This is a genomic window from Glycomyces sp. MUSA5-2, assembly GCF_037034145.1.
GTDB classification, from domain to species: domain Bacteria; phylum Actinomycetota; class Actinomycetes; order Mycobacteriales; family Micromonosporaceae; genus Glycomyces; species Glycomyces artemisiae.
Genome location: NZ_JBAGKG010000001.1, coordinates 969,088 through 1,026,758, shown reverse-complemented (window position 1 = coordinate 1,026,758; position 57,671 = coordinate 969,088). Strand labels below are relative to the sequence as shown.

51 protein-coding genes (2 of these 51 only partly in view) are annotated in these 57,671 nt (G+C 70.1%); 34 read left to right on the top strand and 17 right to left on the bottom strand.

Translation table 11 applies throughout. The features are described 5' to 3' along the window. Both WA640_RS04840 and nuoK read right to left on the bottom strand, forming a co-directional pair. A protein-coding gene (locus WA640_RS04840) for an NADH-quinone oxidoreductase subunit 5 family protein (RefSeq protein ID WP_335986358.1) crosses the window boundary here: on the bottom strand, nt 1-291 show its 5' end (the start). It extends 1,494 nt beyond the left edge of the window; only the first 291 of its 1,785 coding nucleotides appear in the window; its start codon is at nt 289-291; its stop codon lies off the left edge, out of view. Continuing rightward, a complete protein-coding gene (gene nuoK / locus WA640_RS04835) occupies nt 288-632 on the bottom strand; it encodes an NADH-quinone oxidoreductase subunit NuoK (RefSeq protein ID WP_335986356.1) in 345 nt (114 codons plus the stop codon). Before nuoK ends, WA640_RS04840 begins: the two co-directional genes overlap by 4 nt. Before the next feature lie 300 nt (nt 633-932). Between nuoK and WA640_RS04830 the strand changes: the two genes are divergently transcribed. Then, nucleotides 933-2,990, top strand: a complete 2,058-nt coding sequence (locus WA640_RS04830; protein WP_335986355.1) for an acyltransferase family protein — start codon at nt 933-935, stop codon at nt 2,988-2,990. On the opposite strand, the gene WA640_RS04825 is transcribed toward WA640_RS04830, so the two are convergent. Beyond that, nucleotides 2,961-3,662, bottom strand: a complete 702-nt coding sequence (locus tag WA640_RS04825) for a TetR/AcrR family transcriptional regulator (protein ID WP_335986354.1) — start codon at nt 3,660-3,662, stop codon at nt 2,961-2,963. The two genes, WA640_RS04830 and WA640_RS04825, sit on opposite strands and share 30 nt — an antisense overlap. 106 nt (nt 3,663-3,768) lie before the next feature. Between WA640_RS04825 and WA640_RS04820 the strand changes: the two genes are divergently transcribed. After that, nucleotides 3,769-4,485 (top strand): NAD(P)-dependent oxidoreductase, encoded by a 717-nt coding sequence (locus WA640_RS04820; RefSeq protein WP_335986353.1) that lies wholly within the window; start codon nt 3,769-3,771, stop codon nt 4,483-4,485. Here WA640_RS04820 and mqnP read toward each other — a convergent pair. Continuing rightward, on the bottom strand, nt 4,482-5,366 hold the full coding sequence (mqnP, locus tag WA640_RS04815) for a menaquinone biosynthesis prenyltransferase MqnP (RefSeq protein ID WP_335986352.1): 885 nt from the start codon (nt 5,364-5,366) through the stop codon (nt 4,482-4,484). The two genes, WA640_RS04820 and mqnP, sit on opposite strands and share 4 nt — an antisense overlap. Continuing rightward, nucleotides 5,359-6,828, bottom strand: a complete 1,470-nt coding sequence (locus tag WA640_RS04810) for a menaquinone biosynthesis decarboxylase (RefSeq protein ID WP_442904661.1) — start codon at nt 6,826-6,828, stop codon at nt 5,359-5,361. Before WA640_RS04810 ends, mqnP begins: the two co-directional genes overlap by 8 nt. Nucleotides 6,829-7,165: 337 nt before the next feature. On the opposite strand from WA640_RS04810, the gene WA640_RS04805 reads away from it, so the two are divergent. Both WA640_RS04805 and WA640_RS04800 read left to right on the top strand, forming a co-directional pair. Continuing rightward, nucleotides 7,166-8,767 (top strand): MFS transporter, encoded by a 1,602-nt coding sequence (locus WA640_RS04805; protein ID WP_335986350.1) that lies wholly within the window; start codon nt 7,166-7,168, stop codon nt 8,765-8,767. A gap of 14 nt (nt 8,768-8,781) precedes the next feature. After that, the gene (locus tag WA640_RS04800; protein ID WP_106364011.1) at nt 8,782-9,438 is read left to right on the top strand and encodes a TetR/AcrR family transcriptional regulator; all 657 of its coding nucleotides are present in this window, start codon (nt 8,782-8,784) and stop codon (nt 9,436-9,438) included. Between the two features lie 262 nt (nt 9,439-9,700). On the opposite strand, the gene WA640_RS04795 is transcribed toward WA640_RS04800, so the two are convergent. The 3 genes from WA640_RS04795 to WA640_RS04785 form a co-directional block, all read right to left on the bottom strand. After that, nucleotides 9,701-11,464 carry a glycoside hydrolase family 6 protein gene (locus WA640_RS04795; protein ID WP_335986348.1) on the bottom strand — a complete coding sequence of 588 codons (1,764 nt, stop codon included), beginning with the start codon at nt 11,462-11,464 and terminating at the stop codon, nt 9,701-9,703. 338 nt (nt 11,465-11,802) lie between these two features. Next, nucleotides 11,803-13,224: a glycoside hydrolase family 6 protein gene (locus tag WA640_RS04790; RefSeq protein ID WP_335986347.1), complete on the bottom strand. Its 1,422-nt coding sequence runs from the start codon at nt 13,222-13,224 to the stop codon at nt 11,803-11,805. 388 nt (nt 13,225-13,612) lie between these two features. Beyond that, a complete protein-coding gene (locus tag WA640_RS04785; protein ID WP_091048212.1) occupies nt 13,613-13,828 on the bottom strand; it encodes a BldC family transcriptional regulator in 216 nt (71 codons plus the stop codon). A gap of 226 nt (nt 13,829-14,054) precedes the next feature. On the opposite strand from WA640_RS04785, the gene WA640_RS04780 reads away from it, so the two are divergent. The 4 genes from WA640_RS04780 (at nt 14,055) to WA640_RS04765 (ending at nt 21,013) form a co-directional block, all read left to right on the top strand. Then, entirely contained in the window at nt 14,055-14,528 is a 474-nt protein-coding gene (locus WA640_RS04780; protein WP_106364008.1) for an Lrp/AsnC family transcriptional regulator, read from the top strand. Beyond that, nucleotides 14,515-15,582: a PLP-dependent cysteine synthase family protein gene (locus tag WA640_RS04775; protein ID WP_335986346.1), complete on the top strand. Its 1,068-nt coding sequence runs from the start codon at nt 14,515-14,517 to the stop codon at nt 15,580-15,582. Before WA640_RS04780 ends, WA640_RS04775 begins: the two co-directional genes overlap by 14 nt. A gap of 227 nt (nt 15,583-15,809) precedes the next feature. Then, complete coding sequence (locus WA640_RS04770) at nt 15,810-17,057, top strand: RICIN domain-containing protein (RefSeq protein ID WP_335986345.1); 1,248 nt, start codon at nt 15,810-15,812, stop codon at nt 17,055-17,057. Between the two features lie 227 nt (nt 17,058-17,284). Next, complete coding sequence (locus WA640_RS04765; RefSeq protein WP_335986344.1) at nt 17,285-21,013, top strand: rhamnogalacturonan lyase family protein; 3,729 nt, start codon at nt 17,285-17,287, stop codon at nt 21,011-21,013. Between the two features lie 64 nt (nt 21,014-21,077). Here WA640_RS04765 and WA640_RS04760 read toward each other — a convergent pair whose 3' ends face one another. From WA640_RS04760 to WA640_RS04750, 3 genes are all read right to left on the bottom strand, one after another. Continuing rightward, a complete protein-coding gene (locus WA640_RS04760) occupies nt 21,078-22,001 on the bottom strand; it encodes a YihY/virulence factor BrkB family protein (RefSeq protein ID WP_106364004.1) in 924 nt (307 codons plus the stop codon). Between the two features lie 42 nt (nt 22,002-22,043). After that, nucleotides 22,044-22,502 (bottom strand): RrF2 family transcriptional regulator, encoded by a 459-nt coding sequence (locus WA640_RS04755; RefSeq protein WP_335986343.1) that lies wholly within the window; start codon nt 22,500-22,502, stop codon nt 22,044-22,046. A gap of 104 nt (nt 22,503-22,606) precedes the next feature. Next, the gene (locus WA640_RS04750) at nt 22,607-23,275 is read right to left on the bottom strand and encodes a FadR/GntR family transcriptional regulator (RefSeq protein WP_106364002.1); all 669 of its coding nucleotides are present in this window, start codon (nt 23,273-23,275) and stop codon (nt 22,607-22,609) included. A gap of 296 nt (nt 23,276-23,571) precedes the next feature. Between WA640_RS04750 and WA640_RS04745 the strand changes: the two genes are divergently transcribed. The 9 genes from WA640_RS04745 (at nt 23,572) to WA640_RS04705 (ending at nt 32,412) form a co-directional block, all read left to right on the top strand. Then, nucleotides 23,572-24,897, top strand: a complete 1,326-nt coding sequence (locus WA640_RS04745; RefSeq protein ID WP_245888950.1) for an MFS transporter — start codon at nt 23,572-23,574, stop codon at nt 24,895-24,897. Between the two features lie 98 nt (nt 24,898-24,995). After that, nucleotides 24,996-26,924 (top strand): acetoacetate--CoA ligase, encoded by a 1,929-nt coding sequence (locus WA640_RS04740; RefSeq protein ID WP_245888949.1) that lies wholly within the window; start codon nt 24,996-24,998, stop codon nt 26,922-26,924. A gap of 228 nt (nt 26,925-27,152) precedes the next feature. Then, the gene (locus WA640_RS04735) at nt 27,153-27,788 is read left to right on the top strand and encodes a TrmH family RNA methyltransferase (protein WP_442904660.1); all 636 of its coding nucleotides are present in this window, start codon (nt 27,153-27,155) and stop codon (nt 27,786-27,788) included. A gap of 335 nt (nt 27,789-28,123) precedes the next feature. After that, nucleotides 28,124-28,282: a hypothetical protein gene (locus tag WA640_RS04730; protein WP_176953298.1), complete on the top strand. Its 159-nt coding sequence runs from the start codon at nt 28,124-28,126 to the stop codon at nt 28,280-28,282. Between the two features lie 13 nt (nt 28,283-28,295). Then, on the top strand, nt 28,296-29,147 hold the full coding sequence (locus WA640_RS04725) for a PH domain-containing protein (protein ID WP_335986340.1): 852 nt from the start codon (nt 28,296-28,298) through the stop codon (nt 29,145-29,147). Between the two features lie 255 nt (nt 29,148-29,402). Continuing rightward, nucleotides 29,403-29,948 (top strand): SigE family RNA polymerase sigma factor, encoded by a 546-nt coding sequence (locus WA640_RS04720; RefSeq protein ID WP_106363998.1) that lies wholly within the window; start codon nt 29,403-29,405, stop codon nt 29,946-29,948. Then, nucleotides 29,945-31,126, top strand: coding sequence for a hypothetical protein (locus tag WA640_RS04715; RefSeq protein ID WP_335986339.1), 1,182 nt, complete (start codon nt 29,945-29,947; stop codon nt 31,124-31,126). Before WA640_RS04720 ends, WA640_RS04715 begins: the two co-directional genes overlap by 4 nt. 75 nt (nt 31,127-31,201) lie before the next feature. Further along, nucleotides 31,202-31,834 (top strand): MarC family protein, encoded by a 633-nt coding sequence (locus tag WA640_RS04710; protein ID WP_245888947.1) that lies wholly within the window; start codon nt 31,202-31,204, stop codon nt 31,832-31,834. A gap of 23 nt (nt 31,835-31,857) precedes the next feature. Further along, the gene (locus WA640_RS04705) at nt 31,858-32,412 is read left to right on the top strand and encodes a hypothetical protein (protein ID WP_335986338.1); all 555 of its coding nucleotides are present in this window, start codon (nt 31,858-31,860) and stop codon (nt 32,410-32,412) included. A gap of 54 nt (nt 32,413-32,466) precedes the next feature. Here the strand turns inward: WA640_RS04705 and WA640_RS04700 are convergent, their stop codons facing one another. Then, a complete protein-coding gene (locus tag WA640_RS04700; protein WP_146148054.1) occupies nt 32,467-32,697 on the bottom strand; it encodes a hypothetical protein in 231 nt (76 codons plus the stop codon). Between the two features lie 240 nt (nt 32,698-32,937). Continuing rightward, nucleotides 32,938-34,590: a DEAD/DEAH box helicase gene (locus WA640_RS04695; RefSeq protein WP_335986337.1), complete on the bottom strand. Its 1,653-nt coding sequence runs from the start codon at nt 34,588-34,590 to the stop codon at nt 32,938-32,940. Between the two features lie 368 nt (nt 34,591-34,958). On the opposite strand from WA640_RS04695, the gene WA640_RS04690 reads away from it, so the two are divergent. From WA640_RS04690 to hpf, 5 genes are all read left to right on the top strand, one after another. Next, nucleotides 34,959-35,642: a ferritin-like fold-containing protein gene (locus WA640_RS04690; protein WP_335986335.1), complete on the top strand. Its 684-nt coding sequence runs from the start codon at nt 34,959-34,961 to the stop codon at nt 35,640-35,642. Between the two features lie 122 nt (nt 35,643-35,764). Then, entirely contained in the window at nt 35,765-37,039 is a 1,275-nt protein-coding gene (locus WA640_RS04685) for a hypothetical protein (protein WP_335986334.1), read from the top strand. Then, nucleotides 37,039-38,397 carry an ABC transporter permease gene (locus WA640_RS04680; RefSeq protein ID WP_335986333.1) on the top strand — a complete coding sequence of 453 codons (1,359 nt, stop codon included), beginning with the start codon at nt 37,039-37,041 and terminating at the stop codon, nt 38,395-38,397. The genes WA640_RS04685 and WA640_RS04680 overlap by 1 nt, the downstream gene beginning before the upstream one ends. Nucleotides 38,398-38,413: 16 nt before the next feature. Then, a complete protein-coding gene (locus tag WA640_RS04675; RefSeq protein ID WP_335986332.1) occupies nt 38,414-39,064 on the top strand; it encodes a ComF family protein in 651 nt (216 codons plus the stop codon). A 395-nt stretch (nt 39,065-39,459) separates the two neighbouring features. Further along, nucleotides 39,460-40,134: a ribosome hibernation-promoting factor, HPF/YfiA family gene (gene hpf / locus WA640_RS04670; RefSeq protein ID WP_106363989.1), complete on the top strand. Its 675-nt coding sequence runs from the start codon at nt 39,460-39,462 to the stop codon at nt 40,132-40,134. Between the two features lie 68 nt (nt 40,135-40,202). Here the strand turns inward: hpf and WA640_RS04665 are convergent, their stop codons facing one another. The 3 genes from WA640_RS04665 to WA640_RS04655 form a co-directional block, all read right to left on the bottom strand. Continuing rightward, the gene (locus tag WA640_RS04665) at nt 40,203-41,360 is read right to left on the bottom strand and encodes an Ig-like domain-containing protein (protein ID WP_106363988.1); all 1,158 of its coding nucleotides are present in this window, start codon (nt 41,358-41,360) and stop codon (nt 40,203-40,205) included. Between the two features lie 75 nt (nt 41,361-41,435). Further along, entirely contained in the window at nt 41,436-42,404 is a 969-nt protein-coding gene (locus WA640_RS04660) for a GNAT family N-acetyltransferase (protein WP_335986331.1), read from the bottom strand. A gap of 72 nt (nt 42,405-42,476) precedes the next feature. Then, nucleotides 42,477-43,598 (bottom strand): GNAT family N-acetyltransferase, encoded by a 1,122-nt coding sequence (locus tag WA640_RS04655; RefSeq protein WP_335986330.1) that lies wholly within the window; start codon nt 43,596-43,598, stop codon nt 42,477-42,479. Nucleotides 43,599-43,710: 112 nt separating this feature from the next. Between WA640_RS04655 and secA the strand changes: the two genes are divergently transcribed. Both secA and WA640_RS04645 read left to right on the top strand, forming a co-directional pair. Beyond that, nucleotides 43,711-46,617, top strand: a complete 2,907-nt coding sequence (gene secA / locus WA640_RS04650) for a preprotein translocase subunit SecA (RefSeq protein WP_335986329.1) — start codon at nt 43,711-43,713, stop codon at nt 46,615-46,617. Between the two features lie 16 nt (nt 46,618-46,633). Beyond that, nucleotides 46,634-47,104, top strand: coding sequence for a DUF6912 family protein (locus tag WA640_RS04645; protein ID WP_335986328.1), 471 nt, complete (start codon nt 46,634-46,636; stop codon nt 47,102-47,104). On the opposite strand, the gene WA640_RS04640 is transcribed toward WA640_RS04645, so the two are convergent. Then, the gene (locus WA640_RS04640) at nt 47,056-47,964 is read right to left on the bottom strand and encodes a hypothetical protein (RefSeq protein ID WP_335986327.1); all 909 of its coding nucleotides are present in this window, start codon (nt 47,962-47,964) and stop codon (nt 47,056-47,058) included. The genes WA640_RS04645 and WA640_RS04640 overlap by 49 nt on opposite strands. Nucleotides 47,965-48,168: 204 nt before the next feature. Between WA640_RS04640 and pruA the strand changes: the two genes are divergently transcribed. The 10 genes from pruA to WA640_RS04590 form a co-directional block, all read left to right on the top strand. Then, a complete protein-coding gene (pruA, locus tag WA640_RS04635) occupies nt 48,169-49,794 on the top strand; it encodes an L-glutamate gamma-semialdehyde dehydrogenase (RefSeq protein ID WP_335986326.1) in 1,626 nt (541 codons plus the stop codon). Between the two features lie 75 nt (nt 49,795-49,869). Continuing rightward, on the top strand, nt 49,870-50,127 hold the full coding sequence (locus tag WA640_RS04630; protein ID WP_335986325.1) for a hypothetical protein: 258 nt from the start codon (nt 49,870-49,872) through the stop codon (nt 50,125-50,127). Then, entirely contained in the window at nt 50,124-50,444 is a 321-nt protein-coding gene (locus WA640_RS04625) for a type II toxin-antitoxin system PemK/MazF family toxin (protein WP_335986324.1), read from the top strand. The genes WA640_RS04630 and WA640_RS04625 overlap by 4 nt, the downstream gene beginning before the upstream one ends. Before the next feature lie 53 nt (nt 50,445-50,497). Then, nucleotides 50,498-50,794: a DUF397 domain-containing protein gene (locus tag WA640_RS04620; protein ID WP_106363980.1), complete on the top strand. Its 297-nt coding sequence runs from the start codon at nt 50,498-50,500 to the stop codon at nt 50,792-50,794. 305 nt (nt 50,795-51,099) lie between these two features. Next, nucleotides 51,100-52,644 (top strand): S8 family peptidase, encoded by a 1,545-nt coding sequence (locus WA640_RS04615; protein ID WP_335986323.1) that lies wholly within the window; start codon nt 51,100-51,102, stop codon nt 52,642-52,644. 9 nt (nt 52,645-52,653) lie between these two features. Next, the gene (locus WA640_RS04610; RefSeq protein WP_335986321.1) at nt 52,654-53,268 is read left to right on the top strand and encodes an RNA polymerase sigma factor; all 615 of its coding nucleotides are present in this window, start codon (nt 52,654-52,656) and stop codon (nt 53,266-53,268) included. After that, entirely contained in the window at nt 53,258-53,788 is a 531-nt protein-coding gene (locus tag WA640_RS04605) for a hypothetical protein (RefSeq protein WP_335986320.1), read from the top strand. The genes WA640_RS04610 and WA640_RS04605 overlap by 11 nt, the downstream gene beginning before the upstream one ends. A 181-nt stretch (nt 53,789-53,969) precedes the next feature. After that, nucleotides 53,970-56,312, top strand: a complete 2,343-nt coding sequence (locus tag WA640_RS04600; protein WP_335986318.1) for a CHAT domain-containing protein — start codon at nt 53,970-53,972, stop codon at nt 56,310-56,312. 39 nt (nt 56,313-56,351) lie between these two features. Next, nucleotides 56,352-57,590: an MFS transporter gene (locus tag WA640_RS04595; RefSeq protein WP_335986317.1), complete on the top strand. Its 1,239-nt coding sequence runs from the start codon at nt 56,352-56,354 to the stop codon at nt 57,588-57,590. A 25-nt stretch (nt 57,591-57,615) separates the two neighbouring features. Then, nucleotides 57,616-57,671, top strand: the start of a protein-coding gene (locus tag WA640_RS04590) for a protein-tyrosine phosphatase family protein (protein ID WP_335986316.1). 370 nt of this gene lie beyond the right edge of the window; the window shows 56 of its 426 coding nt (coding positions 1-56); the start codon lies at nt 57,616-57,618; its stop codon lies beyond the right edge, outside the window.

Here is a 57,671-nt window from a genome sequence, read left to right as displayed (position 1 = left end):
CAGGTACGCGGCCGAGTAGAGCTGCACGAGGAGCGACACGAACCCGGTGGCGAGCGCGACGGCGCACGCGCCGGGGGCGAGGTCGAGGGCCGCGGTGGCGGTCACGGAGCCGAAGTCGGCGAGCGCATAGGACGACTGCGGGTTCGCGAACGAGACGGCCGCGGCGCACGCTAGGGCCGCGCCCGGCCCGGTGTAGGCGAGGGCTACGGCGAGGTCCCTGCGGCGCACCAGGAGTCCGGCGAGGCCTGCGGCGGCGGGGGCGGTGATGAGGAGCCAGGCGAGGGCGGTCACCGGGGCACCCGCCGCTCCGCGGCCCCGTCGGCGGTCCCCTCGGCGGCGTCGTCTTCGGGGAGGCCGTCGGTGTCGATGGAGGCGCGCTCGCGCCACAGGTTGAGGACGAGCGCGAGGCCGACCCCGACTTCGGCGGCGGCGATGACCACGATGAACAGTGCGAAGCTCTGCCCCGTGTGGGAGCGGACCACGAGGTCGGTGGTGACGAGGACGAGGTGGACGCCGCCGAGCATGAGCTCGGCGGCGGCGAGCTGGAGGACGGCGTTGCGGCGCGTGAGGACGCCGTAGAGGCCGATCGCGAAGAGGCCCACGGCGATCAGGTATCCGATCAGCGGATGCACTGGGTCCTCCCCGGCGGGAGGGGATCGGTCGATCGGGGCCACATGGCCCCATCTTGGACCACGGGGCCTGCGAAAGTCCAGACCCGGGGCCGTGTCGATCCGCCTGAAACGGAGCACCGGGACGCGGGGAGCGCCCGGTAGGCCCCACCGGCCACTCGGACCGCGCCCGTTCGTCTGGTCCGCGCTCGTTCACCGCGGATTCACCGGACGGACGCCCGGAAGTCCCCTTCGATTCGGCGCAGGGTCGCGAGGCGTCTCTACGCTGCCGAGGTACCAGAGACCCTCCTCATTGATGCGAGCATGTCCACAATCACCGAGCCGTCCCCCGTCCGCACCGCCACAGCCACGGCCCGCCGCGACACCGGGTTCCGCCCCGAGGTCGAGGGACTGCGCGCGGTCGCGGTGCTGCTCGTCGCCGTCTACCACATCTGGTTCAACCGCGTCTCCGGCGGCGTCGACGTCTTCCTGTTCCTCACGGGCTTCTTCATCACCGCGTCCCTGACGCGCTCGGTCGAGCGTTCCGGCGGCGTCCGCGCCACGCATTTCCTCACGCGCCTGGCCCGCCGGCTCCTGCCGACGGCCGCGGTCGTCGCGGCCGGGACGCTCGCCGCCGCGTACCTGTGGCTCCCGAGCTCGCGCTGGCCCGCGGTCTTCGACGAGACCATCGCCTCACTGCTGTACTACGAGAACTGGGCGCTGGCGGCCAAGGCCGTCGACTACCTCGCCCGCGACGGCGCCCCGAGCCCGCTCCAGCACTTCTGGTCCCTGTCGATCCAGGGCCAGTTCTACCTGATGTGGCTGGTGCTCGTCGCGTTCGCGGCGCTCCTGGTCCGCACGAGAGGGGTGCGCCTGCGCGAGGCGGTGTTCCTGCTGTGCGCCATGGTGTTCGCCGTGTCGCTGACGTACTCGCTCGTCACCACCGACACCCGGCAGGCGTGGGCGTACTTCGACACCGGGGCGAGGTTGTGGGAGCTCGCGTTCGGCGGCATGTTCGCGCTCGCTCTCCCGTACCTGCGCCTGCCGGTCGCACTCCGGGTTCCGCTGGGCTGGTTCGGGCTCGCCGCGCTCCTGTCGTGCGGCGCCCTCCTGGACGTCTCGACCCTGTTCCCCGGCGCGATCGCCCTGTGGCCGGTCGGCGCCGCGGCCTGCATGATCCTCGCCGGGGCCACCGGCCTGCCGTACGCCGTCGACCGGCTGCTCACGTGGAAGCCCGTGATGCGCCTCGGCGCCTGGTCGTACGCCCTGTACCTGTGGCACTGGCCGATCCTCGTGGTCTACCTGCACCGCAGCGGGAAGGAGACCGCGACGCTCGCGGGAGGGGCCGCGGTGCTCGGCCTCGCGCTCGTCCTGGCCGCCCTCACCACCTGGCTGGTCGAAGGCCGCGTCGCCGCCTTCGCGAAACGCTTCCCGGGCCGCCGCTGGTCCTTCGCGACCGCGTCGGCGTTCGCCGTCCCGCTCCTCGCGGTGACGCTCGCCGCCCAGCACGTCTACTTGCAGCGCAACGAGTCCGCGGACGCGGATCTCGCCGCGCTGGCCGCCGACCGGGAGACGTACCCGGGGGCGGCCGTCTTCACCGACCCCGCCCTGGCGGCCTCACTGCCGGAGGCGCCGTTCATCCCGCCGCTCGACAACGTCCTGGACATGCCGCTCATCTACGACGACGGCTGCGACGCGGGGCTCGACGGCTCCGAGGCCACGCCGTGCTCGTACGGGGACCCGGACGCCGAGCATGTGATCGCGCTGGTCGGCGGCTCGCGCATCGGCCACTGGTTCCCGGCCTTCCACGAGGCCGCCGAGAACGCGGGCTGGCGCCTGGTGTCGCTCACGAAATCGGGCTGCCAGTTCTCGACCGAGGCGCCCCGCAACGACGACGCCGACCAGGCCGCCTCCTGCGTCGAATGGAACGGCCAGGTCGTCGACATCCTGGACGAGCTGCGCCCCGACCTGGTCGTCACTTTGGCCACGCGCGCGTTCCCCGAGGGCGAGAACGCCTACCCGGGCTTCGCCGACCGCTGGAGCACTCTCGACGAGCAGGGGGTCCAGGTTCTGGCCCTGCGCGACCTGCCGCGCCTCGACGAGCCGCTCCCCGAATGCCTTGAGCAGCACGAGATCGCGGAGTGCACGTCGTCGGTGGCGACCTCCCGGACCCTCGGGGATCCCGCGGCCGCCTACTCCGACGTACCGTCCAATGTAGTCTTCGGGGATCTCGTCGAGTACGTGTGCCCCGATGGCGTCTGCCCGGCCGTCATCGGGAACATCCTGACCTTCCGCGACCACTCGCACTTGACGGCGACCTTCTCGGCGACACTCGCGCCGTACGTCGAGGACCTAGTCCGCGAGACCACCGGCTGGGAGTAACCAGTCCTCGCGGCGGCGCTCCATGCCGTCGAGGATGAGGTCGAGGCCGATCGCGAACTCCTCGCCGTAGGCGTACCCGGGCTTCAGGGCGTGCTCGACGGCGATCTCGACGAGGTGCGGGAACATGCCCTCCGCCTGCGCCATGATCCCTTCGGTGAGCGCGGCCATGTCGTCGCCGCCCGCGGAGTCGAACGGCAGCGCGGCCTCCTGGATCGCGAAGCCGTACACGTAGCTGTCGAGCAGCGAGATGGCATGGGCCGCACCGGCGACGGAGAAGCCGTCGGCGCGCAGGCACCCGAGCACGGCGTCGTGGTGGCGCAAGGTGGCGAGCCCGGCGTTCACGCGCGAGTCCATGAGGCTGACGGCCCACGGGTGGCGGCCGAGCGCCGCCCGCATCGACCCGGCCCGGCGCCGCATCCCCTCCCGCCACGGCTCGCCCTGCTCGGGCAGCTCCACTTCGGCGAAGACGAGGTCGACCATGCCGTCGAGGAGCTCGTCCTTGTTCTTGAAGTGGTGGTAGAGGGCCATGGCGCGCACGCCGAGGCGCTCGGCGAGCCTGCGGGTGCTGGGGACGTCGCCGCCCGCGGCGTCGGCCATGTCGACGGCGGCGCGCAGGACCTTCTCCCTGCTCAGCGAGCCGCGGGCCGAGCCCGCGGCGGGTTCGTCGGTCACGTTCCGCTCCTGTCCATCCGCCGTACTTTACACCGTACAGTTTTCCTGTACAGTGTAAAGGAGCAAGTACCCTTCAACAGCGCACTCTTCAACCCAGGAGCACGTCATGGAACCCATCCCGCAGACCGGCGTCGGCAAGAAGGTCTGCATCGTCGGCGCCTCAGGCAAACTCGGCCGCTACATGGTGCGGCACGCGCTCGACCGCGGCTACGAGGTCGTCGGCGTCTGCCGCGAGAAGAGCGTCCGCAAGCTCGACGACTTCGCCGGGCGCATCACCGTCCACGGCGCGTTCACGAACGACCGCGACGTCATCGAGCGCGCCGTCGACGGCTGCGACGCCGTCCTCACCGTCCTCGTCCCCTGGGGCGTCCACGACTACGCCTCCGGCACCGCCAAAGCCGTCATCGACTTCGCGAAACCCGGTGCGCGCCTGGTCTTCTCGTGCGGCTGGCACATCACCCGCGACGGCCAGGACAAGTACAAGCGCGGCATCAGGGCCGCCGTGGCCTTCGCGAAGCTCATGAAGCTCACCCGCCTGGTCGACATCGCCGACCAGTACCGGGCCACCGACCTGATCTTCAACTCCGACACCCGCTGGACCGTCGTGCGCGGCAGCGACCTCGAAGAAGGCGAGAGCCAGGGCCTCCCCGTCTGGAGCCGCCACGTCGGCGACCCCGTCCTGGAGAGCAACCTGACCCGCCGCACCGACTTCGCCCTGTTCATGGTCGCCGCCGTCGAAGACGACGCCCTCGTCCACGAGGCCCCCGCCATCAACGGCCGCCTCACGCCCTCAGCGCTCGCCCACGCCTCGGAGGCGGCCTAGCGCAGCAGCAGGTCCGCCAGGGCGAAGGCGAACAGCGCCACGGCGACGAAGCCGTTGGCGGTGAAGAAGGCCCGGTTGACCTTCGAGAGGTCGTCGGGGCGGACGATGGAGTGCTCGTAGACCAGGGCGGCCGAGACGAGGGCGAGGCCGATCCAGTAGAGGAGGCCGAAGCCGTTGAGGAGGCCGAACCACGCGAACAGGGCCACGGTGACCACGTGCGCGACGGAGGAGGCGTGGAGCGCGGCCTTCACGCCCCACCGCGCCGGGGTCGAGTGGACGCCGATCACGCGGTCGATCTCCACGTCCTGGCACGCGTAGATCAGGTCGAACGCGCCGATCCAGAGCCCCACGGCCGCACCGAGGACGATCGCCGGGCCCGAGCCCGCGAACGTCCCGGTGACGGCCAGCCACGCGCCCACGGGGGCGACCATTTGGGCGAGGCCGAGGACCGCGTGCGGGTAGTTCGTGAACCGCTTCGCGTACGGGTAGACGACGAGCGGCGCCACGGCGAGCGGGCTCAGGTAGAAGCACAGCGGGTTCAGGAAGAACGCCGCGGCGAGGAGCGCCGCGAGGCTCACCGCGCAGCCCCAGTACGCCGTCCGCAGCGAGACCTTCCCCGTGACGAGCTCGCGCTGCGCCGTGCGCGGGTTCTGGGCGTCGATCCGGCGGTCGATGATCCGGTTGGCGGCCATGGCGAGCGTGCGGGCCGCGACCATCGCCACGGTGACCAGGACCAGGTCGAGCCAGGAGAACGCGTCCTCCAGGCGCATCACGGTGAGCGTCGAGAGGTACGCGAAGGGCAGCGCGAACACCGAGTGCTCGAAGGCGACGAGCTTCAGGAAGTCCCTGACCGGGTTCGGGCGGGCGGCGGTGTCAGTCAATTCCGTATTCTTTCCAGCGTCGGTCCACAGTGGCCTTCACGGACGCGCTCATGCGCATCGCCTCCGGCCAGCCGCGCGTGTAGCCCTCCTCGGGCCACTTCGCGGTCGCGTCGATCCCCGCCTTGCCGCCCCAGAACTGGTGGTACGACGCGTGGTCGAGGTGGTCCACCGGGCCCTCGGTCAGCAGCAGATCCCGCGAGTAGTCCACGTTCCCCAGCGCGCGCCAGGCCACCTCGCGGTAGTCGTGCACGTCGCAGTCCGCGTCCACGACCACGATGAGCTTCGTCAGGCTCATCATCTGGAGCCCCCAGATCGCGCTCATCACCTTCTGCGCCTGTTTCGGGAACTTCTTGTCGATCGAGACGATCACGCAGTTGTGGAACACCCCCGCGGCCGGCATGTCGTAGTCCACGATCTCCGGGATCATGATCTTGACCAGCGGCAGGAACGTCCGCTCCGTGGCCTTCCCCAGCCCGTGGTCCTCCTGCGGCGGCGCCGAGGTGATGATCGTGTGGTAGATCGGCTTCCGCCGCATCGTCATCGCCTCGACGTGCATCACCGGGAACGGCTCCACCGGCGTGTAGAACCCCGTGTGGTCCCCGAACGGCCCCTCCGGGAGCCGCTCGCCCGGCTCGGCCCAGCCCTCCAGGACGATCTGCGCGTTCGCCGGGACCTGGAGCGGCACGGTCAGGCAGTCGGTCATCTCGACCCGCTCGCCCCGCAGGAACCCCGCGAACAGGTACTCGTCGATGTCCGGCGGCAGCGGCGCGGTCGCTGCGTACGCCATCACCGGGTCCGCGCCGATCGCGATCGCCACCGGCAGCCGCTCCCCGCGCTTCTCGGCCTCCGCGTAGTGCGACGTCGAGTTCTTGTGGATCTGCCAGTGCAGGCCGATCGTCCGCTCGTCGTGCTGCTGGAGCCGGTAGAGTCCCACGTTCCGCTTCCCGGTCTCCGGGTGCTTGGTGTGGGTGAGCCCGAAGTTGTGGAAGACCCCGCCGTCGCCGGGCCACACCTGGAGGCCCGGGAGGATGTTCAGGTCCACGTCGTCCCCCGTGAAGACGACCTCCTGGCACGGCGCCTTCTTGACCCGCTTGGGCGGCACCGACTTCAGCTGCATGAGCTTCCCGAGGCCGTCGCGGATGCCCGCCCAGCCCACGGGCAGCTCGGGCTTGGCGAGCTCGCCGATGCGCTGGCCGATCTCGTCGAGGTCGCCGACGCCGAGGGCCTTCGCGGTGCGGGAGGTGGTCCCGAACAGGTTGATCGCAAGGGGGATGTCGCTGCCCGCGGGCCGCTCGAACAGGAGCGCGGGGCCGCCGTCGCGGACCACCCGCTGCACGATCTCGGAGATCTCCAGGTGCGGGTCGACCTCCGCCGAGATCCGCTTCAGGTCGCCGTCGGCTTCGAGGGCGGCCAGGAACGACTGGAGGTCGTCGTAAGGGAACTTGGGTGCCACGGACCCCATTCAACCACCCGGGGCCGGGAGGGCCCGGCGAGGCCGATGCGGAGTGAACACGGTCCTTCGCGCGGAGTTCACAGGACTGTCGCACCCCGGCGGTAGGATTCCGTGTGATCTACTTAACGATACGGTACCGTATCGTTTCGGAATGACGTAGAGTCGTCACCAACACCAGGCCGCGCCTTGCGAAGCCCCAGGCTCACGAGCACGCGCCACCCGCGCCCGGGACGTCACAAGTCCCGCCCGCGGATCGTCATGAAGAGACGACAAGACACCACCCGCGGTATCGGCGCCGCGGCGACATCTCCGCACCGCCAGGTGCGATCGCAGAAATGGAAACCCTGTGAGCGAAACCCGTTCCGTTCCGGCCCCAGCGGCGGGAACCGACGACGACCACGGCCACCCCCGCAGGTGGGCGATCCTGAGCGTCCTCGTGCTCAGCCTCATCGTGGTCGTCCTCGACAACACCGTCCTGAACGTCGCGATGAAGACCCTCGCCGACCCCGAGCAGGGCGTCGGCGCGACCCAGAGCGACCTCGCCTGGATGATCAACTCGTACACGCTCGTCTTCGCGGGCCTCCTGTTCGCCTCCGGCGTCATCGGCGACCGCCTCGGACGCAAGCGGATGCTCCTGGCCGGCCTCGTCGTCTTCGGCGTCGCCTCCCTGCTTTCCGCCTACGCCTCCACGCCCGACCAGCTCATCTGGTACCGCGCCCTCATGGGCGCCGGCGCGGCCATCATGATGCCCTCGACGCTGTCGCTCCTGCGCAACGTCTTCTCCGCCAAGGAGTTCCCGAAGGCCCTCGGCATCTGGACCGGCGCGGTCGGCATCGGCGGCGCCATCGGCCCGATCGTCGGCGGCGCGCTCCTCGACCACTTCTGGTGGGGCTCGGTCTTCCTCATCAACGTCCCGATCGTCGTGTTCGGCCTCATCGCCATCACGATCCTCGCGCCCGAGTCCAAGGGCAGCCAGGCCAAGGCCGACTTCGTCGGCATGGCCCTGTCCATGATCGGCCTCGTCAGCCTCACCTACGGCATCATCGAGGCCGGCGACGCCGGCTCCTGGACCGGCATCGAGGTCTGGGGCACCATCGCCCTCGGCGTGCTCATCCTCGTCGGATTCGTCCTCTGGGAGCGTCGCATCCCGCACGCCTCCCTCGACATGAAGCTGTTCAAGAGCACCCGCTTCTCCGCGTCCTCGGCGATCATCACCCTCACGTTCTTCGGGATGATGGGCCTGATGTTCTTCATGACCTTCTACCTCCAGATCATGAAGGGCTACTCGCCGCTGGAGACCGGCCTGCTGTTCCTGCCGTTCGGCGCCTCCATGCTCGTCTTCGCGCCGCTGTCGAACACGCTCGTGAACAAGTTCGGCGCCAAGGCCGTCGGCATCGTCGCGATGCTCCTAGTCATCACCAACTTCACGGTGACCGCGCTCGTGTTCGAGGCCGACACCTCCGTGTGGGTCGTCATCGGCCTGTTCTTCATCACCGGCGCCGGCATGGCCAACCTCATGCCGCCCGCGATGAACACGCTCATGTCCTCGGTCCCGCGCGAGAAGGCCGGCGTCGGCTCCGCCCTCGCCAACACGCTCCGCCAGGTCGGCGGCGCGCTCGGCGTGGCCGTCCTCGGCACGATCATGGCCCAGGTCTACCGGACCCAGATCACCGACGCCGCGCCGCAGCTGCCCGACGCCGCCCGCGAGTCCTACGCGTCCACTTACGGCGCCTTGGAGACCGGGGCGATCCCGGCCGACGCCGCCGCCCAGGTCGCGCAGGCCGCGAACGACTCGTTCATCCACGCGCTCCACACCACCGCGCTCGCCGCGGTCGCCGTGGGCGTGGTCGGGCTGATCATCATCGCGCTGTTCTTCCCGGGGAAGCGCCGCGCCGAAGGGTCCGAGGCCCCCGCCGAAGCGGCCGAGCCCGCGCTCGTCGAGGTCTGAGGGACAATCGAGTCATGCGACCCGAGCTCCGCGATGCGACCGCCCACCACCGGGCCCCTGCGCCGACGACCCCCGCCAAGGGCCGCCCACGCAGCCAGGCGGTGAGCGAGTCCATCCTGGAAGCGGTGCTGGACCTCATCGCGGAGCACGGGAACGTCACCGACGTCAGCGTCGAGGGCGTCGCGGAGCTGTCGGGCGTCTCGAAGGCCACCATCTACCGGCGCTGGTCCTCTAAGGAGGAGCTCGTCGCCGCGGCCTTCGAGAGCATCAAGGCCCCTGCGCCGGAGGGGATCCCGCACACCTCGCTGCGCGACGACCTCATCTTCCTCGGCAACAATATGCGCCGCACCTACGGCCCCCGCGACATGAAGGTCGTGCGGTGCATGATGACGGTGTTCCACGAGGACCCGGAGTACAAGCGCCACCACGACCGGCTCGTGGAGCTGCGGCGCAAGTACGTCAGGGACACCTTCGAGTACTGGGCCGAGCGCGGCGAGGTCGCGCCGGACCTCGACCTCGACCTGGCGGTCGCGATGTTCACCAGCCCGCTCCTGACGATCTTCGTCTACGGGCAGTACTCGCACCTCCAGGCCGACGACACCGTCGAGCGCTTCGTCGACAACCTCCTGCGCGGCCTCGGCGGCCCGCTCTGCGAGACCCGCAACCCGTAAGGGACGCAAGCAGACACACTGCGGCCCCGGCCGGTCGAACGACCGGCCGGGGCCGCAGTGCGTCGCACTTGGTTTTGCGACCGGGCCCCGCCGTCCCGCGGGGCCCGGTCTCCGGAAGGAACCGAGGATGTGGTCTGGGGGCCCGGCGATCCGCCTCCCGGAACGCCGGGCCCGGTACTGCGCCCTTAGTTGACGGGCGGGTAGGCGTTCTCAAGCAGCTCCTGGCTGTGCTTCCTGGTTCCAGGAGCTGCTGGCGGCCCGATTAGTTCACCGGCGGGTAGGCGTTCTCCAGCAGCTCCTGGAACTGCTCAGAGGACCAGTGGCCCGACAGCGGCATGTTGTCGCGAGCCCCCGAGGGGTTGTTGCCGTTGCGGATGTTGCCCCCGTAGTCCGGGTCGCACATCTCGTCGAAGCCCTTGCCCTCGTCGTTCGGGATCTCCTCGGACGCGCCGTCCGACTCGCCCGGAGGCTTGATCCACACGTAGGCGTCGATCCAGGGCTCCGGGTCGGCCTGCGGGCGCTCGCCGAGGCCGGCGCCGGCCTGGTTGCACCAGTTGCCCTTCTGGAACCGCTGGTCGATGCGGGATTCGTCCACGAAGGTCACCGGGTCGTTCGAGGTCGACGGGCCGGTCGGGCGGTAGTCGCCGCCCCAGCCGTTGCGGCTGGTGTCGATCAGCATGCCGATGTCGGAGTTGAACCCGTTGTCGATGAGCTCCTCGCGGAACGCCTCAGTGAAGTCCTTCTCGTTGTTGAAGTCGTTCCAGTCGACCCACGGCAGGTTCCCGTTCTGGTTGAGCGGCTGCCCGCCGACGACCTGGTCGACCGCCCAGTAGGGCTCTTCGAGGACCGAGTAGTTCGCGGTGTTCGAGATGAAGCCGTGGACGTCGTCCGCGGTCATCCCGTTCTCCCCGATCAGCGAGCCGAACAGGGCCGCCGCGGCGTGGAAGTTGTCGTACTGCGCGTTCGTGTCGCCCCAGCCGATCCAGCCGTGGTGGCCGGCGTCGATGTAGTTGTACGTGTTCGGCAGGGCGCCGAGCTCCGCCGTGGCGTACGAGACGCCGTCGACGTAGTTGCCGTTGGCCTTCATCGTGTCGCAGTTCGCGGTGGCGGTGGCCCGCGGCGAGACGTTGGTGACCAGGTTCGGCAGCGAGTCGATCTCGATCACGTTGACGATCTTCAGGTCGGCGTACTTCGCCTGGCCCATGATGTCGACGATCGGGTCGATGTACTCGCTCTTGTACTCGTCGATCTCGCCGGCGGCGAGCTCGCCGTTGGAGGCGAGCGCGGCGCAGTCGCGACCGGGCAGGTTGTAGATGACGACCTGGATGACGTCCGCGCCCTGCGCGAGCGCCTCGTCCAGGTGGTCCTCCAGGCCCATGGTGCCGGTCGTGGGGGAGCCGTTGCCGTAGATCGCGCTCGTGCGGTCCAGCCACACGCCGGTCGGCTCGTCCGCCACGGCGTCGCCGCCCGGCTCGGCCGCGGCCCGCGCGGACCACTGCGGGTTCACGTACACCTGAGCGCCCGTGTACGGGTTGTCGACCTTGTCGCCGCCGCCCGGGTTGCCGGTGGGGTCGTCGGAGGTGGGCGGCTCGCTCGTGGGCGGCTGGGTCGTGCCGTTGCAGACGTCGCCGTTGATGGTGAACTGCGCCGGGGTCGCCGAGGAGCCGGAGCCGATGAAGCCGAACACCTCCTTGCTCTGGCCGGAGGCGATGGAGCCGTTCCAGCCGACGTCCTTACCGGTGAACGAGGTGCCGCTCTGGGTGTAGCTCACGTTCCAGGCGCTGGAGACCGTGGTGCCCGAGGGGAAGTTCCACTTCAGCTCCCAGCCGTTGATCGGCTCCTGGGCGGTGATCGTGACGTTGGCCTGGAAACCGGAGCCCCAGCTGCTGACGACCTTGTAGTCGACCTTGCAGCCCTCTTCGGCGAGTGCCTGGTTCGCCGAAGCGAAGGTCAGCCCGGTGGCGGCGAGCGCGGCGACCGCGACGCCGGTGATGGCCAATCTCCTTCGTTTCTTAGGTACTTGCATGTTTCGATGTCCTTCGGGGTTGAAGGGCCGCAACCGCGCAGCCCGGAACGGGTGTCCATCGAGGGAAGCGCTCCCAAGATGTGCATTGATAATCTCCGATATATAGATGGGCTGTCAAGAGGTCCGGCTGGATATTTCGCGCATGGGAGGGCACGGGCCACCGCTTTCACGGCCGACCGGCCGCCCGGCAAGCGCTTGAATCAGTGAAAACGCTCCCGCGGAAACGCGAAGGGGAGCTTAGAAAAAGTTCGCGGAGGAGGACGCGCGGCGGCGGGGCCGCGCTCACGCGCGGCCCCGCCGTTTCCTGCGGGCGGAGTGCCGGTCCGCCCTGTCCCCGCCTAGCTCACCGGCGGGTACGCGTTCGCCAGCAGCTCGGCGAACTGCTCGGAGGACCAGTGGCCCGACAGCGGCATCTCGCCGCGCGCGCCGCTGGGGTTGTTGCCGTTGCGGATGTTCCCCTCGTACGCGGGGTCGCACATCTGGTCGAAGCCCTTGCCCTCGTCGTTCGGGATCTCCTCGGAGGCGCCGTCCGACTCCCCGGGCGGCTTGATCCACACGTAGGCGTCGATGCCCGCCTCGGGGCTGGCCTGCGGCCGCTCGCCCAGGCCCGCGCCGTCCTGGTTGCACCAGTTGCCCTTGTTGTAGCGGGGGTCGATGCGCGACTCGTCGACGAAGGTCACCGGGTCGGTCGAGGTCGACGGGCCCGTGGGCCGGTCGGGGCCGCCCCAGCCGTTGCGGCTGGTGTCGATGAGCATCCCGATGCTGTCGTTGAAGCCGTTGGACACCAGCTCGTCCCGGAACGCGGTCGAGAAGTCGATCTCGCCGTTGTAGGCGTTCCAGTCGACCCACTTGACGTCGCCGTTCTGGTTGAGCGGCTTGCCGCCGACGACCTGGTCGACCTCCCAGTAGGGCTCTTCGAGCACCGAGTAGTTCGCAGTGTTGGTGATGAACCCGTGCACGTCGTCGGCGGTCATGCCGTTCTCGCCGATGAGCGAGCCGAACAGCGCCGCGGAGGCGTGGAAGTTGTCGTACTGCGGGTCGTCGTTGGTCCACCCGATCCAGCCGTGGTGGCCCGCGTCGAGGTAGTTGTAGGTGTTCGGCAGCGCACCGAGCGTCGCGGCGGCGTAGGAGACGCCGTCGACGTAGTTCCCGTTCGCCTTCATCGTGTCGCAGTTGGCGGTCGCGGTGGCCCGCGGCGAGACGTTCGTGACCAGGTTCGGCAGCGAGTCGATCTCGATGACGTTGACGATCCGCAGATCCGCGTAGGCCGGGTCGCCCTGGATCTCGGCGATCGGGTCGATGTACTCGGTCTTGTACCGGTCGATCGCGTCCGCGGGGAGCTCGCCGTTGGAGGCGAGCGCGGCGCAGTCGCGTCCCGGCAGGTTGTAGATGACGATCTGGATGACGTCCGCGCCCTGGGCGACGGCCTCGTCGAGGTGGTCGCGCAGGCCCATGGACCCGGTGGTGGGGGAGTCGTTCCCCTCGATGGCGCTGGTGCGGTCGAGCCACACGCCGGTCGGCTGGTCGGCGATCGCGTCGCCGCCCGGCTCGGCCGCCGCGAGGGCCGACCAGACGGGGTTGACGTAGACCTGCGCGCCCTCGTAGGGGTTGTCGACCTTGGTCTGCTGGGCCTCGACGGGCTCCTCTGCGCCGGCCGTGGTCACCGCCAGGGCGCTGACGGTCGCGGCGGCGGCCGCCGCCGCGCCGAGCGCCACCAGTCTCCTGGGGCCGCTGTGGTGTCTGCTTCGGTTGAGCGTCATGTGCCTTCCCTTTGCTGGTCGGGGCTGGGGAACGGCTCCGCGTGTACCGGGTGTCCACGGAAGCGCTCCCAACATCACATCGAAGTTTGCCTATGTATCACAGTGATGTCAAGGGCTTCACGACCGGAGAATCCAGAAAAGTCAGATTGGCGGCATAGATGGCGACTCAGGGTATTGGTCCGACTGCAAAGAGTGGGCAATTGCCCTAAAAGGAACAAATCAGGTCCGATGTGGATATAGACCGGCGATTCAGGGCAAGCGAAAAGCCGGTCCGTTCGCGCGTCCCCCTCCGGCCCGAAGGCCGCGGTGCGCTGCGCTGGACCGGCTTGTGCCAGGCAGATGTGCTGATTGGCGGCCGCTCTCGGCGGCCCGGCGGCGTGCTGCCGCGCTATGACTGGGCGTTCCCCGATTCGAACGTGGCCTGTGCTCCGGCGTCCCCTTCGAGCAGGGCCCGGACCTCTGACTCGCGGAACCGACGGTGGCCGCCCGGCGTGCGAATGCTCCCGATCCTGCCCGCCGCGGCCCATCGCGTGACCGTCTTCGGATCCACGCGGAACAGCGAGGCGACTTCGCCGGGTGTCAGTAGGCGGTCCTCGGTCTCCATGATTTCTTCCTCCCCGTGATGAAGACTCACTTCGTGCGTTAAACCCATTACACCACTATTCAGTCAAACCTGCCATGAGTTCTTGGACATACTTTCGGTCGGTAGGTATTGCCTGAAAGTACCACGCGTATGTCAACGGCGCTCTGAGCTGATTCCTTCGCTCTAGGAGTTCCCGGGTATGAGGTAGGCACAGGACCCAAGATGCAACTCCCGTTATCCTCATGGAGTGGACGAGATCGACCGGACCATCGTGAACCTGCTGCGCACCGACGGGCGGACCTCTTACGCCGAACTGGCGCGCAGGGTCGGTCTCACCGCGCCCTCGGTGCAGGACCGCGTCGTGAAACTGGAGCGCAACGGCGTCATCGCAGGCTACAAGGCCGTGATCGACTCCGAGGCGATCGGACTCGGGATCACCGCCCTCATAGGCATCATTCCCGACAATTCGGCGGACCACCTCGACATCTGCGAACGCCTCCGCGCCATTCCGCAGATCGAGTCGTGCTATTTCCTCGCCGGGGTCGAGTGCTACCAGCTGAAGGTGCGCGTGCCGAAGATGGCGGACCTCGAACAGCTGATCCATCGGGTCGGCGCGATTCCCGGTGTGGCGCAGACGCGCACGACGATCACGCTCTCCACGAAATGGGAGGACCGGCCCCAGCCGATCCCGGAGGACGGCGGCCTCGATGGAGTCGGTTGACCGCACCCGCGATCGGCTCTGGACCAACTGGGCCATCACCGCCGTCGAGGCCGACGCGAACCGCTCCGCCGACACGCACCTCCTGCCGTTCCCGCTGCCGCCCGAGTGGGGCGTGGACCTGTACCTCAAGGACGAGTCGGCCCATCCGACGGGATCGCTCAAGCACCGCCTCGCGCGGTCGCTGTTCCTGTACGCGATCTGCAACGGCTGGATCGATGAGGGCACGCCCGTCATCGAGGCGTCGAGCGGCTCGACGGCCGTGAGCGAGGCGTACTTCGCGCGGATGCTCGGCCTGCCGTTCACCGCGGTCATGCCCGAGTCCACCAGCCGCGCCAAGATCAGCCAGATCGAGTTCTACGGCGGCAAGGCGCACCTCGTGCGCGAGGCGTCGGAGGTCTGCGCCGAGGCCGAGCGGCTCGCGGCCGAGACCGGCGGGCACTTCATGGACCAGTTCACCTACGCCGAGCGGGCCACCGACTGGCGCGGGAACAACAACATCGCCGAGTCGGTCTTCGAGCAGATGCGCCTGGAGCGCCACCCGGTCCCGGCCTGGGTCGTCGTCGGCGCGGGCACCGGCGGGACCTCGGCCACCATCGGCCGGTACGTGCGCTACCGGCGCTACGCCACGAACCTGTGCGTCGTCGACCCCGAGCACTCGGCGTTCTTCTCCGGCTGGCGCGACCGCGACCCGGAGGCGTCCGCCGCCCGCGGCTCGCGCATCGAGGGCATCGGGCGCCCGCGCGTGGAGCCCTCATTCATCCCCTCCCTCGTCGACCGCATGGTCAAAGTGGACGACGCCGAGTCGATCGCGTGCCTCCGCTGGGCGTCGAAGCGCCTTGGCCGGCCCCTCGGCGGCTCCACGGGCACCAACCTCGTCGCGGCCCTCTCGCTCATCGCCGAGATGCGCGAGGCCGGGCGCGGCGGCAGCGTCGTCACGCTCCTGTGCGACTCCGGGCAGCGCTACGCCACCAGCTACTTCAGCGACGAGTGGGTCGCCGAGCAGGGCATCGACCTCGACGCGGCGGCCGAGCGCCTCGCCCCGATCCTGCCCTGACACTTGTGTTAGCGCTTTCCGCGCGTTACGATACCCGGCAAAACAAATCGAAAAACATCATTACATCGATGCTTGAATGAATCGTTTCACGCCCGCTGCGCGGTTCCCGGCGCGCCGCCGCGGCGGCATCCTCCTCCGTCCCCTCCACCGGCCGATCCCCGCCTCTCACAGGGGCCGCGGCGCCGCCGCGGCGCCGCGGCCCTCGACTTCGACGCACTGGAGCGCACATGTCCGAATTCCCGAACCCGCTCGGCGCCAAGCTGAGCCGCCGCTCGCTCGGCCTCCTCGCGGGCCTCGGCGCCGGCGCGGCCGCCGGGGGGCTCCTCGGCGCGGGCGCCGCGAGCGCGGCGTTCACCCCCGGCACCTGGTACCACCTCCAGTCCCGCTACTCCGGGCTCGTCCTGGAGATCGCCGGGGCCTCGACCGCAGGCGGCGCCAAGCTCGTCCAGGCCAACCGCACCTATGCGGCGAACCAGCAGTTCCGCTTCGTGGACGCGGGCGGCGGCTACTACCGGATCGAGGTCCGCCACTCCGGGCAAGTCCTCGACGTCTACGGCAAGTCCACCGCCAACGGCGCCGACGTCATCCAGTACCCGTCCAACGGCCAGGCGAACCAGCAGTGGCAGGTCCTCGACGACGGCACCTGGCTGCGGTTCGTGAACCGCAATTCGGGCAAGGCCCTCGACGTGTGGGAGTGGAACATCGCCTTGGGCTCGCGGCTGTCGCAGTACGACTCGGTCGCCGGGCTCAACCAGCAGTGGAAGCTCGTCCCCGCCGACACCGCGCCCGCCTCCGGAACCCCGACGATCTACATCGCCTCGGACTCCACCGCGCAGACCTACAACTCCTCGGTCTACCCGATGACCGGCTGGGGCCAGAAGCTCGGCGGCTGGATGGACGCGAACACGCGGATCGCCAATCACGCCATCGGCGGCCGCTCCTCGCGCTCGTTCATCGAGCAGGGGCGCCTGACGACGATCCTCGACGCGATCCAGCCGGGGGACTACCTGTTCGTCCAGTTCGGGCACAACGACGCCGACTCGTCGAAGCCCGAGCGGTACACCTCGCCCGCGGACTTCAAGATGTACTTGCGGGACCACTATATGGCCGGGGCGACCGCCAAGGGCGCCATCCCGGTCCTGCTCACGCCCGTGAACCGGCTCGACTACAACTCCTCGGGCCAGTTCAACGAGTCGTTCGCGACGTACGCGGCGAAGGTCCGCGAGCTCGTGAGCGAGACCGGGGTGTCCTTCATCGACCTCGGCGCCCGCTCGCGCGCCTACCTCAACGCGATCACCCCCGACCGGGCCCGGACCCAGGTGTTCATGCACCTCGCCGCCGGGGCCTACCCGGCCTACCCCGACGGCCTCGCCGACTCCACGCACTTCCAGGAGTACGGCGCGAACCAGATGGCGCGCCTGGTGTCCGAGGGCGCGAAGGCCCTGAGTCGCCCGATCGCCGCACACGTCCGCTAGCCCGGGATCGTGCATCCTATTTCCTATAGGATGCACGATCCGGCGGCCCCGCAAACCGCCGCGAATCCGACACCGTTTCCAACATGTATCGACATGTATTGACTTTCGAGGCTCCACTCGGTACCGTCCCGAAGGTAGCAACCGCTTGCCCCGTATTCTCCGACACGATTGAATCGTTTCATTCGTGTGTGCGCGGCAGGCACCCTCCTCTCACTACGGAAGTGACCATGAGGCTTTCGACTCCTCGACCCCCTCGGCGCCGCGCTCTCGCGGCCGCCCTGGCCGGGGCGACCGCCCTCGCGGGCGTCCTCTCCGCGGGCGCCCCCGCCCAGGCCCAGGACGACGGCATCACCGTCTACCTCGCCTCCGACTCCACCGTCCAGACCTACGACCCCTACTACGAGCCCCAGGCCGGATGGGGCCAGGTGATCGACCGGTACTTCGACGAGAACGTGACCATCGCGAACCACGCGATCGGCGGCCGCTCCTCGCGGTCCTTCGTCGAGCAGGGCCGCCTCGACGCGATCCTGAACGAGATCCAGCCGGGCGACTACCTGTTCGTCCAGTTCGGCCACAACGACGCCACGGTCTCGGTCCCCGAGCGGTACACCTCGCCCGAGGACTACAAGACGTACCTCCGCGACTACTACATCGCGGGCGCGGTCGAGAAGGGCGCCATCCCGGTCCTCGTGACCCCGGTGTCCCGCCGCAGCTTCAACGCCGACACCGGCGAGTTCAACACCTCCTTCCCCGAGTACGTGGAGAAGGTCTACGAGCTCCACGAGGAGACCGGGGTCGCGATGGTCGACCTCTCGGCCTCCTCCCGCGCCTACCTCAACGAGATCGGGCCCGAGGAGTCCAAGTCGGTGTTCCTGCACGTCCCGGCCGGGGTCTACCCGAACCGGCCCAACGGCACCACCGACGACACCCACTTCCAGGAGTACGGCGCCATCCAGATGGCCCGCCTGGTCGCCGAGGAGACCGCCACGCTCGGACTCCCCTTGAGCGACCACGTGGTGGACGTCGCGCCGCCGGACGCCGTTCCCGCGGCCCCCACGGGAGTCGTGGCCGCGACCGTGGCGAACGCCAGCGTCACCCTCAACTGGGCCGACCAGGACGACGCCGACATCTACCGAGTCTACGTGCGCGAACCCGGCGGTGAATGGCGCCTCGGCACCACCGCCACCGTCGGGGTCGGGCGCGTCTCGGGCCTGGCGGAGGAGACCGCGTACGAGTTCGCGGTGGCCGCCGTCAACGGCAAGGGCGAGTCGTCCTATTCAGACACGCTCACCGTGACGACCGCGACCGCCGGGTTCAAGTACGACTTCGGGCCCGCGAGCCAGACCGTGGCCCCCGGCTACACCGAGGTCAACCGCGGCACCGTGTACGACGCCGCCAAGGGCTACGGCTTCACCACCGACATGACCGGCGCGATCGATCGCGACCGCGGCGTCGCCACCGACCCGCTGGGCTCCGACTTCGTGGCCTGGTTCGGCGGCTCGTACGACTTCGCCGTGGACGTCGCCGACGGCCTGTACAGCGCGCGCGTCATCGTCGGCGACTACGTCGGCTCGGCCCGCACGAACCTGAAGTTCGAGGGCGTCGACTACGGCGCGGCGAACGCCGGGTCGAAGTCGATCCTCACCAAGGACTTCGAGGGCATCGTCGTGGAGGACGGCCAGCTCAACGTCAACGTCACCGGCCAGACCGGGCACCTGAACGGCCTGGAGCTCACCAGGATCGGCGACGTCCCCGGCTCCGGCAACGAGGGCCCCGACGAGCCGTGCGCCGACTGCGCCGAGCAGATCGAGAGCCTCGGCCGCGCGCCGGTCGCCGTGGCCGTCGAGGACGGGAACTACCTGTCCTGGCGCAGCCTCGCCAATGACCCCGAGGGCACGGCGTTCAACGTCTACCGCGACGGCCGCCTGCTCACGCCCGAGCCGACGGGGCTGACGAACCTCACCGACGCGGGCGGCACCGCGAACTCCACCTACTGGGTCGCGACGGTGAACGAGGGCGTCGAGACCGGCTACACCGCGGCCTTCCAGGTCTGGGGCGACCAGTACGTCGACGTCGACATGCAGCGCCCCGAGGGCGGCACGACCCCCGACGGCGTCGCGTACACGTACGCGCCGACCGACGCCACGGTGGCCGACCTCGACGGGGACGGGACGCACGAGATCGTCCAGAAGTGGGACCCGTCGAACGCGAAGGACAACTCGCACAACGGCTACACCGGGAACGTCTACGTCGACGCGTACACGCTCCAGGGCGAGCTGCTGTGGCGCATCGACCTGGGCCGCAACATCCGCGCCGGGGCGCACTACACGCAGCTGGTGGCGTACGACCTCGACTCTGACGGCCGAGCCGAAGTGGCACTGAAGACCGCCGACGGCACCGTCGACGGGACGGGCGCGGTCATCGGCGACGCCGACGCGGACTACCGCAACAGCACCGGCCGCATCCTGGAGGGCCCGGAGTTCCTGACGGTCTTCAACGGACAGACCGGCGCCGCGATGGAGACCGTCGACTTCTCTCCTGAACGCGGCGACATCTGCCAGTGGGGCGACTGCTACGGCAACCGCGGCGACCGGCTCATGGCCGCCGTGGCGTACCTCGACGGCGTGCACCCCTCGCTCGTCACCAACCGCGGCATCTACGCGAAGACCGAGATCACCGCGTGGGACTGGGACGGCGACAACCTGCCGAAGCGCTGGAGCTTCAGCTCCGACCGCTGGGGAGGCGCGTACGCGGGCCAGGGCAACCACAACCTGTCGATCGCCGACGTGGACGGCGACGGGCGCGACGAGATCGTGTTCGGCGCCATGACGATCAACGACGACGGCACGCCGCTGTACTCGACGGGCCTGGGGCACGGCGACGCGCTCCACGTCTCCGACTTCGACCCGTCGAACGAGGGCCTGGAGGTCTTCAGCCCCTTCGAGTGCATGAGCTGCTCGGGGAACCGGGCCGCGGCCTTCCGCGACGCCGACACCGCCGAGGTGCTCTGGTCGATCCCGGGCACCCGCGACACCGGCCGCGGCGCGTGCGGCGACATCGACCCGGCCTACCCGGGTGCGGAATGCTGGGCCGTGTCGGCCACCGGCGCGTGGAACGCCCGCGAAGGCGAACTGCGCGCGGCCGACGGCACGCTCATCGGGACCTCGATCCCCTCGGCGAACTTCATGGTCTGGTGGGACGGCGACCTCGGCCGCGAGATCCTCGACCACGTCTTCGACGAGCCGAACTACACGCCGGTCTACCCGTTCATCGCCGAATGGGACCCCGAGACGGGCACCCAGGAGGAGATCTTCACGCCCGAAGGGGTCGACACGAACAACGGCACCAAGGGCAACCCGGTCCTCAGCGCCGACCTGCTCGGCGACTGGCGCGAGGAGGTGGTGCTGCGCAAGGAGTCGAACGACGGCGTGCGGATCTTCACCACGACCATCCCGACCGAGTACACGCTGCCGACGCTCATGAACGACCCGCAGTACCGTCTCGCGGTGTCGTGGCAGAACGTCTCCTACAACCAGCCGCCGTGGCCGAGCTACTTCATCGGCTACGACATGGAGGAGCCGGTGTACGAGACCGTCCAGTACGGTCCGTCCCGCGACGCGGCCGCCGCGCCGTACGCGGCCGGCTCGTGCGAGGTCGACTACCGGGTCGCGGCCGACTGGGGCTCCGGCTTCGTAGTCCAGATCAAGGTCACCAACACCGGCGACACGGCGATCGACGAGTGGGACCTCCGCTGGAAGTCGGGCGGGGTCGCCACGGTCGAGTACGACTGGGGCGGCGAGATCGCGATCGACGGGGACGCCATGGCGGCCGACCCGGCGTTCTGGAACTTCCCGCTGAAGCCGGGCCAGACGAAGCAGATCGGCTTCCAGGGCACCGGCGACCCGGACGACCCGGGGATGTTCCTCATGAACGGCCAGGTCTGCGCCACAGCGTAAGATCCGATATCCTATAGGATATATCCTATAGGGACCGACGGCCCGGGCGTCCGCGTCCGGGCCGTCAGAACGCCCCCGGCGGCTTGTACAGGCGGCCGTGCCCGCTGGGGATGGACTCCCGGTCGTACAGGTCGATCGCCTTGCCGCGCAGCGAGGTCGCCGTCCACGACGCCGCGGCCAGGAGCATCACGTTGAACAGGTACAGGAACACCAGGAGGCCGACCGCGGTCGTCACGGCCTGGTAGGCCGGGCGGTCGGAGACGTGCAGCACGTAGACGCGCCCGGCGGTCTTGAGCAGCTCCATGCCGATCGACACCGCGAGCGAGGCCCACACGACCCGCCGCGGGAGCATGACGACGCGGGGGAGCGCCTGGAGCAGCACCGCCGCCAGCAGCGCGTTCGCGATGAGGCCCACCAGGACCGACACGGCGCGGACCAGCAGCGCGAGGTTCCCGGTGACCTGGTCCCAGTCGAGCCACCCGATGACGAACTCCGCGCCCGCGGTCGCGCCGATCGTGATGAGCAGCAGCACCGCGATCCCGAGGAGGATCCCCAGGTCGATCGCCCAGCGCAGGAACGGGTTCCCCGGCTGCGCGTCGAGGCCCCACACGATCCGGATCGCCGCCCGCACCGACTGCACCCACGCCACACCCGCCACGACCAGCGCCACCGCGGCGAAGATCGTCACCGACTTGCGCGAGGACTCCAGCACCCCGATGTCGATCACCGGCAGGTTCGTCGACAGCCACTGCTCCACCGAGTCGTAGATGTCGGGGAAGTTCAGCAGGTACCCGAAGATCGCGAGCGCCAGCAGCGACATCGAGAACGCCGCGAAGAACGCGTAGTACGAGATCGCGGCCGCGAGCTGGCCGCAGTGGACCTCGCCGTAGCGCTCGCCCGCGCGCCAGGCGTGGTCGACCAGGTTGGACCGCCTGCGCGAGGAGTCGACCACCCGGTCCCACCAGGCGCCCAGGTCAGGGAACTTCACGTGCCGATTCTGGCAGAGCCGGGCCGTCCGCGCGGCGCTTGGTCAGTCGCGGATGACCCAGGCGTCGGGGTCTTCGAGGAGTTTGGTGACCGAGGTGGGCAGGTCGTCGGAGGCGACGGAGGCGAGGGACACCGATTCGAGGATGTTCCGCTCGGAGACGCGCAGGGCGATCCACACGTTGGTGAGGGCCGCGGCGGTCCCGGCGTAGGGGACCTGCTCGGGGCGCTCGCCGCGGACGCCTACGAGGGGGCCGTCAACGGCGCGGATGACGTCGGCGAGGCTGATCTGGTCGCCGGGCCGGGCGAGCTGGTGGCCGCCCTCGGAGCCGCGCTTGGAGGTGGCGATGCCGCCCCGGCGCAGCTGGAGCAGGATCGACTCCAGGAACTTGCGGGGGATGGCCTGGTCCTCGGCGATCTGCTCGGCCGACACCCAGCGGTCCCCGTACCCGGCCAGGGCCACGGCGGCGCGCAGGGCGTAGTCGACGCGGGCTGACAGACGCATGAGGACTCCTCTCAAGTGCCGCTCAGGCGAGCGGTGCTTCCGACTCTATCTCTAGGGGCGCCGCGCTCCCGAGGATCGCGGCATCGCTTGTGAGGCGGGCCGGGCTAGTCGTCGACGAGCAGGCGCAGGTACGCGGCGGTCTCGGCGGCGGCCAGGTCCGCGTCCCCGGCGATGATCGCCTCGATCGCCACGGAGTGGTCGATGTGGGGCTCCTCGGCGAGGACCGGGCCGAGCCCGGCGCGCACGGTGTCGCGGAGCGACTCGGCCAGCTCGGAGTACAGCTCGGCGAGGAGCTTGTTGTGGCTGGCCTCGGCGACGGCCTGGTGGAGGGCGATGTCGGCCGCCACGAACGCCTCGGTGTCGCCGACCTCGTGGGTGGCCTCGCGCTCGGCGAGGAGGATCCGCAGGCGGGTGATGTCGGCTTCGTCGCGGCGGTGGGCGGCGAGGCGGGCGGCCTCGACTTCGAGGCCGCGGCGGACCTCCATGGCGTCCGAGGCGGGGCTGGCGGCGATGCGGCGGCGCACGGCCGCGGTGACCTCGCTGCGGCCGACGACGAACGTCCCGGCGCCCTGCCGGATCTCCAGGAGCCCGGCGTGGGCGAGCGCGCGCACGCCTTCGCGGATGGTGTTGCGGCCGACGCCGAGGAGCTCGGCCAGCTCGCTCTCGGTGGGGATGCGCGATCCGAGGCCCCACTCGCCGTCGCTGATCTGCTGCCGCAGCTGCTCGATCACCTGATCGACGAGGGCGGACTTGCGCGTCGACTGCAATGCCACTGGCGGACCTGACCTTCCCGGATCGCGGCCATGGCTTGCGGGGGCCCGCCATGGGGGGTGTGCGTGTTTCCTGACACTAGAAGGATTAAAGCAGACAGCCGTCGCGATACCGTTGACAGGCCGTCAATTCATCCTATGAATTGACTCGATTCTATCCCGGCTGCTGACGCCCCAGCCCCGCCGCCGCGAATCGAGTCGAAACCGTGTTCCGGCACTCCTCCCGGGACGATGGACAGCGATTGCCGACGCCCTGCCTACCTACCGCGATCACCCCGGCCTCGGAAGGAGACGTCCTCGTGACGACCGATGCCACTGCCAGCGCGCCCGCAGACGCGCCCGACAGCGACACCGCCCCGGACAGCGCCCTCGACAGCACCCTTGAACACCCGGTCCCGCCCCCGGCCGCCGAGATCACCACGCCGCCCGCGCGCCGCGCTGCGGCGGCGGGCTGGATGCTCGTCGCCGGGGTCGTCCTCGCCGCCTTCAACTTCCGCACCGCCGTCACCAGCGTCGGCGCGATCCTCGCCGAGCTGCGCACCGGCCTCGGCATGTCCGAGACCGTCGCCGGGCTGCTCACCACGCTCCCCGTGCTCGCCTTCGCCGGGCTCGGCGCGTTCGCGCCCCGCCTGGCCCGCCGCTTCGGCCCCCGGCTGCTGCTCACCGGCGCGCTCGTGGCGATGAGCGCCGGGCTCGTCGCCCGCGCCTACGCGCCGAACACGGCCCTGTTCCTCCTGTTCAGCCTGTTCGCGCTCGCGGCGGGCGCGATCGGGAACGTCGCCGTCCCGGTGATCGTCAAGCGGTACTTCCCCGCTTCGATCGGGGTCATGACCACCCTGTACTCGACGACGCTCGCGGTCGGCACCGCCGTCGCGGCCGCCGCGACCGCGCCGCTTGAGCACCTGTCGGGGGACTGGCGCTTCGCGCTGGCGGCGTGGGCGCTCCCGGCGGCGATCGCGATCGTCCCGTGGCTGCTGTGGCGTCCGGTCCCGGCCGCGCCGGGCGCGACCGCGGCGCGGCACCTGCACGGGGCGCACCGCTCGCGCCTGGCGTGGATGATGCTGCTGCTGTTCGGCGCGCAGTCGGCGATCGCGTACATCCTCATGGGCTGGACGACGACGATCCTCGCCGCGGACGGGATGTCGGCGGCCGCGGCCGGGTCGATGCTCGGCGTGCTCACGATGGTGCAGATCCCCGTCTCGGTGGTCGTCCCGATCCTCACCGTCCGGTGGGGTCCGCGCCCGACGTTCCTGGCGCTCTCGGCCTGCTACCCGCCCGCCATCGCGGGGCTGTGGCTCGCTGGAGGCGGGGCGCTCACGTGGCTGTGGATGGCGCTGTTCGGGATCGCGACCTCGGTGTTCCCGCTGATCCTGACCTTGTTCGGGCTGCGGGCGCGCACGCCCGCGGGCACGAGCGCGCTGTCCTCGTTCGCGCAGTCCGGCGGGTACCTGCTCGCCGGGTCCGGGCCGCTCGCGGTCGGCTGGGTCTACGGGCTCACCGCCTCGTGGACGGTGCCGTTCACGCTCCTGTCGGTCCTGGCCGTGCTCCTGTTCTTCACGGGCCTGTACGTGACGCGCGAACGGTACGTGGAGGACGAACTGGCCCAGGCGAAACCGGGCCAATAGGCGAAATCGTGCAAACGATCCCCCGCAGGCGGCGCCGAACCTGAGCCGTGCCACGATAGTGCTGTGGACCACAGTGCTGTGGAGACCGGGAGGCGATCGTGACCAGCGAGGTCTTGTGGCTGCCGCGCCCTGACGCGGTGGAGACGACGAACATCGGCCGCTTCGGCCAGTGGCTGTCGCGGCGGGAGGAGCGCGACCTCACTTCGTATCCGGCGCTGTGGCAGTACTCGGTCGAGCGGCTGCGCCCGTTCTGGGGCGCGGTCTGGGAGTACTTCGGCCTCGGCTCCACGGTCCCCGAGCACCGGGTCCTCGCCGACGAGACCATGCCCGACACGGTGTGGTTCCCCGACGAGACGTTCAACTACGCGCGCGCAGTGCTCACCGCGCCCGGGGTCGCCGAGGACGACGTGCTCGTGCGCGCCTACTCCGACACGCGCGACCCCGTCGAGTGGACCCTCGCGGACCTGCGCGAGGCCGTCGCCCGCGCCCGCGCGGGGCTCGTGGCCCACGGGGTGCGCCGCGGCGACCGCGTCGCCGCATGGATGCCGAACATCCCCGAGACGTTCGCGCTCATGCTCGCCTCCGCGAGCCTCGGCGCCGTGTTCTCCAGCTGCGCCCCCGAGTTCGGCGCGAAGGCCGTGCTCGACCGGTTCGCGCAGATCGAGCCGAAGGTCCTCGTCGCCGTCGACGGCTACAGGTACGGGCCGAAGTCCATCGATCGCACCGAGGACGTCAAGCGCGTCGTGCGCGGCCTCGAAGGGCTCGGCTCGGTCGTCATGCTCCCGTACCTCGACCCCGATGCGACGTTCGAGGGCGAGACCTGGGACCGGTTCTGCGCCTACGACGAGGGCGTCGCGTTCGAGCCGCTCACGTTCGACCACCCGCTCTACATCCTCTACTCCTCCGGGACCACGGGCCTGCCGAAGGCGATCGTCCACTCCCACGGCGGCATGGCGATCGAGCACGCCAAGATGCACTCGCTCCACCACGACCTCGGCCCCGGCGACCGGTTCTTCTGGTACTCCACGACCGGGTGGATGATGTGGAACTACCTCGTGTCGGCGCCGATCGTCGGCGCCGGCGTCGTCCTCTTCGACGGGATGCCCGACCCGGCCGGGATGTGGCGCCTCGCCGAGGAGTCCGGCACGACGTTCTTCGGCACCTCCGCGCCGTTCCTCATGGCCTGCCGCTCCCGCGGCATCAAACCGTCCGAGGAGGCCGACCTCTCGCGACTCAAGGGCATCGGCTCCACCGGCGCCCCGCTCCCGGCGGTCGGCTTCGACTACGTGTACGAGCAGATCAGCGCCACCGCGCAGCTCCAGTCCCTCTCGGGCGGCACGGACCTGTGCACCGGGTTCATCGGCGGCGCCCCCACGGTGCCCGTGTGGCGCGGCGAGCTGTCGTGCCGGTGCCTCGGCGCGAACGTGCAGTCCTTCGACCCCGAGGGGCGCCCCGGGATCGGACGCGAAGGGGAGCTCGTCATCGCCTCCCCGATGCCGTCGATGCCCGTGGGCCTGTGGGGCGACCCGCTCAAGCACCGCTACCGGGACACCTACCTCACCGACTTCCCCGGGATCTGGCGCCACGGCGACTGGATCACCATCACCGACCGCGGCTCGGCCGTCATCTCCGGGCGCTCCGACGCGACGCTCAACCGCGGCGGGGTCCGCATGGGCACCGCCGAGTTCTACGCGGTCGTGGAGGCCGTCGACGGCGTCGCCGACTCGCTCGTGGTCCACCTCGACGACCCGGGGCACGACCGGCTCCTCCTCTATGTCGCATTGAAGGAAGGCGTCGAACTCGACGACGACCTGCGCCGCCGCATCACCGGGGCGCTGCGCGAGCAGCTGTCGCCGCGGCACGTGCCCGACGAGGTCCGCCAGGTCCCCGAGGTCCCGCGGACCCTCAGCGGGAAGAAGGTGGAGGTCCCGGTGAAGAAGATCCTCAAGGGCGCCAAGCCCGAGGAGGCCATCGCCCGCGACGCGCTCGCCAACCCCGGCGCGCTCCGCTGGTTCCTGCCCGGCTGAGGGCCCGTCCCGGCCGGTGCGTCCGGGCACGGCTGAGGCGAGTGGAACTCGGAGTGACGTGGGGCCACTGGTAACCCGATTTCCTTCTGCGGCAAGGGAATTCAATTGGGTGTGTGCCCAGTCGCAGACGTGCGGTCGTTAGTATGTTTCGTGTCGCCCCGGTCGGTTTCCCCCGTAGCCGCCGGGGCGGCGCTATGCCCTCCTCGCCTCGGCCCCCGCTGTGCTCCAATGGTCCGCGTGACTGACGAGGACGCGATGGAGGTCGGGGTCGGGCCCTGGGAGGGGCCGCTCCCCGAAGGCGACCGGTTCGATCCGGACCTGCTGCGCGGCGGCGACCGCCGCAACGTGGTCGACGCCTACCGGTACTGGACCCGCGAGGCGATCGTCGCCGACCTCGACGCGCGCCGCCACGACTTCCACGTGGCGATCGAGAACTGGCAGCACGACTTCAACATCGGCACCGTCGTGCGCAACGCGAACGCGTTCCTCGCGAAGACCGTCCACATCGTCGGCAAGCGCCGCTGGAACCGGCGCGGCGCGATGGTCACCGACCGGTACCAGCACGTCGAGCACCACGCCACCGTCGAGGAGTTCACGGCCTGGGCCGCCGCCGAGGGCCTCGCCGTCGTCGGCATCGACAACCTCCCCGGCTCCGTCCCCATCGAGACGGCCTCCTTGCCGCGCAACGCGGTCCTCGTCTTCGGCCAGGAGGGCCCCGGACTGTCCGAACCGGTCCGCGAGGCCTGCGCGATGGTCTGCTCGATCACCCAGTTCGGATCGACGCGCTCGATCAACGCGGGCGTCGCGAGCGGGATCGCCATGCACGCGTGGGTGAGGGAACACGTGTTCGACCAGCGGCCCTGAACGCGCCGCGGCAGGTGCACCTGCAAGGCGCAGTGTCGGATACCTGACGCTTCCCTGGGGTTCGCGGGGGCGATGCGCCTACATTGAGCCAATGGAACGTGACTTGGGGTAAGCTCGCCCGTGGCACAACCGAATAGGTTATTCCGCTGGTAGATAGGCGGAGTCGGGCAAAAGTGGAACGATGTTGTTACGCTGTAGCCCGTCGATCGGCCCCTCGGCTCACACCGTCCGGGCCCATCAGAAAACTGAAAGCCGAGTCATGCTCGTACGGTAGACTCGTGCCAGCCTGCGCCAGACGAACGATCGGCCAGGACCCTTTGACGGGAGGGGTGAGGATGTTGAAGAAGATTCTGACCTGGGGCGGACTTGCGTTCCTGGTGTTCTTTGTAGCCTTCAGGCCGGACGAAGCCAGCGGTGTCGTCGGATCACTCGCCGGCGGCATCCTCGATGCCGCCAACGGCTTCGCAGCGTTCTTCACGAACCTCGTGACCTGATCACGGCGACGCCATGACCGATTCCGGTGCAGGCGGCTCGGGGGACAAGAAGGACACCGAGCCGCTGGAACCCCCAAGTCCGCGCGCCCCCTCCGACGGCCCCGCCCCGGGCGCCGAGTCCCCCACGCGCGAGTTCCCCGCTTTTCAAGGGCAGAGTCCCACGGGCACCGCCGCCCCGGGAGCCCCAGCCGCCGCCGCTTCCGACATCGACGGCGTGCGCTTCGACGACAGCCCCGCCGGGGGCCTGCTCTCCGGCGTGCGCGCCCCCGCCGTCCCCGACGTCCCGTCGCCGATCTCGGCGCGCTACCTGTTCCCCACCGAGAAGTACCGCGGCGAGTGGCGCCGCCACTGGGTCCACCTCATGCCCTGGTACATCATCGGCACCCTCTCCACCTTCATCATGGGCCTCGCCTCCGGCATGCTCACGAAGTGGGACAACGCGAACCGCGACACCGCCCTGTCCGTCACCGTCATCGTGTGGCTGCTGATCCTCGGCTTCGTCGGCTGGAAGATCCTCGACTGGTACATGGACCGGTTCATCCTCACCAACAAGCGGATCATGCTCATCCAGGGGGTCATCACCCGCTCGGTCGCCATGATGCCGCTCGGCCGCGTCACCGACATGAAGTACTCGCAGACCCCGATGGGCCGCATGCTCAACTACGGCGAGTTCATCATCGAGTCCGCGGGCCAGGACCAGGCGCTGCGGAACGTCCCGCACCTGCCGAACCCCAACGAGCTCTACCTCCAGATGTGCGAGGAGATGTACGAGCCCGAAGCGGTCGACGAGCGCATGGCCGAGCCCGAGGAGGACCTCATCCCCGACGAGGAGCCCGCCGTCCCCGGCAAGGCCGACGGCACCTGACCGCTCCCCGCCCCGTTGACGAGCACGCCCGCCGGCACCCGCCGGCGGGCGTTCCGCATCCCGGGGCCGCGCCGGGCGAGACGGGCGACTCGTGGCATGAATCCGGGAGACGGCCCTTGGCACCTACTTCGTATACTCGCTTTCGTACCAACCCTCGGTTGCCGATGACACCCATCTTTTGGCAGAATTCCGCCCTGCGGGGCAACTTTCCACCGGGGGTACGTCGTCTGTTGTTCGACCCCCCCAGGGAGACGCGTGAGCGAGGTCAAATCGTCTCAGGACGAGGAGTTCCGCGAGTACGTGGCGGCGCGCTCTGCCGCGCTGCACCGTGCGGCGTATCTCCTCACGGGGAACTGGGCGACAGCGGAGGACCTGGTGCAGACGACGTTGACGAAGACCTACCTGGCGTGGAGCCGGATCAGGACGACCGACTCGGTCGACGCCTACGCCCGCCGCATCCTCTACAACACCAACGCCTCCTGGTGGCGCAAGCGCTCCAACCGCGAGAAGCCCACCGAGGTGTTCGAGGACCGGGCCGACCTCTCCCGCGACTTCACCGAGCACGGCGCCGTCCGCGACGCCATGTGGCGCCACATCGCCGCCCTCCCCAAGCGCCAGCGCGCGGTCCTCGTCCTCCGCTACTACGAGAACCGCTCCGACGCCCAGATCGCCGAGATCCTCGGCATCTCGATCGGCACCGTCAAGAGCCAGGCCTCCCGGGCCCTCGCCGGCATGCGCAAGCGCCTCGGCACGCCCGCCGCCGCGCTCGGCGTCGCCATGGAACCGAGGGAGGCGGCGTGAACGGGGACATCGAGGCCCTCCTGCGCAGCGGGTTGGCCGAGCAGGCCGAGCGCGCGCCCGAAGCGGCCGACGACGCAGGGCTCGCCGACCTCGCCATCGCCGGTGCCCACCGCATCCGGCGGCGCCGCCGCATCGGCGCGGCCGCGGGCGGCGCGGGCCTCCTCGTCATCGGCGCCGGCGTGTTCGCGCTCCAGCCGCTCCTCGACATGGAGGACCAGGGCACCATCGCCGCCGACTCCACCAGCACCGCCGAGGCCCGCGGCGAGTTCGACATGGAGTTCGTCATCGACACCGGCGGCGAGTACGCGATCCTCAACCAGGACGGCGACACCGTCCCGATCGGCGACACCGAACCCGACAGTGTCTACCGGCTCCAGGACGGGTACGTGCTGTCGTCCTCCTCGCAGCAGACCACCGGGGTCGTCAGCCTCGACGGCTCGATGAGCTCGTCCGCCGACTGGCCCTCGCCGGACACGTACACCACCGTCAACGTGGACGCCACCGGATACGCGATGGTCACCCCGGACGCCGACCTGACCTTCGAGCTGTACACGCTCAACGACGTCGCCGCCGACGCGGTCGCCGAGCCGACCTCGTTCTCGGTCAGCTACGACCTCACCCTCGCGAACTGGAACACGAGCACGGCGGTCTTCACCGCCGACCTGTGGTCCACGACCGGCGGCGGCGAGAGCACCTACTACTTCAACAGCGAGTACGACTGGAACCTCGCGGCGCTCGCCGACGCCGGGTTCGAGTCGGTCGCCGTCGTCGACGCGACGAACACCGACTACGTGTGCGTCGCCGACCTCGACGCGAACGGCGGCGTCGCCCGCGAAGGCGAGGAGTGCGGCCCGGTCGGGACCGAGCGGATCAAGGCCGACATCGAGGCCACGTCCCAGGACGACAGCGCGGTCGCGCTCGTCGACGACACCGTCGACCACTTCCAGAGCACCGTGTACTACCCGATGTCGGAACTCGACCTGGGCGAATACGAGGACGAGTACTACAGCTCCAGCATGATGTTCATCGACCCGTTCAACCGCTGGGAGATGTCCTACAACCGGGGCGACACGACCTGGCTGATGATCGACTACTCCGAGGATCCCGCGTACATGACGATCCTCAGCCCGCCGTCGGGCGCGGTCATGCCGGTCATGGACTACATCCCGCCGGAGTGACCCGGCGCTGAGCCCCACGTAACACAAGGGTCCGAATCCGCGGCTGTGACCCGGCGGACTTGCCATACTCGCTGCGTGGGTGGACTCGAATACTTGCTGACCGTCATGGTGACGCTCTTCGTCATCATGGACCCGCCCGGGATCGTGCCGATCTACCTGGCCCTCACCGGGACCATGGACAAGCGGCAGCGCAACCGGGCGGCGCTCCAGGCGACCCTGCTGTCGCTCGGGGTGATCTCGCTGTTCGCGCTGCTCGGGCAGCAGATCATCAGCTACCTCCACATCGACCTCGCCGCCCTCCAGGGCGCGGGCGGGCTCCTGCTCCTCCTCGTCGCCCTCCAGCTCCTCACCGGCAAGGCCGACGACCCGAACGAGGCCGCCACCTCCAACATCGCCCTCGTCCCCCTCGGCACGCCCCTCCTCGCGGGCCCCGGCGCGATCGTCGCGGTGATCCTCTTCGTGCAGCAGGCGCCCTCGCACGCCGACTACCTGTGGATCGCCCTCGCCATCATCGTGATCCACTTCCTGATCTACCTGGTGATGCGCTTCTCCGGCGTCCTGGTGAAGATCCTGCGCCGCGGCGGCATCGAGGTCCTCACCCGCATCGCGGGCGTCCTCCTCGCGGCCATCGCCGTCCAGCTCATCGCCGACGCCGTGATGAGCTACGCCGCCCACTTCGAAAGTTCGGCCGGCGCTACCGGTTGGTGATCACTTTAGGGTTCAATGAACCCATGACGACGATTCTCGACCTGCCCCTGCACCCGCTGGCGGTGCACGCGCCGATCATCCTCGTGGCGCTGCTCGTGCTCCTCGGCGCCGCGTACGTGCTCATTCCGCCGCTGCGCCAGCGCGTCGGGTGGGCGGCGGCGATCCTGGTGCTCGTCGCGCCCGCGAGCGTGTACGGGTCGATCCTCACCGGACAGCAGTTCGCCGACTACACCTACCCCGACGGCTGGCCCGAGGCCGTCCAGCAGCACCACGACAACGCCTACTGGCTCCTGTGGACGCTCGTCGCGCTCATCCCCGTGTGGTTCCTGTTCGCGGGCCTCGACCGCGGCCGCCGCGCCGCGCTCCTGCGGAACGGCGACGCCCCGAAGCCCGCCCCTTCAGAGGACGGCGAGACCGCCTCGACCGGCTCCGACGACCCGGCCGCGGGCGGCCGCAAGGTCATCATGTTCGTCTTCGGCCTGATCGCGCTGGCGCTGCTGGGGCTCGCGGCCTGGTGGCTGTTCCAGACCGGGCACACCGGTGCCGACATGGTGTGGGGCGGCGTCGTCCAGAACTGACGCCCGTAGGAGGAAGCCCCCGTCCCGGCCCGGGACGGGGGCTTCGCTGTCGGCTCAGAACTCGACGAGCCCGATGATGAGGACGGTGAACATGAGCGCCACCGAGACGAGCGTCAGCCACTGGGTGACGAGCCGCGCCCGCTGCTCGGCCGCGTCGATCGCCGCATGGTCCTGCTCCGGCAGCCGTCGCGGCTCCCCGGGCAGCGCCACCGACTCGACGCGCCACCCGGGAGGCGGCGGCACGTTCACCGGCGGTCCTTCGTAAGCGGGGCTCTCATCGCTCATGGGGAGAGCCTATCGCCGGGCAGCGCGGAGCGCTGCGGGTGGCGCTGCGCTGGGCCCCCGGTCGCAAGGGTGCCCGGCGGGTACGACGAAACGCGGGCAGCGGGGAGTGTCGCGAGTAGCGGTTCTGAGGCGCCCCGGAATCAACGGTGCCCGGCGGGTGCGACGAAACGCCGCGGGCGGTGTCCCTCGTTAGGGGACACCGCCCGCGGCGTTCGCTGTCGGCGAATGCTCGCCTGTGCGTCAGTCCTGGCTCGGGGCCTGGCGGTCGTTGCCTCCGGTGGGGCGGCGGCGACGGCGCCTGCGGCGGGCCGGGGCGTCGCCTTCGGCGTCCGAGGCGGCGGCGGGCGCGGTGTCCGTCTGCGGCTTGGACTCGCGCGGGGCGGCGTCCTCGTCGGTGCGGATGCGGCGGCGCTGGCGGCTGCGCGGGGCGTCGCCTTCGGCGTCGGAGCGGCGCTCGGGGCGCTCGCCCCCGTCGCGGGCGCCGCTGCGGGAGCCGCCGTCGCGCGAACCGCCGTCACGACCGCCGCGGCGGTCGCTCTGGCCCCGGCCGCCTTCGCCGCGGCCCCGTCCGCGCGGGCCGCGGCCGCGGCCCTTCTTGCGGGGCTCGCCCTCGACGTTCTCCTCGCGCTCGGCGGAGAGGCCGTCGCGCTTGCGGAGCTCGCTCGGGAGCGCCGGCGGGGCGCCCTCGGGGATGTCGAGGTCGGTGTACAGGTGGTCGGAGGTGTGGTAGGTCTCCAGCGGCTCGCCGAGGTCGAGGCCGTTGGCCTTGACGATGATCTTCCAGCGGGGGAGGTCCTCCCACGTCAGGAACGTGACGGCGATGCCCGTCGCGCCCGCGCGGCCGGTGCGGCCGATGCGGTGCACGTAGGTCTCGGCCTCCTCGGGCGCGTCGAAGTTGATGACGTGCGTGATGTCGGGGACGTCGATGCCGCGGGCGGCCACGTCGGTCGCCACGAGCACGTCGATCTTCCCCGAGCGGAAGGCCCGCAGGGCCCGCTCGCGCGCGTTCTGGCCGAGGTCGCCGTGGACCGAGCCGACCGCGAAGCCGCGGAAGTCCAGCTCGTCGGCGACTTTCTGCGCGGCGCGCTTGGTGCGGCAGAACATGATCGTCAGGCCGCGGCCGTTCGCCTGGAGGATCCGGGCGGCGACCTCGATCTTGTTCATCGCGTGGGTCATGTAGACCAGCTGCCGGGTGTTGTTGGCGGCCTCCAGGTCGGGGGCGCTCACGTCGGCGGCGACGGTGATGGGCCGGTTCATGTGGCGGCGCGACAGCGACATGATCGTGTCGGGCATCGTCGCCGAGAACAGCATGGTCTGGCGCTGCTCCGGCAGGAGCTTGAGGATCTTCTCGACGTCCTCGGAGAACCCGAGGTCGAGCATCCGGTCGGCCTCGTCGAGGACGCAAGTAGCGATCTTGTTGAGCTTGATGTGCTTCGACTTGTAGAGGTCGAGCAGGCGGCCCGGGGTGCCGACGATGATGTCGACGCCCGCCTTCAGGGCCTCGACCTGCGGCTCGTAGGCGCGGCCGCCGTAGATCGGCAGGACCCGGATGTTGCGGGTCTTGCCCGCGTCCTCCAGGTCGCGGGCCACCTGGAGGCCCAGCTCGCGCGTGGGGACCAGGATCAGCGCCTGGGGGAGCCCGTCGGACCCCTCCTCGGCGGAGGTGATCCGGTCGATGATCGGGAGGCCGAACCCGAAGGTCTTGCCGGTGCCCGTGGGGGCGCGCCCGATGATGTCGGAGCCCCGCAGGGCGATCGGGATCGCGTACTCCTGGATCGCGAAGGCCCGTTCGATGCCAAGCGCCGCAAGCGCTTCGACGGTCTCTTCCCGAACGCCCAGGGCTGCGAAAGTCGGCCCGTCGTTCTGGGGCCGGTCGGTGTTCAATTCGTTCACTCTGTTCACCTCGTGGCGGAGGACGTCACCAGATCCGGGGAACTCGGCGCCACATATAGTCTCGTTACACAGCGGCGACGACCGCCGGATTCGGTGAGTCGCCGCTTCGCAGGAGCGGCCCGGTGAAGAAACCGGTACCGCTTCAGGACCGCCTGGTACAGGGATGCCCCGTCGGGGCCGCGGTCCCTTCCGTCCATCCTACGCTCTCCCGGCACCATCGTCTCGGTGCGCCGTTCCCGGGCGGGGCGCGCGTTTCCCCCCGAACCCCCGATCCGGCCCTTCTGGCCTGCGAAGACGCACGTGAAGGTCCGATCGGCGACACCTACGTGAAGGCGAGGGCCGCATCCGCCCAGTGGTAACCTGCCCCGGTGTCCGAGACTTCTGATCCCGCCCCGGCCGCGGCCCCGGCGACCGCGCCCCCCGGCCGCGAGGCCGTCGTCGAACTCCTTGGGCTGCTTGCCCTCGGCGAGCTGCTCGCGTTCGAGCGCATGGTCTTCGACGCCCGCCTCGCCCCCGACCTCGGCCGGCGCGCCGCCCTCTCGGAGGCGGCCGTCGGTGAGATTCGCAACTACCGGCTGATCGCCGACCGCCTGCACGCCCTCGGGGCCGACCCCGCCGAGGCCATGGCCCCGTTCCGCGAGGCGTTCCGCTCCTTCGACGCCTCCACCTCGCCGCGCGACTGGCTCGAAGCGCTCGTGAAGGTCTACCTCGGCGACGCCGTCGCCGACGACTTCTTCCGCGCCGTCTCCTCAAGCCTGGAGGACGCCGACCGCACCGTGATCGAGACCGTGCTCGCCGAGTCCGGCGCGGCCGACCTCGCCGCTGCGGAGATCCGCGCCGCCGTCGAGGCCGACGAGTCCGTCACCGGCCGCCTGTCCCTGTGGGCCCGCCGCCTCGTCGGCGAGGGCATCAACCGCGCCCAGGGCGTGGCCGCGGCCAACGAGCGCCTCACCGCGATCATCGTCGGCGACGGCGGCACCCTCGACGCGCTCCTGCGCCGCCTCACCCGCGCCCACCAGGACCGCATGAAGTCCGTGGGCCTCAACAACTAGGGCCCTTCCCCGCGCCGAAAACGTTCGGGCACGTCACCGCCAGTGCCGTTACCGAATCGAGACGATACGGCCGCAACCGGCGCCTTCGCTCCACGCGTCTTCGGGGCGGAGGAGGACTCAACATGCGGCTCACGAAAAGCCATGTCGTCAGCGGGGTGCTCGCCGTCGCGCTGCTCGGCGCGACGGCCACCGCCTGGTACTTCGCTGCGCAGGCGCGGACCCCGGCCCAGAGGGCCGAGGAGACCGCCGAACCCGACGACAGCGTCATCACCGTCAGCGTCGACCAGGAGCAGCTGATCGACACCCTCGAATTCGAGGCGGTCCTGGACCGGACCGGCGACTTCGAGGTCCCCGCGCCGACCGCCCCGGAGGGCATCGAGACCGCGCTGGCCTCGAAGATCCCCGTTGAGGTCGGCGACGAGGTCAAGGCCGGGACCGTGCTCCTGGAGGTGTCCGGCCGCCCGATGATCGCCCTCGAAGGCGACGTGCCCGCCTACCGCGATCTCCAGGAGGGCGACACCGGCCCCGACGTGGAGCAGCTGCAACTGGCGCTCCAGCAGATCTACGGCACGCCCAAGACCGGGACGTTCGACTCGCGCACGGCCTCGGACCTGAAGAAGCTCTACGACCACGCCGGGTACGACCATGCCACGACCTCCGAGGAGGTCGCCACCGAGGAGGACGACACCGCCGAAGGCGACACCGGCGACGAGAACACCGAAGGTGGCGAGGAGAACACCGGCGGCGCCCAGACCGAGACCGTCGAGCGTGTGGCGCTGCCCGCCTCCGAGGTCGTGTTCCTGCCCGAGCTGCCCATGCAGGTCTCGAAGGTCAACGCGAAGCAGTCCGCGCCCGTCGAGGGCACCGTCCTGGTGCTCGCCTCCGGCGACTGGAAGCTGGAGGCCGAGCTCGACGAGGAGGTCGGCTCCGAGCTGTCGAAGCTCGGCGACGAGGCCGAGCTCGAATACGGCGACGGCCCCTTGGAGGGCCAGGAGGTCGGCGGCTTCGAGCTGGAGACCCGCGAGGTCGAGGGCGAGACCGACCAGTGGAGCGAGGAGGAGGCCCAGACCGTCGAGAAGACGTTCGCGATCTTCGCGTTCGACGCTGAGGCCGTCGAGGGCATCGAGGACCTCGCGCCCGGCGAGGAGCAGGAGGTCACGCTGGTGCGGGCCCGCTCTGCGGAGGACGCGCTCATCGTGCCGCTCTCGGCACTGTGGACCGATTCCGAGGGCCGGACCATGATCACCGTGCTCGAAGAGGACGGCACGACCGAGCGGCACATCGAAGTGGACGTGAGCCTGCGCCACGAAGGCCGCGGCGTGGTCGTCCCCGTCGAGGGCGAGCTCGCGGCCGGGGACGAGGTCGTGATCGCCTGGCGCGACCGGGGCAACGGCTGATGGCCCGCCGCCGGCGCGAACCCGAGACCGACACCGAGCTGCTGGAGTACATCACTCCGGACGGTGAGGACGCCGGAGCCGAGGAGCCGCAGGGGCGCAAAGCCCGCCGCGCCGCCAAGAAGGCCGCGAACCAGGCCGCGGAGGACGAGCGGGACGCGATCCCGAAGGCCAAGGGCCGCTTCGGGGTCCGCTCGATGGGCATCGCGTACGAGGCGTTCCAGTCGCTGCGCGGGCGCTCGATGCGCACGTGGATGACCGCGATCGGCATCGCCCTGGGCATCGCCGCCACGGTCGCGACCGTGGGCCTGTCGTCCACATCGGCCGCCGCCATCGCCGAGCGGTTCGACGCGACCGAGGCCACCCAGGTGACCGTGTCGTTCTCCGACACGATGAGGGACGCCGGGTACGGGCCCACCCTCGAAGCCGCGCAGCGGGTCCGCGAGATCAACGGCGTCGCCGACGCCGGGATCGTCTGCGGTTCCACCGACGACCTCGCCGCCTCCCGCACCGAGGCGGGCGACTACGTGCGCGAGGTCCCCGTGTTCGGCATGGAGCCGGGCGCGATGGCCGCGTACGGGTTCGAGTTCACGCAGGGAGCGGCCTTCGACGAGGGCCACGTCGCCCGCGGCGACCAGGTCGCCGTCATCGACGAGTCCGCCGCCCGCGACCTCGGCTACACGTCCCTCGAAGGCGGGCCGATGATCTACGTCGACGGCCGCGAGTACGCCCTCATCGGCGTCTACCAGGCCCCCGAAGGCGAAGCGAAGCTCACCGGCGCCGTCGTCGTCCCGCCGACCCCGTGCATCGAGGCCGACCCCGAGTACGCGGCCGGGCAGGTGTTCATCCGCACCGACCTGGGCGCGGCCGACAAGGTCGCCGACACCGCCCCGACCGCGGTGTTCCCCGAAGGCCCCGACAACCTGTCGGTGTCCAAGCCCTCCGACCTCCGCTCGTTCCGCAAGGGCGTGGAGAACGAGATGCAGGCGCTCCTGCTCGGCCTCGCGGCCGTCTCGCTCGTCATCGGCGCCGTCTCGGTCTCCAACACCGCGCTCGTGTCGGTCATGGAGCGCCGAAGCGAGATCGGCCTGCGCCGCGCCGTCGGGGCCGCCCGGCGGGCGGTGGCGATGCAGTTCGTGTGGGAGTCGACGCTCATCGGGCTCATCGGCGGCCTCGTCGGCACGGTCCTGGGCGTGAACGTCACCGCGTTCGTGTCCCTCTACCGCGACTGGCAGATCGTCTTCGACCCCGCCCTGTTCGCGGCCGGGCCCGTCATCGGCGCCGTCGTCGGCATCGTCGCCGGCGTCTACCCCGCCTGGCGCGCCTCCAGAATCCCGCCCGCGGTCACCCTGAGGACCTGACGCTCGTTAGACCCGCGTGAACCTCATCGAGGACGCCCGGGACCTGTTCCTGCCCGCCGCCTGCGCCTCCTGCCGGAGCGCCCGGGCGGCGGGCGGCGGCGTCTGGAGGGGCCTGTGCCCCGACTGCGCTCAGGAGCTGCGGGACCTGCGCCCGCGCCTCGCGACACCCCTCCACGCCGCCCCGCCCGCCGTGGCCGCCGGGCCCTACGCGGGCGCGCTCGCCGAAGCCCTCAACGAGTACAAGGAGCGGTCCCGCCGCGAGCTCGCCCCCGCCCTCGGCCGCCTCCTCGCCGGAGCCCTCGCCGTCGTCGCCCCCGAGGTCCCCGGCGCCGTGCTCGTCCCCGTCCCGCCCACCGCCGCGGCCCGCCGCGCCCGCGGCTTCGACCACGTCGCCGGCATGGCCGCCGGACTCGGCGACCTGCGCCCGTGCCTGCGGGCCCGCCCGCGCCCCGACTCGGTCGGCCTGACCCCCGCCCAGCGCGAGGAGGCCGCCCGCCGGAGCCTGCGCCCCGCCCGCCGCGCGATCCGGGCGCTGGCCGCCTTGGGCCGCCCCGCGGTCCTCGTCGACGACGTCGTCACCACCGGCGCCACGCTCCGCGCCGCGGCGCTGGTGCTGCGGGACGCGGGCATAGAGGTCCCCGCGGCGGTCGTCGTCGCGGCGGCCTGAACCGCACTCCAGGGGTTTGCGGGACGGGAGTGCGGCAATCCTCCTTGTGTCATGATCCCGACAACCCCGTCTGGAGGGTTCGAACGCGAATGCGAAGAGTTGTCTCGGTTCCGCCGGAATCCGTGCGCGCACCCTCGGAGCATTGGAGAATTCCGGTAGCCGAAGGGTCGACTTTCGGTGAGCGAGGGGTTAGTCTCGAAATCTCAGATCGGTAACGAGACGGCAGAGGCCAGTTGGCCCAAAGGTGAACGCCCCCTTCTACAGAGGTGTTCGCATCCGTCCTGACCGTGAAGGGAGGTCGCTCCATCCGCCGTACCGGAACCACGGCTCCGGACCCAGCACACGCAACTACGTCAGCGCCGCGGAAGCGCGCGGCGCACCTGGGAGGTTCAGAGGTGGACATCGTCGTCAAGGGCCGGAACGTAGAGGTCCCCGACCACTACCGCGGTCTCGTCGAAGAGAAGATCGAGGGCAAGATCGCGAAGTACCTCGCCCGCTACGACGGGGAGGCGATCAAGATCGACGTCGAGCTCTATCACGAGCCCAATCCCCGCCAGGCCGACCATGCGCAGCGCGTCGAGATCACGTGCCGTCCGAAGGGCGCGGTCATCCGCGCCGAGGCGTGCGCCGGGGACTTCAGGTCCGCGTTCGAGCTCGCGGTGACCAAGCTCGGCCACCAGCTCCGCAAGACCTCCGACCGCAAGCGCGTCTCGCGCGGCGGCACCAAGGCCCCGATCTCGGTGGCCGAGGCGACCGCGAACGGCGGCGGCCGCATCCCCGAGGGCGCGACCCTCGTGGCGGAGCCCGACGCGAAGGAGCGCGCCGCGCGCGCCCGCTTCATCTCCGAGGACGTCGACCACTTCGACGGCCTCGTCGAGGACCACCTGCCGGGCCGGATCGTCCGCGAGAAGATCCACCCCGGCGAGCCGATGACCGTCGACGACGCCCTCCAGAACATGGAGCTCGTCGGCCACGACTTCTACCTCTTCCACGACAAGGAGACCGGCCGCCCGTCCGTCGTGTACCGCCGCAGGGCCTTCGACTACGGCCTGCTCAAGCTCGACCTCTAGGACCGCGTAGCGAAAGGGCCCCGGCGGATGCCGGGGCCCTTTTTCTCAACGATCTTCACACGTTCGGGTCAGCCCTCCAGGGCCGAGCCGGACTTCCAGTCGTCCCAGGACTTGATCCAGAAGCCCCAGCCGTTGTTCCACGGCATCTCGCGCGGGGAGCCGGTGACGTCGACCGGGTCGCCGCGCTGGGCGATCCCGTAGAACCACTCGGCGTTCGAGTCGCTCGCGTTCAGGCAGCCGTGCGAGAGGTTCGCCGAGCCGAGGCTCCCGTTCCAGGGCGCGCCGTGGACGAACTCGCCGGAGGCGTTGATGCGGGTGGCCCACTTGACAGGCGTCGAGTAGTAGCCCTCGTCGCCCTCCTCGCGGCCGGGCGAGACCATGACCTTGTCGGCGAACTTCTCCATGACCAGGTGGACGCCGGTGGCCGTGTAGTACTCCCACTCCTCGCCGTTGCCGCCCGAGATCGGGATCTCCTTCTCCACCTCGCCGTCGAACTTGACGGTCATGGTGTGGGTCTCCAGGTCCGCGTGGGAGGTCTGCGACCGCCCGATCTCCATGACGGCCTCGTAGTTCTCGTCGCCCCACGTGTCGCCGCCGAGGAAGACGCCGTCGAAGTTCGCCGTGAAGGTGACCTTCTGGTACGGCTGCCAGTACTCCTTCGTGCGGTAGATCGCCTGCGAGTCGCTGATCCAGTGCCAGGCCCCCTCGTGGCCCAGCTCGGACTCGACCTTGAGGTTCTTCTCGACCTCGGCCCGGTCGGGGGCGTCCTCGGTGAAGAACACGATGATCGGCGCGCCGACGCCGACGGTCTCGCCCTCCACGATCGGCGTCACGTCGGCCACCCCGAAGCCGGTGCCGTCCCGGCGCTCGGTGGTGAAGGTCTGCTCGAACTCGGTGACGGTGCCGTCGGAGCTGACGGCCTTCGCGGCGACGGTGTGGACCGAGCCCGCGTCCATCACGCCTTTCGAGGTCCAGGAGGTGAGGTCCTCGGCGAAGTCGCCTTCGATGGTCTTGGACCGGTCGGAGGTCACGTTGACCTCTTCGAGGATGCCGTCCACCACGGTGAGGTTGAACGGCTGGGACGGATCATGGTCGTCGACGGCGTCGAGCGACACTACGGGCACGATCGGGGCCGGCGTGAACGTCCCCTGCTGGGGTTCGGCGCACGCGGCAAGCGAGAGCAGCGACGTCGCCGAGGCAGCGGCGACGAAGGACCGGCGTTTCAAAGGGGGTTCCTCCACAAAGCGAAGCGACGCGATAACTATATCTCCGACGCCCGGCCCCACCCCTTGGGTTGCACGCTAGTCGCTGCTCAACACAGCCCACACCAACGTGTCGCGCCTGCGGCCCGCCAGCGTCGGCAGTCCGCCGCGCTCCACGCCCTCCAGGCGGAAGCCCGCGCGGCGCAGGACCGCCTGCGAAGCGGTGTTGTGGAGGTCCGTCCCGGCCCACACCCGGTCGAGCCCGACCTCGCGGAACGCCCAGCGCCGCACCAGGTTCACCGCCCTGGTCGCGTACCCGCGGCCGCGCACCGACGCGCGCAGGTCGTAGCCGATCATGCCGGTGCCGACGATCCGCGCCACGTCGTACAGCCCGATCGTGCCCTGGTAGCCCTCGCCGTCATCGATGACCATGAGGGCGCTGCGCCCGCGCAGCCAGTCGACCGCGGCCCGCCACTCGCACACCTCGCGGGCCTCCTCGGCGCTCGGCGGCAGCGGCAGCGCCGCCCCGGCGTACACGTCGGGGCTGGAGCGGTGCCGCAGGTGGGCCTCGAAGTCGCCGGCGCCGAGCGGCCGGAGCGTGACGACCCCGTCGGACAGCGTCCCGCCGGGCAGGTCCGGCAGGACCCGCGGGGACGGGCCGGTGCCGTCGCCCGGGAGCAGGCCGAGGGTGAGCGCGTGGGTGCCGTCCCAGGCCGCACCGCGGGCGACGCCGCCGTCGGGCCGGAAGCCCGCACCGAGCGCCGAGCGGATCGCGGCGTGGTCGCGCACGGGCGGGCGCGCTTCAAGCCGGTGCGCCCCCGCCTCGAACACGACCGGCGCGACCGCGCGGAGCATCGCCGAGGCGAGCCGCTTCCCGCGCCGCTCGGGGGCGACCCAGTACCGCACCGAGACGACCCCTGAGCCCTCGAACCCGAGGGCGCCCCACACCGCCTCGCCTTCGGGGGACACCGCCACGGCGTCGGGCTCGAAACCGCAGTCCACGGTGGTCGCGGCGTCGGACGGCCGCAGCACGAACGCCGTCGTCGCGACGGGTTCGAAGAAATTCACGTCCCCAGACAAGCAGCCCAGGGGCGGTGCGTCAACCGTTTGAGGAGTCTGATTCGCACCGGATGGCCCGGATCAGCGCGCCAGTTCCTCGGGGAACAGGCTCGCGATCACGGAGTCCCGGCGGCCCAGCGGGCCGCTGCGCATCCGCCGCCGCACGCCCTCCACGGTGAACCCGGCCTTCTGCGCGACGCGCAGCGACGCCTCGTTCTCCGGGTCGGCCCGCCACTCGATGCGCTCCAAAGCGAGCGAGTCGAACCCGAGGCGGCACAGGCGCTTGACGGCGGCGGTCATCCACCCGCGCCCGCGCGCCCACGGCGCCGTCAGGTACCCGACCTCCGACTCGCCGGGCTCGCGGAGCATGAGCTCCACGGAGCCGCAGTAGCGGTCGTGCTCGTCGGCGAGGACGTACAGGACGCGGTCGCCGAGGTCCCAGGCGCGGCGCTTGTCGCGCAGGAACTGCTCGGCGTCGGACCGCGCGTAGTCGCGCGGCATGGGCGTGAACCGCTGCACCTCCGGGTCGGCGCAGGCCGTCGCCACGTCGTCGAGGTCCGCCTCTTTCAAGGGCCGCAACCGCAGTCCCGCGGCGCCGGTCTCCAGATCGGGCTGCGGTGCGGTGAAGAACGCGGCCTGGCGCTTGAGGATCTCGTAGTGCGGGGGCGGGTCGTCGGGGCCGCGGAGGTCCCCGGGGAGCATCCCGCCGATCCAGCAGTCGCGGGTGACGCCGCGCTGGTTGACGCCGCCGCGCGAGACCCCTTCGACGGTGAACCCGGTGCGCAGGGCCGCGAGGCGCGAGGCGTGGTTGCCGACGATCGCGTCCCACGCGATGCGGCGGGCGCCGAGACGGTCGAACCCGAACGCGACGGCCGCGCGGATGCCGCGCTGGGCGACGCCGCGGCCCCGCGCCCACGGCGCGGTCACGTAGGTGATCGTCATCTCGCCGGGGAAGGACTTCGTCAGGGCCATGGAGCCGACGAGCACGCCGTCCTCCTCGACGGCCCACCGCGGGTTCTCCCCGCCCCAGTGGCGCCGCTGCACCTCCACGAACCGCTGCCGCGCCGAGCCGCCCCACGGCAGGGGCATGACGAGGAACCGCTCGATGAGCGGATCGGCGTAGATCCGGGCCAGATCGGGCAGGTGCCGCTGCTCCCAGGCGACGAGCCGCAGGCCGTCGGCATCGAGGGTGACGGGTTCCATAGCCTCCGATTGTGCCCCACCAACGGCCGTCAGGACCAGCCGCCGCCTACGCGTAGTATTGACCGGGATATCCACCCGATCTGGTCAAGACGTTGCTGGGGGCTGATCTTCCGTGTCGTTGTTCGAGAAGGTACTGCGGGCCGGCGAGGGCCGCGCGCTCAAGCGACTCAACGCGATCGCCGACGCGGTCGACTCCTTGGAAGACGAGTACAAGGCGCTCACCGACGCCGAGCTGCGCGCGCTCACCGACGAGTACAAGGAGCGCCTGAAAGACGGCGAGACCACCGACGACCTCATGCCCGAGGCGTTCGCCACAGTCCGCGAGGCGGCCTGGCGCGTCCGCGGGATGCGCCACTACCACGTGCAGCTCATGGGCGGCGCCGCACTGCACCAGGGCAACATCGCCGAGATGAAGACCGGCGAGGGCAAGACCCTCGTCTCGACGCTCCCCGTCTACCTCAACGGGCTCACCGGCAAGGGCGTCCACCAGGTCACCGTCAACGACTACCTGGTCCGCCGCGACGCCGAGTGGATGGGCGAGATCCACCGCTTCCTGGGCCTGTCCGTCGGCGTCGTGCTCCCCGGCGAGGGCTCGGAGAAGCACCGCGAGGCCTACCTCGCCGACGTCACGTACTCCACGAACAACGAGCTGGCCTTCGACTACCTGCGCGACAACATGACCGCCTCCGCGGACAGCCTCGTGCAGCGCGGCCACCACTTCGCGCTCGTCGACGAGGTCGACTCGATCCTCATCGACGAGGCCCGCACCCCGATCATCATCTCGGGCCCCGCCGAGCACTCCAAGCGCTGGTACACCGAGTTCGCGAACATCGTCCGCTCCATGAAGCGCGACGAGCACTACGAGGTCGACGAGGGCAAGCGCACCATCGCGATCTCCGAGGCCGGCGTGGCCCGCGTCGAAGACCGCCTCGGCATCGAGAACCTCTACGACTCGGTGAACACCCCGCTCGTCGGCTACCTGAACAACGCGATCAAGGCGCAGGAGCTGTTCGAGCGCAACCGCGAGTACATCGTCTCCGAGGACGACGAGGTGCTCATCGTCGACGAGTTCACCGGCCGCGTCCTGCCGGGCCGCCGCTTCAACGAGGGCATCCACCAGGCCATCGAGGCCAAGGAGAAGGTGGAGATCAAGCAGGAGAACCAGACGTTCGCCACCACCACCCTCCAGAACTACTTCCGCCTCTACGAGAAGCTCGCGGGCATCACCGGCACCGCGCAGACCGAGGCGTCGGAGTTCAACAACGTCTACGGCATGGGCGTCATCCCGATCCCCACGAACAAGCCGATGATCCGCCGCGACCAGCCCGACGTCATCTACAAGACCGAAGAGGCGAAGTTCCAGGCCGTCGTCGACGACATCGCCGAGCGCCACGAGACCGGCCAGCCGGTCCTCGTCGGCACCGTCTCGGTCGAGAAGTCGGAGATGCTCGCGCGCCTGTTGAAGAAGCGCGGCATCCCGCACAACGTGCTCAACGCGAAGAACCACGCGAAGGAAGCCGAGTACATCGCGCAGGCGGGCCAGCGCGGCGCCGTCACCGTCGCCACCAACATGGCCGGGCGCGGCACCGACATCATGCTCGGCGGCAACCCCGAGTACCTCGCGGCCTCCGACCTGCGCGCGCGCGGCGTCGACGACGCCGACGAGGAGACCTACTCGGCGGCGTGGGCCGAGGCCATCGAGAAGTTCGAGGAGACGACCAAGGCCGAGGCCGAGGACGTCAAGGACGCGGGCGGCCTGTACGTGCTCGGCACCGAGCGCCACGAGTCGCGCCGCATCGACAACCAGCTGCGCGGCCGCGCGGGCCGCCAGGGCGACCCGGGCGAGTCCCGGTTCTACCTGTCGCTCTCGGACGACCTGATGAAGCGGTTCAACGCGGACGCCGTGCGCGCCATGATGAACCGGATGCGCGTCCCCGACGACGTGCCGATCGTGTCGAAGCTCGTGACCCGCCAGATCGAGTCGGCGCAGTCGCAGATCGAGGGCCACAACGCGGAGATCCGCAAGAACGTCCTCAAGTACGACGAGGTCATGAACAACCAGCGCACCGTCATCTACGACGAGCGGCGCAAGGTCCTCGACGGCGAGGACGTCTCCGAGCAGATCTCGCACTTCATCGACGACGTCCTGGAGGCGTACGTCGCGGGCGCCACGAGCGAGGGCTACGGCGAGGACTGGGATCTCGACGAGCTGTGGTCGGCGTTCAAGCAGCTGTACCCGATCGCCTTGTCGCACAAGGAGGTCGTGAAGCAGGCGGGCGGGCTCGACGAGCTCGACGCCGAGACGCTCCTCAAGGCCGTCAAGGAGGACGCGCACGAGGTCTACGCCGCGCGCGAAGAGGAGTTCGGCGAAGAGGTGCTGCGGAAGCTGGAGCGGCGGGTGCTGCTCCAGACGATCGACCGGAAGTGGCGCGAGCACCTGTACGAGGTGGACTACCTCAAGCAGGGCATCAGCCTGCGGGCGTACGCGCAGCGCGACCCGGTCATCGAGTACCAGCGCGAGGCGTTCGACATGTTCCAGACGATGCTCGACGGCATCAAGGAGGACACGGTCCGCTTCCTGATGAACGCCGAGCTGAAGGCCAAGCCCGCCGAGGGCGGGGCGGCGGCCGAGCCGGAGGCGACGATCCGCGGCCTGGAGCCGCTGCGCAAGCCGGAGATGCTGCTCCAGTCGGCGCCGTCGATGGACAACGCGAGCGGCGTGGAGAGCCAGGCGACGACCGAGGACGGCGCGGTGTTCAAGCGCCCGCCGAAGCCGGTCGCGGGCCAGAAGCGCGACGTGAAGCGCACCCCGGGCGCGGGCCAGAAGGGCGCCGCGAAGGTCGCCCCGAAGTCGGCGCGCTCGGCCGGTCCGCGCAAGGCCGCGACCGCGCCGCCCGCGCAGCAGGCGAACCCGGGCCAGCGGCACGTCGAGAAGGTCGGCCCGAACGCCCCGTGCCCGTGCGGTTCGGGCAAGAAGTACAAGCGCTGCCACGGCGCGCCCGGCGGCGCCGCCGACTAGGGCGCAGACTAAGGGCATGGCGCGAATCTACGTACCCGCGAACGCGGCGATGCTGCGGACGCTGGCCGACACCGGCGAGCTCAAGCCGGTGTCGGCCGTCCACACCGTGACCTCCTGGCTGCGGCGCGAGGCGCCGGGGGCCGACGAGGAGGACCTGGAGTACACGGCGTTCGACGACGCGGCGTTCGCGTCGCTGGCGCTGCTGCCCGGGTCGGAGCCGCGCCGGGTCGTGGTCTCCGCCGACGTCCCCGACGAGCGCGTCACCGCGCACGCCGAGGGCACCGGCGCGGACTTCGACGGGGACGTGAAGCTCAAGCGCGTCGCGGCGGTCCACATGGACGACGCCGAGGCCGCGGTGGTCATCGCCGCTGCGGGCACCGCGGACGACCTCGCCGCGGTCGAGGAGCACGTCCTCGACTGGTACGCCCCGTCGGAGCTTCAGGAGCTCTTGGCGGCCTTGGGCGTCTTAGGGAGCAGGAACCCGTAGGCGAAGACCGCGCACAGCGCCCCGGCGAACAGCGCGGTCATCGACCCGTTGTACTGCCACTGGAAGCTGAGGGCGAGGAACGCCTGGTCGAGCGGGGCGACCTCGTTCAGGCCGACGTTCAGGAGCACCTCGACGCCGATCTGGGCGAGGATCGTGGCGGTGAGCCAGACCGCGCCGGGGACGGCGCCCGCGAGCAGGTGCCCGAGGAGCTTGACGCCCGCCTTCTTCTGGCGCAGGTACAGGAACGCGCACACGCCGCAGGCGATCCCGGCGATGAAGGGGATGGCGGTGCCGAGCGCGCCGTACTCGTCGAGCGGGTCGGAGAACAGGCTCACCGAGGACGCGGCCTCGTAGAAGCCGCGGCCGAACATGAACGCCAGCAGCAGGAGCACCGCGCTCAGCCCCGCGACCACGGGGACGCTGCGCTTCGGCAGCGCGAACAGGCCGCCGACGAGCGCGGAGGCGAGCAGGACGAGGCCGAGGACCAGCGCGATGTCGGCGTCCACCCCGAACCCGAGGTAGGCGACCGTGCCGGTGACGAGGCCGGTGACGAGCGCGCCGAGGACCGCGAGGGCCTTCTGCGGGCCCGGGAGCAGCCGGGGCGCGACCGTGCCGGCGACGGCTCCGGCGAAGACGGTGACGATGATGGGGCTGAACAGGCTGTTCGCCAGGAGCATGACGCCGGTGTCGTCGAGGCCGTCGGCCATGCCGGTGAGGCGGTACAGGGAGTAGACGACGCCGGCCAGGGAGGCGACGGCGGCGGCGCCGAGGACCCACAGCGCGACGCGGCCCGGCCGGGGCTCGGCTGCGGCGGTGGCGGACTCGGCGGTTGCGGCTGGCTGCTCCTGCGTGTTGGTCACGACCCCCAGAGTACGGATGCGCCGCCGCGGCGCACTGCTCGGTCGGGCGGGTGTGGCCCGGGGCCCCCGCGCGGGGTCTTTGTTCCCATCGCACCAGTTCGCAAGGCCCGGACTGTGCGAGGATGGCGGTAGCGACACCGGTCTAGTAACCTCGTGTTCAAAGCCAAGTGATCCTAATATCCGTCGAATCAACGGGAGTGCGCGATGAACGCCTTGTTTACGGTACCCACACCGGAGAACGAACCGGTCAATTCGTACGCGCCCGGGACGCCCGAGCGCGAGAGCCTCCAGAAGAAGCTCGCCGAGCTCGCCGCGACCCGCCTGGACCTCGACCACAACATCGCGGGCCAGTGGCGCCGCGGCACGGGCGCCGAGATCGAGGTCGTCCAGCCCCACAACCGCCACCACGTCCTCGGCACCGCCCGCGAGGCCACCGCCGGGGAGTGGGCCGACGCCGTCGCCGCCGCCAAGGCCGCCCGCCACGACTGGATCCGCACCGACTTCGCCGACCGCGCCGCCGTCTTCCTGCGCGCCGCCGAACTCCTCGCGGGCCCCTACCGCGACACCGTCAACGCCGCGACCATGCTCGGCCAGTCCAAGACCGCCGCGCAGGCCGAGATCGACGCCGCGTGCGAGCTCATCGACTTCCTGCGCTTCAACGTCTCCTTCGCCGAAGGCATCTACCGGCACCAGCCGAACTCCTCCAAGGGCCTGTGGAACCGCATGGACCACCGCCCCCTCGACGGGTTCGTCCTCGCGATCACCCCGTTCAACTTCACCGCCATCTCCGGGAACCTCCCCACCGCGCCCGCCCTCATGGGCAACACCGTGGTGTGGAAGCCCTCGCCGACCCAGCAGTTCGCCGCGCACGTCGTCATGCAGGTGCTCCTGGAGGCGGGCCTGCCGCACGGCGTCATCAACATGGTCACCGGCGTCGGCGAGCACTCCGAGGTCGCGCTCCTGGACGCCGACCTCGGCGGCATCCACTTCACCGGCTCCACCAGGACCTTCCAGCACCTGTGGTCCACCGTGGGCGCCAACATCGGCGGCTATCGCACCTACCCGCGCCTGGTCGGCGAGACCGGTGGCAAGGACTTCATCATCGCCCACCCCAGCGCCGACCCGCACGCGCTCGCGGTCGCGATGGTCCGCGGCGCCTACGAGTACCAGGGCCAGAAGTGCTCCGCGCTCTCGCGGACCTACGTGCCCGCCTCGCTGTGGAAGCACGGCCTGCGCGACGCCGTCGTCGGCATGACCGAGGACATCACCTACGGCGACGTCACCGACTTCGCCAACTTCGGCGGCGCCGTCATCGACGCCCGCGCCTACGCCAAGCACACCGCGCTCTTCGAACGCCTGCAAGGGGACGCGAAGGCCACCGTCGTCACCGGCGGCACCGCCGACGACTCGCAGGGCTTCTTCGTGCAGCCCACGCTCATCGAGTCCACGGACCCGACCCACGAGCTGTTCACCGAGGAGTACTTCGGGCCGATCAACGCCGTCCACGTCTACGACGACGCCGACTTCGACACCGTCGTGGGCCAGGCCGCCGACATCGCCCCGTACGCGCTCACCGGCGCGGTCTTCGCCACCGACCGGGCCGCCATCGCCCGCGCGAGCGAAGCCCTCCGCTTCGCCGCCGGGAACTACTACATCAACGACAAGCCCACCGGCGCGGTCGTCGGCCAGCAGCCCTTCGGCGGCTCCCGCGGCTCGGGCACCAACGACAAGGCCGGCTCCTGGCAGAACCTCGTCCGCTGGGTCAGCCCCCGCTCCATCAAGGAGAACTTCCTCCCTCCGACGGAGTACCGCTACCCGCACCAGGGCTAGCCGTCCGCTGAAGGGGCCCGGGTCGCACGGTCCGGGCCCTCTTTGTTATCGGCATACGATGTGTATACTTCTGGTATGACTGGCATGACTACGATCAAGGTACCGGTAGAGCTGCGGGACCGCATCTCCCGCCTCGCTCGCAGCCAGCACGTCTCGATGGCGGTCGCGGTCGAGCATGCACTCGACGCCGCCGAGACCGAGGAGTTCTGGGCCCAGGTGCGCGCCACCATGGGTTCGGCAGAGGCTCGTGCCGACCTCGCTCGCGAGACCGAGGAGTTGTCTGGGACCCTCCGTGACGGCCTCGAACCTGAGGACTGGAGCGACATCCTGTGAACCGCGGGGACATCTACCTCTGCGACTTCGGCGACCCCATCGGCCATGAGCAGGGTTTCCAGCGCCCCGCCCTGATCGTCTCCCATAACGAGATGTCGCGAGCGGGCATCCCGATCGTCGTGCCCATCTCCCGCACTCGCAAGGGTTATCCCACGCACGTCGAACTCGAAGGGGCCCTTCCGGTCACGAGCTACGTGCAGTGCGAGCAGATCCGCGTCGTCTCCTCTGAACGGATGATTCGCCCGGTCGGAGTGGTCGACGGCATGATGATGCTCAAGGTCGAACTGATCCTCAAACGCTTGCTCGGCCTGCACTGAGCGACGGCGGGGGCCCGGACCGCGTGGTCCGGGCTCCTTTCTATGCTTGCCCCATGACGAAGCGTGAGCATCCGCTGAAGGGCGAGTTCGACACCGCCGAGGCCCGCTGGGAGCGCACGACCCACGAGGACGGCACCCCCGCCGCACTGGAGATCGGCTACGCCGACAACGGACTCGTGGCCCTGCGCATGGCCGAGGACCCCGAGGGCGACATCCTCATCTACACCCCGTCCGAGTGGGAGGCCTTCGTCGAGGGCGTCCGCGACGGCGAGTTCGACCTCCCCACTTGGGACGACGAGCCGATCGTCGAGGTCATCGAGGATGACGATGACGAGCCCGCCAAGCCCTAGACCGCACGTTCGAAGCGCCCCGGAGTCCGACTCCGGGGCGCTTTGCGCATCCCTCGAACGTGCCAACTTCAGATAGCGCCTTCCGGCGTGTATCCCACCGGTCTCACGGGCCTCTTCCCTGGTGAAAGCCGCGATACCCGTCCAGCCCGTGGCGTTCGCGGCATTCCGGGCTTGAGTGCCTTTCGACCTATCGGAACCGGCGTGGACCCCACGCCTCGCAGAAGGTGAGGAGAATTGATCTTGAAGAGATCCCCCTCCTCGCCCGACAACCGCATAGACCCCCGAAGACGACAAGAGGAGCTCCCATGCGATTGGTGTTCGCGGAGAACGAACCCCATCTGAAGCCCAACCCGCGCCGCGACCACATGTCCGGCGTGCCCGAACTCGCCTACTCCACGCTGGACCGGCACGGCGGCCGCGTCCTCCTCCCTGGCCAGGTCGTCCGCACCGCGGGCCGCTCGGCCCCCGTGGGGACCATCTACCGCTACGACCGCCTGCTGGTGGACGAGTCCGTCATCAACGACGACGCGTCCCGCCGCAAGCTCGAAGGCGCGATCCGGCCCACCGGCCTGTCCCTGGAGAGCCAGGCCGCCAACCCGGTCGTCGCGGGCTCGGGGCCGTACCGCGTCCCGGTCGTGAGCACCCACGGCGACCAGGCAGCGGTCGACGCGTGGTCGCTCCTCCAGCGGCTCAAGACAGACACGAGCGACGCGAGCCTCCCGGAAGACCTGCTCGCGAAGGTCCGCCTGGAGCACCTCATGATCTGCTCCAGGGCCGGAGGCCCCAGCGTCGGCACCGGCGAGCCGCCGCTTCCCGGGCCCCACAAGCACTCCATCGGCCGCATCCCGGTCGACATGGTCGCGCCGATGCCCGAACGCAGGAAGCTCGACCGGCGCCTGCGCGTCGCGGTCCTCGACACCGGCGTCCCCAGCGGGCACCCGGCGTTCGACATCTCCGACCGCAGCGAGGGCAAGGACACCTTCGTGGTGGTCGACCACGCCTTCCAGACGAAGCTCGGGCAGCACAACGACTCGCCCGCGCCGCCGCTCGACGACCCCTGGGACGGCCCGGTCCACGAGCCGACCCTCCTCGGCGAGGTCGCCACCCACTTCGGCCACGGCACCTTCATCACCGGGCTGCTGCGCCAGATGTCCCCGGACGTCCAGGTGTACTCCCTGCGCGTGGTCCACAACGACGGCCTCTCCTACGAGCACGAGATCATCGGCGCGCTCCACCACGTGGCCGACCAGATCGAGGCCGCGCGCGGCGGCGACGCCGAGGCGTTCCCCGTCGACGTGGTCGTCCTCGCCACGGGCTATGTGGACGAGGCCTCCGACGACATCCCGGGCGGCTGGATGGGCGGTGCCGTCGACCGCCTCATCAAGATGGGCGTCCCCGTGGTCGCCGCCGCCGGGAACCAGTCCTCCGACCGGCCGTTCTACCCCGCGGCGTTCGCCGCGCACGAGCAGCCGGAGAACGCCGCGCCGATCCTGAGCGTCGGGGCCCTCAACCCCAACCTCGAAATCGCCATGTTCTCGAACGAGGGCCCGTGGGTCTCGTGCTACGCCACCGGGGCCGGGTTGGTGAGCACGTACCCGTGCGAGGCCGCGGGTTCGCTCGAACCCGAGCGCCGCGCCAAGTCCACGATGCGCAACCGCTTCCGGGAGAGCTACGACTTCGACGACTTCTCCTCCGGCTACGCGGTCTGGAGCGGCACCTCGTTCGCCGCCCCGGTCGCGGCGGCTTACCTCCTGAACGCCATCGCCGAATCCGGGGTGGAAGAGATCCAGGACCCGGTCAAGGCCGCTGAGCGCGCTCACGCGGCCCTCGCCCGGCTGAAGAGTCGCTAGCCTGAAGACATGAACACGATTCCGGCTCAATCGGTGGCGGCGGTCGACTACGACCGGTACGCGCGGCTCTACATCGCCGCGCGTGCCGGCGACCGTGCCGCGCAGCGGACCCTGATCGAGGAGCTCACCGAGCCGCTCTGGCGAGTGGCGCGGCGGGCCGGCCTCGACCGGGAGAGCGCCGCCGACGTGGTGCAGACCGCATGGCTTCGCCTGTGGCGCACCAAGGACGGACTCGAGAAGCCTCGCGCGCTGACCAAGTGGCTGCGTACCACGGTCAGCCGCGAGGCCTGGAACGTCGCCGGGCAGGCGAGGCGCGAAGTCGCCTCCGACCCGCTCGACATCAAGGAGCCGATCGTCGAAGGTATCGAGGACGGCTTCGTCCGCGATGACGAACGAGAGGCGGTACGCCGTGCCTTCCTTGCACAGGACGAGAAGTGCCGGGCGCTGCTCGCCTACGTCGCGGCGTTCTCCCGGCCGGACTACGACGTCATCTCCGAAGAGCTCGGAATGAAAAGGGGGAGCATCGGGCCCACGCGGGGCCGGTGCTTGGACAAGATGAGAAAGACCCTGCTGGACGACCCGTCCTGGGGCGCAGGTGAGGAGCGGTATGCAGATGGAACCTGACAAGCGGGACCAGGGCGAGTTCGAGCCGTTGGACTCCTGCGATGAGCGGATTCTCGCCGTCATCAACGAGCTCCACCAACGGGACGACCCGATGCCGACCGATCTCAACGAGCGGGTCGAATTCGTGCTCGAACTCGAAGCGGCACTGGATGCCAGAGTCGCATCCGTATACCGGCCCAAGGAATTGACGCTCGTCCGCGGAGAAGCCGAACTGGCGGTGAACCAGGGCGATCCGGCATCGATCACCTTCGACTGCGAAACGGTCACCGTGATGGTCACGCCCCGTCCCTCGGCATTGCAGGAAATGCGCCTCGACGGATGGATCGGACCAGAAGGGACTTATGCCGTCGAACTCAGAAGTCCGCAGGGGACCCGGCGCGCGACGACCGATGAAACCGGGAGATTCGTACTCGAGGGCCTGCCCAACAATGAGATGTTCCAGTTGGTCATCAGGCCCGACGAGGCATTGCAGCGAGAGGGCCTCCCGGCGGTGGTCGTGACTCCCGCAGTGCGCCTGTAGCATATGAAGAATGCTTCAAAGCGCTTGGCGGTTGTTCACCCGGGGACAGCGTCTGAACCGACGCGGCCGAATCTCGGAATCCGCACTTGCGCTCGAACAGGCACTTGAGGTACTCGAATGGGACCGAGAGCGGCCTCCGGTCGCCGGAACCGCGCGGGCGCGACTGACCGCGAAAGCACTGATGGTCCTTTCCACGGACAAGGCGAGTCTGGGCGACCCTGCCGAAGGACTGCGCCTGCTCGACACGGCCGAGGCGTTCGTGGCTCCGGACGACCGGGGGGTCCTCTTCCACCAGAGGGCTCTCGGACTGTGGCAGACCGGCCGCCTCGCCGACGCCGACCGGTGGTTCGACGAGGCCGAACCGCATCTCGCCGCGAACGGCCCCGACTACATGTACGCGGCGCTGTTCCACAACCGGGCTAACCTGTGGCGCGACCTCGGCGAGCTCCAGCGCGCCCTCGACAGCATCCACAAGGCCATCGATCTCTACGAGCGGGTGCTCATCCCGGTCAACCGCGCCAAGGCCATCCACATCGAGGCGCTGATATGGCTCGACCTCGGCGAGGCCACGAAGGCGCTCACCGCGTTCGACGAGGTCCGTGCCGAATACCTGAAATACGCTCCAGAACTTGAGACGTTCATCGAGTCCTCGTACGCGCTGGCCTTGTTCTCGGTCGGCATGTTCGGGCAGGCCGCCGACCGGTGGGGGGAGGCGATCGCCTCGTCGCGGCTCGCCGGGGACCTCCGAAACGCGGCCAACGCGGAATTCTGGAGAGCCGTCGCGGCGTACGAGGACCGCCGGTACGACATCGCGGAGCAGTGGGCCGAGCAGGCCATGGACTCGCTGTACGAGCAGGGCAACGAGCCGATGGCGTTCCTCGCGCGCCTGCTGATCCTCCAGGGCCGCTTCGACGCCGAGCAGATGGGCCCCGACTTCGCCGATCAGGTCGGTCGGCTCTGCGACGCACTGGACCAGCGAGGCTGGACGCTCCGCCTCAACCAGGCCAAAGTGCTGGCCGCCCGGGCGAGGATCCGCGCCGGGGAACTCGAACTCGCCGAAGAGGCGCTGCGGTTCGAATTGAGCGGACCGGCCCATGAAGTGCTCGCAGAGAGCCTGGCCCGGTTCGCTGCGAAGGCGGAGCTCGCCATCGCCCGCGACGAGGACCCCATGCCGGATCTGCGCACCGGGCTCGACCTGCTCGACGACTATCGGACGACCTTCGGATCGGTGGAGTTCCAAGCCGGCGTGTCCGCGCTCGGGGTGCAGCTCTCCAGCAAAGGACTCACCCACACCACCAACCACGGCAGTCCCGCGGAGATGCTCCAGTGGGCCGAGCGCTGCCGGGGGCAGGCCCTGCGGATCCCGCCGGTGAAGTCCTCATCCGACCCGAACGCCCGCGAGGCGCTGGGCCGGCTCCGCCTGGCCCGCCAGGAGCTCTGGGACCTCCAGGTCGAGGGCGCGGAGACCGCCGACGCGCTGGAGCGCGTCCGCGGCCTCGAAGCCGAGATCCGCGACTACGACAGGGCGAGGCCGGGACCGCGGGAACAGGCGGAGCGGATCGCCTCCTCGGAGATCCACGAGCTGGCGGAGTCCCGGGAAACGGTGGTGGTCAGCCTGTTCGAAGTCGGCGGCATCCTCCGCGCGGTCCTCGCCGGCGGCGACGGGCTGCGGCATGTGCCGCTCATGCCGCTCGACGAGGCCTCGGAACTCGAACGCCGCCTCGGCGCCGACCTTGACGCGCTGAGCCGGACCTTCCACCATCCGGAGCGTCTGCGCCAGAGCGTCGAGAGCGCTATGCGCCGCAACGCGACCGTGCTCGCAGAAGGCATCTGGGACCCGATCGCCGGCTACGTCGGCGACCGGCAGGCGGTCGTGATACCCCACAGCCAGCTCGCCTGGGTCCCCTGGCCCCTGCTGCCGCCCTTGCGGGGCCGCCCGTTCACGGTCACGCCCTCTGCCGAGGCGTGGTGGCGCGCCGTCCACCGGCCCGCGGCGACCGGCCCCGCGATCGTCGCCGCCGGGCCGCGGCTCGTCCGCGCCGACAGCGAGGTCGACGCCGTGGGCGCGCTCTACCCCGAGGCGCGGCTGATCCGTGCCGAGAAGTCCGACCCCGAAGCGGTGCTCAAGGGCCTCGACGGCGCCTCGGTGGCGCACCTCGCCGCGCACGGGCACCACGAGCCGGACAACGTCCTGTTCTCCCGCTTGGACTTCGGGCTCGGGCCGCTGAACGCGTACGAGCTGCTCGGGCTCGACCAGCCGCCGCAGCACGTAGTGCTGTCCGCGTGCGACCTGGGGCGGTCGACCGTAGAGGTCGGGAACGAGACGCTCGGGTTCACCGCCGCGCTCCTGCACGCCGGAACCTCCACTGTGGTCTCCAGCCTCGCGAAGGTCCCCGACTCGATGGCCGCCGAGATGATGGTCGACTACCACCGCCGCTGCGCCGCAGGCGCGAGTCCCGCCGAAGCCCTTGCGGCCGTGGGGGAGCAGCGTCCGTGGCACCCGTTCGTCGCGTTCGGCGCGTAGGCTGCCCCCATACCCCCGCGAAAGGCGCAGCCCGTACCGATGTTCCGCAACCCCGACCACCGCCTCCTGCTCGTCTCCGTGGCCGCGAGCCAAGTCGGCCTCCAGATCGCGTACTTCTCCGTCTCGATCATCGCCGTGGTCGTGCTCGACCTGAGCGAAGCGCAGATCGGCGTCCTCAACGCCATGGACCAGATCGCGCTGGTCATGTTCGGCCTGCTGGTCGGCGCGTGGGTGGACCGGATGCGGCGCAAGCCGATCATCGTCGTGAGCGAGGTGCTGCGGGCGGCCGTGATGCTGACCGTGCCCCTCGCGTGGATGCTCGACGCGCTCGCGACGTGGCAGATGTACGCCGTCATGTTCGGGCTCGGACTCGTCTCGGTGTTCTTCGACGTGGCGCAAGGAAGCTACGTGCCGATGCTCATCGACAACGACCGCCTCGCCGGGGCGAACTCGCGCATCCAGGGGCTCCGGTCGGCCTCCGACACCGGCGGGCCGCTCGTCGCCGGGCCGCTCGTGACGCTGCTGACCGCGCCTGTGGCGGTCGCCGTCGCGGTCGCCGGGTTCGCGGTGTCGGCGTTCAGCATGTGGCGCATCAGGTTCCAGGAGACCGATCCGGTGCGCCGCGAGAAGCCGCACCTGCGGGCCGAGATCGCCCAGGGGATCAGGTTCATCCTCAAGGACCCGATCATCCGCACCGTCGCGTTCTCCAGCGCCTGGTGCAACCTCTCCGTGGGCGCGTTCCAGGCCATGCTCGTGGTGTTCCTCATCCGCGACGCCGGCCAGTCGAGCGCGGTCGTCGGCCTGGTCCTCGCCGGGTCCGGGGTCGGCGGGGTGCTCGGGGCGATGCTCGTCGGGAAGATCTCCGCGAAGGCCGGGATGGGGCGCACCGCGCTCGTGGCGCTGGCGCTCTCCGGGCCCGGCATGGCGGTCGTGGCGTTCTCGGGGCCCAGGTGGGGCGCGGTGGTCGCGTTCCTCGGGCAGGCGCTGTTCGTGGGCGCGATCGTGGTGTTCAACGTGAACGTTGTCAGCTACCGCCAGGCGGTCACCCCCGACTCGATCCAGGGCCGCGTGAATGCGACGCAGCGGGTCATCTCGTGGGGCACAGTCGCAGTCGGCTCAATCCTCGGCGGGTTCGTCGGCGAAGTGATCGGGGCGCGGTCCGTCCTCCTCATCGCCGCCGGGATGCTCTTCGCCGGGTGCCTTGTGCTCCTCAAGACCCCGATCCGCACCCTCAAGGAGCTCCCCGAGGAGGGCTCGGGGCTCAGAGAGGTCCGCTAGTGCTGCGCCGCAGTAGCATCGGGCCATGACCTGGGACCCCGACGCCCCCGGCGTGCTGCGCCTCCCGTCCGGCCGCCTCGT

Bases quoted from the DNA above. Each gene is read 5' to 3' on its own strand.
- WA640_RS04830 (WP_335986355.1), top strand. From the start codon at position 933: ATGTCCACAATCACCGAGCCGTCCCCCGTCCGCACCGCCACAGCCACG.
- WA640_RS04820 (WP_335986353.1), top strand. From the start codon at position 3,769: ATGGAACCCATCCCGCAGACCGGCGTCGGCAAGAAGGTCTGCATCGTC.
- WA640_RS04810 (WP_442904661.1), bottom strand. From the start codon at position 6,828: ATGGGGTCCGTGGCACCCAAGTTCCCTTACGACGACCTCCAGTCGTTC.
- WA640_RS04800 (WP_106364011.1), top strand. From the start codon at position 8,782: ATGCGACCCGAGCTCCGCGATGCGACCGCCCACCACCGGGCCCCTGCG.
- WA640_RS04795 (WP_335986348.1), bottom strand. From the start codon at position 11,464: ATGCAAGTACCTAAGAAACGAAGGAGATTGGCCATCACCGGCGTCGCG.
- WA640_RS04790 (WP_335986347.1), bottom strand. From the start codon at position 13,224: ATGACGCTCAACCGAAGCAGACACCACAGCGGCCCCAGGAGACTGGTG.
- WA640_RS04785 (WP_091048212.1), bottom strand. From the start codon at position 13,828: ATGGAGACCGAGGACCGCCTACTGACACCCGGCGAAGTCGCCTCGCTG.
- WA640_RS04775 (WP_335986346.1), top strand. From the start codon at position 14,515: ATGGAGTCGGTTGACCGCACCCGCGATCGGCTCTGGACCAACTGGGCC.
- WA640_RS04770 (WP_335986345.1), top strand. From the start codon at position 15,810: ATGTCCGAATTCCCGAACCCGCTCGGCGCCAAGCTGAGCCGCCGCTCG.
- WA640_RS04765 (WP_335986344.1), top strand. From the start codon at position 17,285: ATGAGGCTTTCGACTCCTCGACCCCCTCGGCGCCGCGCTCTCGCGGCC.
- WA640_RS04755 (WP_335986343.1), bottom strand. From the start codon at position 22,502: ATGCGTCTGTCAGCCCGCGTCGACTACGCCCTGCGCGCCGCCGTGGCC.
- WA640_RS04735 (WP_442904660.1), top strand. From the start codon at position 27,153: ATGGTCCGCGTGACTGACGAGGACGCGATGGAGGTCGGGGTCGGGCCC.
- WA640_RS04730 (WP_176953298.1), top strand. From the start codon at position 28,124: ATGTTGAAGAAGATTCTGACCTGGGGCGGACTTGCGTTCCTGGTGTTC.
- WA640_RS04725 (WP_335986340.1), top strand. From the start codon at position 28,296: ATGACCGATTCCGGTGCAGGCGGCTCGGGGGACAAGAAGGACACCGAG.
- WA640_RS04705 (WP_335986338.1), top strand. From the start codon at position 31,858: ATGACGACGATTCTCGACCTGCCCCTGCACCCGCTGGCGGTGCACGCG.
- WA640_RS04700 (WP_146148054.1), bottom strand. From the start codon at position 32,697: ATGAGCGATGAGAGCCCCGCTTACGAAGGACCGCCGGTGAACGTGCCG.
- WA640_RS04685 (WP_335986334.1), top strand. From the start codon at position 35,765: ATGCGGCTCACGAAAAGCCATGTCGTCAGCGGGGTGCTCGCCGTCGCG.
- WA640_RS04680 (WP_335986333.1), top strand. From the start codon at position 37,039: ATGGCCCGCCGCCGGCGCGAACCCGAGACCGACACCGAGCTGCTGGAG.
- WA640_RS04655 (WP_335986330.1), bottom strand. From the start codon at position 43,598: ATGGAACCCGTCACCCTCGATGCCGACGGCCTGCGGCTCGTCGCCTGG.
- WA640_RS04645 (WP_335986328.1), top strand. From the start codon at position 46,634: ATGGCGCGAATCTACGTACCCGCGAACGCGGCGATGCTGCGGACGCTG.
- pruA (WP_335986326.1), top strand. From the start codon at position 48,169: ATGAACGCCTTGTTTACGGTACCCACACCGGAGAACGAACCGGTCAAT.
- WA640_RS04630 (WP_335986325.1), top strand. From the start codon at position 49,870: ATGACTGGCATGACTACGATCAAGGTACCGGTAGAGCTGCGGGACCGC.
- WA640_RS04620 (WP_106363980.1), top strand. From the start codon at position 50,498: ATGACGAAGCGTGAGCATCCGCTGAAGGGCGAGTTCGACACCGCCGAG.
- WA640_RS04615 (WP_335986323.1), top strand. From the start codon at position 51,100: ATGCGATTGGTGTTCGCGGAGAACGAACCCCATCTGAAGCCCAACCCG.
- WA640_RS04610 (WP_335986321.1), top strand. From the start codon at position 52,654: ATGAACACGATTCCGGCTCAATCGGTGGCGGCGGTCGACTACGACCGG.
- WA640_RS04605 (WP_335986320.1), top strand. From the start codon at position 53,258: ATGGAACCTGACAAGCGGGACCAGGGCGAGTTCGAGCCGTTGGACTCC.
- WA640_RS04600 (WP_335986318.1), top strand. From the start codon at position 53,970: ATGGTCCTTTCCACGGACAAGGCGAGTCTGGGCGACCCTGCCGAAGGA.
- WA640_RS04595 (WP_335986317.1), top strand. From the start codon at position 56,352: ATGTTCCGCAACCCCGACCACCGCCTCCTGCTCGTCTCCGTGGCCGCG.